Annotated in this window: 43 protein-coding genes; 18 read left to right on the top strand and 25 right to left on the bottom strand. The window is 71.2% G+C overall.

Annotation, left to right across the window (positions count from 1 at the left end; all coding sequences use genetic code 11):
• Positions 1-146 precede the first annotated feature (146 nt).
• From ACFVH5_RS27515 to ACFVH5_RS27485, 7 genes are all read right to left on the bottom strand, one after another.
• The gene (locus ACFVH5_RS27515) at positions 147-2,111 is read right to left on the bottom strand and encodes a dipeptide ABC transporter ATP-binding protein (protein ID WP_385836414.1); all 1,965 of its coding nucleotides are present in this window, start codon (positions 2,109-2,111) and stop codon (positions 147-149) included.
• Positions 2,108-3,106 (bottom strand): ABC transporter permease, encoded by a 999-nt coding sequence (locus tag ACFVH5_RS27510; protein WP_385836413.1) that lies wholly within the window; start codon positions 3,104-3,106, stop codon positions 2,108-2,110. Before ACFVH5_RS27510 ends, ACFVH5_RS27515 begins: the two co-directional genes overlap by 4 nt.
• Positions 3,103-4,293, bottom strand: coding sequence for an ABC transporter permease (locus tag ACFVH5_RS27505; RefSeq protein WP_385836412.1), 1,191 nt, complete (start codon positions 4,291-4,293; stop codon positions 3,103-3,105). The genes ACFVH5_RS27510 and ACFVH5_RS27505 overlap by 4 nt, the downstream gene beginning before the upstream one ends.
• A gap of 4 nt (positions 4,294-4,297) precedes the next feature.
• Positions 4,298-6,022: an ABC transporter substrate-binding protein gene (locus tag ACFVH5_RS27500; RefSeq protein WP_385836411.1), complete on the bottom strand. Its 1,725-nt coding sequence runs from the start codon at positions 6,020-6,022 to the stop codon at positions 4,298-4,300.
• Positions 6,023-6,212: 190 nt separating this feature from the next.
• Positions 6,213-6,305 (bottom strand): Ms4533A family Cys-rich leader peptide, encoded by a 93-nt coding sequence (locus ACFVH5_RS27495; protein ID WP_385836410.1) that lies wholly within the window; start codon positions 6,303-6,305, stop codon positions 6,213-6,215.
• Positions 6,306-6,383: 78 nt separating this feature from the next.
• On the bottom strand, positions 6,384-7,616 hold the full coding sequence (locus ACFVH5_RS27490; protein ID WP_385836409.1) for a DUF3152 domain-containing protein: 1,233 nt from the start codon (positions 7,614-7,616) through the stop codon (positions 6,384-6,386).
• Positions 7,617-8,170: 554 nt separating this feature from the next.
• On the bottom strand, positions 8,171-9,160 hold the full coding sequence (locus ACFVH5_RS27485) for an alpha/beta fold hydrolase (protein WP_385836408.1): 990 nt from the start codon (positions 9,158-9,160) through the stop codon (positions 8,171-8,173).
• A 171-nt stretch (positions 9,161-9,331) separates the two neighbouring features.
• Between ACFVH5_RS27485 and ACFVH5_RS27480 the strand changes: the two genes are divergently transcribed.
• The 4 genes from ACFVH5_RS27480 to ACFVH5_RS27465 all read left to right on the top strand — a co-directional run bounded on the left by ACFVH5_RS27480 (position 9,332) and on the right by ACFVH5_RS27465 (position 11,327).
• Positions 9,332-9,556 (top strand): hypothetical protein, encoded by a 225-nt coding sequence (locus ACFVH5_RS27480; protein WP_385836407.1) that lies wholly within the window; start codon positions 9,332-9,334, stop codon positions 9,554-9,556.
• A 240-nt stretch (positions 9,557-9,796) separates the two neighbouring features.
• The gene (locus ACFVH5_RS27475) at positions 9,797-10,438 is read left to right on the top strand and encodes a TetR/AcrR family transcriptional regulator (protein WP_384804528.1); all 642 of its coding nucleotides are present in this window, start codon (positions 9,797-9,799) and stop codon (positions 10,436-10,438) included.
• A gap of 165 nt (positions 10,439-10,603) precedes the next feature.
• Positions 10,604-10,831, top strand: a complete 228-nt coding sequence (locus ACFVH5_RS27470) for a DUF3107 domain-containing protein (protein ID WP_055610545.1) — start codon at positions 10,604-10,606, stop codon at positions 10,829-10,831.
• A 226-nt stretch (positions 10,832-11,057) separates the two neighbouring features.
• Positions 11,058-11,327 (top strand): hypothetical protein, encoded by a 270-nt coding sequence (locus ACFVH5_RS27465; protein ID WP_385836406.1) that lies wholly within the window; start codon positions 11,058-11,060, stop codon positions 11,325-11,327.
• 262 nt (positions 11,328-11,589) lie between these two features.
• On the opposite strand, the gene ACFVH5_RS27460 is transcribed toward ACFVH5_RS27465, so the two are convergent.
• Complete coding sequence (locus tag ACFVH5_RS27460) at positions 11,590-12,327, bottom strand: ferritin-like fold-containing protein (RefSeq protein WP_328494150.1); 738 nt, start codon at positions 12,325-12,327, stop codon at positions 11,590-11,592.
• A 480-nt stretch (positions 12,328-12,807) separates the two neighbouring features.
• Here ACFVH5_RS27460 and ACFVH5_RS27455 point away from each other — a divergent pair, with 480 nt between their 5' ends.
• Positions 12,808-15,342, top strand: a complete 2,535-nt coding sequence (locus ACFVH5_RS27455; RefSeq protein ID WP_385836405.1) for a DEAD/DEAH box helicase — start codon at positions 12,808-12,810, stop codon at positions 15,340-15,342.
• A gap of 195 nt (positions 15,343-15,537) precedes the next feature.
• Positions 15,538-16,512 carry an alpha/beta fold hydrolase gene (locus ACFVH5_RS27450; RefSeq protein ID WP_385836404.1) on the top strand — a complete coding sequence of 325 codons (975 nt, stop codon included), beginning with the start codon at positions 15,538-15,540 and terminating at the stop codon, positions 16,510-16,512.
• Between the two features lie 114 nt (positions 16,513-16,626).
• Here ACFVH5_RS27450 and ACFVH5_RS27445 read toward each other — a convergent pair whose 3' ends face one another.
• Positions 16,627-17,550 (bottom strand): NYN domain-containing protein, encoded by a 924-nt coding sequence (locus ACFVH5_RS27445; protein ID WP_384804536.1) that lies wholly within the window; start codon positions 17,548-17,550, stop codon positions 16,627-16,629.
• Between the two features lie 213 nt (positions 17,551-17,763).
• On the opposite strand from ACFVH5_RS27445, the gene ACFVH5_RS27440 reads away from it, so the two are divergent.
• Complete coding sequence (locus ACFVH5_RS27440) at positions 17,764-17,916, top strand: hypothetical protein (protein ID WP_007384531.1); 153 nt, start codon at positions 17,764-17,766, stop codon at positions 17,914-17,916.
• Between the two features lie 89 nt (positions 17,917-18,005).
• On the opposite strand, the gene ACFVH5_RS27435 is transcribed toward ACFVH5_RS27440, so the two are convergent.
• From ACFVH5_RS27435 to ACFVH5_RS27425, 3 genes are all read right to left on the bottom strand, one after another.
• Positions 18,006-18,611 (bottom strand): MarC family protein, encoded by a 606-nt coding sequence (locus ACFVH5_RS27435; RefSeq protein WP_384804538.1) that lies wholly within the window; start codon positions 18,609-18,611, stop codon positions 18,006-18,008.
• A 376-nt stretch (positions 18,612-18,987) separates the two neighbouring features.
• The gene (locus ACFVH5_RS27430; protein WP_385836403.1) at positions 18,988-19,854 is read right to left on the bottom strand and encodes a PHP domain-containing protein; all 867 of its coding nucleotides are present in this window, start codon (positions 19,852-19,854) and stop codon (positions 18,988-18,990) included.
• A gap of 229 nt (positions 19,855-20,083) precedes the next feature.
• Positions 20,084-20,725, bottom strand: a complete 642-nt coding sequence (locus ACFVH5_RS27425; protein ID WP_384804542.1) for a DUF6758 family protein — start codon at positions 20,723-20,725, stop codon at positions 20,084-20,086.
• Between the two features lie 196 nt (positions 20,726-20,921).
• On the opposite strand from ACFVH5_RS27425, the gene ACFVH5_RS27420 reads away from it, so the two are divergent.
• Positions 20,922-22,175, top strand: a complete 1,254-nt coding sequence (locus ACFVH5_RS27420; protein WP_385836402.1) for an MFS transporter — start codon at positions 20,922-20,924, stop codon at positions 22,173-22,175.
• Positions 22,176-22,231: 56 nt separating this feature from the next.
• Here the strand turns inward: ACFVH5_RS27420 and ACFVH5_RS27415 are convergent, their stop codons facing one another.
• Positions 22,232-22,840, bottom strand: coding sequence for a suppressor of fused domain protein (locus tag ACFVH5_RS27415; protein ID WP_384804545.1), 609 nt, complete (start codon positions 22,838-22,840; stop codon positions 22,232-22,234).
• A 524-nt stretch (positions 22,841-23,364) separates the two neighbouring features.
• On the opposite strand from ACFVH5_RS27415, the gene ACFVH5_RS27410 reads away from it, so the two are divergent.
• Both ACFVH5_RS27410 and ACFVH5_RS27405 read left to right on the top strand, forming a co-directional pair.
• Complete coding sequence (locus ACFVH5_RS27410; RefSeq protein WP_384804547.1) at positions 23,365-24,474, top strand: magnesium and cobalt transport protein CorA; 1,110 nt, start codon at positions 23,365-23,367, stop codon at positions 24,472-24,474.
• A gap of 70 nt (positions 24,475-24,544) precedes the next feature.
• On the top strand, positions 24,545-25,108 hold the full coding sequence (locus ACFVH5_RS27405; RefSeq protein ID WP_385836401.1) for a hypothetical protein: 564 nt from the start codon (positions 24,545-24,547) through the stop codon (positions 25,106-25,108).
• A 199-nt stretch (positions 25,109-25,307) separates the two neighbouring features.
• On the opposite strand, the gene ACFVH5_RS27400 is transcribed toward ACFVH5_RS27405, so the two are convergent.
• Entirely contained in the window at positions 25,308-26,069 is a 762-nt protein-coding gene (locus tag ACFVH5_RS27400; protein WP_384804551.1) for a hypothetical protein, read from the bottom strand.
• Between the two features lie 228 nt (positions 26,070-26,297).
• Here ACFVH5_RS27400 and ACFVH5_RS27395 point away from each other — a divergent pair, with 228 nt between their 5' ends.
• Genes ACFVH5_RS27395 through ACFVH5_RS27385 form a run of 3 tightly spaced genes read left to right on the top strand, consistent with a single transcriptional unit; the run spans position 26,298 to position 29,412 of the window.
• Positions 26,298-27,602 carry a magnesium transporter MgtE N-terminal domain-containing protein gene (locus tag ACFVH5_RS27395; protein ID WP_384804553.1) on the top strand — a complete coding sequence of 435 codons (1,305 nt, stop codon included), beginning with the start codon at positions 26,298-26,300 and terminating at the stop codon, positions 27,600-27,602.
• Positions 27,602-28,234, top strand: a complete 633-nt coding sequence (locus tag ACFVH5_RS27390) for a DUF1003 domain-containing protein (protein ID WP_385836400.1) — start codon at positions 27,602-27,604, stop codon at positions 28,232-28,234. The genes ACFVH5_RS27395 and ACFVH5_RS27390 overlap by 1 nt, the downstream gene beginning before the upstream one ends.
• 44 nt (positions 28,235-28,278) lie before the next feature.
• Complete coding sequence (locus ACFVH5_RS27385) at positions 28,279-29,412, top strand: Mrp/NBP35 family ATP-binding protein (RefSeq protein ID WP_385836399.1); 1,134 nt, start codon at positions 28,279-28,281, stop codon at positions 29,410-29,412.
• A 330-nt stretch (positions 29,413-29,742) separates the two neighbouring features.
• Here the strand turns inward: ACFVH5_RS27385 and ACFVH5_RS27380 are convergent, their stop codons facing one another.
• The 5 genes from ACFVH5_RS27380 to sigE all read right to left on the bottom strand — a co-directional run bounded on the left by ACFVH5_RS27380 (position 29,743) and on the right by sigE (position 35,004).
• Positions 29,743-30,399 carry a hypothetical protein gene (locus tag ACFVH5_RS27380; RefSeq protein ID WP_210880495.1) on the bottom strand — a complete coding sequence of 219 codons (657 nt, stop codon included), beginning with the start codon at positions 30,397-30,399 and terminating at the stop codon, positions 29,743-29,745.
• A 273-nt stretch (positions 30,400-30,672) separates the two neighbouring features.
• Positions 30,673-31,134, bottom strand: a complete 462-nt coding sequence (locus tag ACFVH5_RS27375; RefSeq protein WP_385836417.1) for a sec-independent translocase — start codon at positions 31,132-31,134, stop codon at positions 30,673-30,675.
• A gap of 186 nt (positions 31,135-31,320) precedes the next feature.
• On the bottom strand, positions 31,321-33,198 hold the full coding sequence (locus ACFVH5_RS27370) for a trypsin-like peptidase domain-containing protein (protein ID WP_385836398.1): 1,878 nt from the start codon (positions 33,196-33,198) through the stop codon (positions 31,321-31,323).
• A 139-nt stretch (positions 33,199-33,337) separates the two neighbouring features.
• Positions 33,338-34,306, bottom strand: a complete 969-nt coding sequence (locus ACFVH5_RS27365) for an anti-sigma factor family protein (protein ID WP_385836397.1) — start codon at positions 34,304-34,306, stop codon at positions 33,338-33,340.
• A complete protein-coding gene (gene sigE / locus ACFVH5_RS27360) occupies positions 34,303-35,004 on the bottom strand; it encodes an RNA polymerase sigma factor SigE (RefSeq protein WP_384804565.1) in 702 nt (233 codons plus the stop codon). The genes ACFVH5_RS27365 and sigE overlap by 4 nt, the downstream gene beginning before the upstream one ends.
• A gap of 227 nt (positions 35,005-35,231) precedes the next feature.
• Here sigE and ACFVH5_RS27355 point away from each other — a divergent pair, with 227 nt between their 5' ends.
• Entirely contained in the window at positions 35,232-35,930 is a 699-nt protein-coding gene (locus tag ACFVH5_RS27355; protein ID WP_281403130.1) for an O-methyltransferase, read from the top strand.
• 160 nt (positions 35,931-36,090) lie between these two features.
• Here ACFVH5_RS27355 and ACFVH5_RS27350 read toward each other — a convergent pair whose 3' ends face one another.
• On the bottom strand, positions 36,091-36,258 hold the full coding sequence (locus ACFVH5_RS27350; protein ID WP_003966491.1) for a DUF3117 domain-containing protein: 168 nt from the start codon (positions 36,256-36,258) through the stop codon (positions 36,091-36,093).
• A gap of 361 nt (positions 36,259-36,619) precedes the next feature.
• Here ACFVH5_RS27350 and ACFVH5_RS27345 point away from each other — a divergent pair, with 361 nt between their 5' ends.
• A complete protein-coding gene (locus ACFVH5_RS27345) occupies positions 36,620-37,426 on the top strand; it encodes an enoyl-CoA hydratase/isomerase family protein (protein ID WP_385836416.1) in 807 nt (268 codons plus the stop codon).
• Between the two features lie 137 nt (positions 37,427-37,563).
• Here the strand turns inward: ACFVH5_RS27345 and ACFVH5_RS27340 are convergent, their stop codons facing one another.
• Entirely contained in the window at positions 37,564-38,145 is a 582-nt protein-coding gene (locus ACFVH5_RS27340) for a DNA-3-methyladenine glycosylase I (protein WP_385836396.1), read from the bottom strand.
• Complete coding sequence (locus ACFVH5_RS27335) at positions 38,142-38,516, bottom strand: DivIVA domain-containing protein (protein WP_385836415.1); 375 nt, start codon at positions 38,514-38,516, stop codon at positions 38,142-38,144. Before ACFVH5_RS27335 ends, ACFVH5_RS27340 begins: the two co-directional genes overlap by 4 nt.
• A gap of 139 nt (positions 38,517-38,655) precedes the next feature.
• On the opposite strand from ACFVH5_RS27335, the gene folP reads away from it, so the two are divergent.
• Complete coding sequence (gene folP / locus ACFVH5_RS27330) at positions 38,656-39,516, top strand: dihydropteroate synthase (RefSeq protein ID WP_384804569.1); 861 nt, start codon at positions 38,656-38,658, stop codon at positions 39,514-39,516.
• Positions 39,517-39,683: 167 nt separating this feature from the next.
• Here the strand turns inward: folP and ACFVH5_RS27325 are convergent, their stop codons facing one another.
• Positions 39,684-40,442 (bottom strand): TIGR00730 family Rossman fold protein, encoded by a 759-nt coding sequence (locus ACFVH5_RS27325; RefSeq protein ID WP_210880501.1) that lies wholly within the window; start codon positions 40,440-40,442, stop codon positions 39,684-39,686.
• A gap of 123 nt (positions 40,443-40,565) precedes the next feature.
• Positions 40,566-41,645, bottom strand: a complete 1,080-nt coding sequence (gene dapE, locus ACFVH5_RS27320; RefSeq protein ID WP_385836395.1) for a succinyl-diaminopimelate desuccinylase — start codon at positions 41,643-41,645, stop codon at positions 40,566-40,568.
• 114 nt (positions 41,646-41,759) lie between these two features.
• Here dapE and ACFVH5_RS27315 point away from each other — a divergent pair, with 114 nt between their 5' ends.
• Positions 41,760-42,803, top strand: coding sequence for a heavy metal transporter (locus ACFVH5_RS27315; protein ID WP_385836394.1), 1,044 nt, complete (start codon positions 41,760-41,762; stop codon positions 42,801-42,803).
• 393 nt (positions 42,804-43,196) lie between these two features.
• Positions 43,197-43,634: an ATP-binding protein gene (locus tag ACFVH5_RS27310; RefSeq protein WP_385836393.1), complete on the top strand. Its 438-nt coding sequence runs from the start codon at positions 43,197-43,199 to the stop codon at positions 43,632-43,634.
• A gap of 208 nt (positions 43,635-43,842) precedes the next feature.
• On the opposite strand, the gene ACFVH5_RS27305 is transcribed toward ACFVH5_RS27310, so the two are convergent.
• Positions 43,843-44,943 (bottom strand): bifunctional succinyldiaminopimelate transaminase/glutamate-prephenate aminotransferase, encoded by a 1,101-nt coding sequence (locus ACFVH5_RS27305; protein ID WP_385836392.1) that lies wholly within the window; start codon positions 44,941-44,943, stop codon positions 43,843-43,845.
• Between the last annotated feature and the right edge of the window lie 98 nt (positions 44,944-45,041).

Raw genomic sequence — 45,041 nt, 5'->3', positions numbered from 1 at the left:
CCTCGCCCCACGGTACAACATTTACACCCACTTGGGGTGGTGGGTGTGCTCGTATCACACCCCCACCACCAAAAGGGGTGAACGGTCGTAACTTTCCCGTGCGGGTCGCGTTCCGTCGCGCTAAGAGATCATCCGAACACGTTTCGTCATACGGCGGCCAGTTGTTGGCGGGCGCTTCGACGGGTCGCGCGACGGGCCGCCGCGACCGCCGGATCGAGCGCGGGGACGGCGGCGAGGAGCTGCCGCGTGTACGGGTCCCGCGGCGACTCGTAGACCTCGTCGACGGCTCCGTACTCGACGATCCGGCCGTTGCGCATCACCGCCACCCGGTCGCTGACCTGGCGTACGACGGCGAGATCGTGTGCCACGAAGACCAGGGCGAGGCCGAGTTCCCGTCGCAGTTCGCCGAGCAGGGCGACCACCTGGGCCTGGGTGGTGACGTCGAGCGCGGAGACCGGTTCGTCGCACACGATGACCCGCGGGTCGGCCGCCAGGGCCCGCGCGATGCCGACGCGTTGGCGCTGGCCACCGCTGAACTCGTGCGGGTAGCGGTCGTAGTGCGCCCCTTCGAGCCCCACTCGCTCCAACAGCTCTCGTACGCGCCCCCGTACGCCCCCTTCGTCCCGTTCGCCCCGCGCCCGGAGAGGGTCGGCGATCGACTCGCCCACGCTGCGGCGGGGGTTGAGGGAGGAGACGGGGTCCTGGAAGACCATCTGTACGTCGGGGCGTACGCCGCCGCCGGGGCTGATGCGCCCCGCCGTCGGTTCCAGCAGGCCGACCAGCATGCGGCCCAGCGTCGTCTTGCCGCTGCCGCTCTCGCCCACGATGCCGAGCGTCTCGCCCCGGCGGACCGTGAGCGACACGTCGTCGACGGCCACGAACGCGCGCTTCCCGCGCCCGAACTCGCGCCGCAGCCCGACCGCTTCCAGCACGACCTCGCCCGCCGCGCCGGATGCCGTGCCGGCTGTCACGCGGGACGCCGCACCGCGTGGCGCGCCGGGCAGAGCGCCGGGCAGAGCGTCGAGCGGTACGTCGAGCGGTGTATCGGCCGCCGTGACCGCCGGCGTGTCCTTCACCGTGAGCGGCGACACACCGGAGCCCGTGCCGGATTCCCCGACCGACGCACTCCCGGCAGCCGCCGCGCCCGGCACGTGCACCCGCGGCACGTCCCCCTGCGGCACCTTCCCGTCCGGCACGTCCGCCTTCGGCATGTTGACCCTCGACGCATCAACTCCCGATGCATCGCCCCTCGGCGTATCCACCCTCGGGACCGCTCCCAGCAGTTCGCGCGTGTAAGGCTTCGAGGGCGCCCCGAGAACCGTGGCGACGGGGCCGTGTTCGACCACGCGCCCGTGCCACATGACCAGGATCTCGTCGACGCTCCCGGCGGCGACGCCCACATCGTGCGTGACGAGCAGGAGACCCATTCCGGTCTCCTCCCGCAGCGTGTGGAGCAGGTCGAGGATCTGGGCCTGGACGGTCACGTCGAGCGCGGTGGTCGGCTCGTCGGCGATCAGCAGGTCGGGTTCGCAGGCCAGCGCCATCGCGATGAGGGCACGCTGACGCATCCCGCCGCTGAACTCGTGCGGGCGCGCGCGGGACCGCCGGACCGTGTCCGGAATCCCGACACGGTCCAGCACCTCCACGGCACGCGCGCGTGCCGCCCGCCGTGACGCACGCGTGTGCACGCGGTACACCTCGGCGATCTGGTCGCCGATCGCGTAGTACGGGTCGAGCGACGACAGCGGGTCCTGGAAGACCATCGCGGCCCGCGCGCCGCGCAGCCGCCGCAGTTCGTCGTCCGACGCCCGCTGTACGTCGGTCCCGGCGACCTCGATCGAGCCGCCGACGTACGCGCCCGTGCCCCGGTGCAGTCCCAGCAGGGCCGAGGCCACCGTGGACTTGCCCGAGCCGGACTCGCCGACCAGCGCGAGCGCGGCGCCCCGCTCCAGCCGGAAGGAGAGCCCGTCGACGGCCCGCAGTTCACCGAACCCGACGGTGAGATCGGCTACTTCGACCAGGCCCCTCCCAGTACCACCCGTACTCACCGCACCCACCACACCCACCGCACCCACCGCACCCACGTCACTCAAGCCACCCACGTCACTCATGCCAGTACCACCCGTCGGTCGGCCACCGCGTAGAGCACGTCCGCGAGGGCGTTGGCGATGACGACGAAGAACCCGACGACCAGGACCATCCCGACGACGACGGGGAGGTCGACGACATCGACGGCGTGGACCAGTTCCCTTCCGATGCCGGGCAGTCCGAAGAGCGTCTCGGTGAGGACCGCGCCGCCGACGGCCGATCCGACGTTGTTGGCGTTCAGCGCGATGACCGGGGCGAACGCCCCGCGCAACGCGTGCCGCCAGATGATCGAGCGTTCGCCGACGCCGTACGCGCGGAAGGTCCGGATGTGGTCCTCGGCCAGTGTCTCCAGCATCGACGACCGGGTCAGCCGGGCGAACGCGGCGGCCTCGATGAGCGCGAGGGAGAGCCAGGGCAGCAGCAGGTTCCACGCCCACTGTTCGGGGTCGTCGGTGAGGTTCACGTACTGCGGGAAGGGCAGCAGTTCCAGTTCGCCGCAGACGACGATCATCAGGACCAGACCGATGACGAAGACGGGTGTGGCCACGCCCACGAGCGTGATGCCGGTCAGCACCCGCTCGGTGAGCCGTCCGCGCCGCCACGCCGAGAGCACGCCGGTGCCGACGCCGAGGATCAGCCAGATCACCATCGCCCCGAACACGAGCGACAGGCTGACCGGCAGCTTCGTGAGGATCAGCTCGGTGACCTGCTGGTCGCTCTGGTACGACAGCCCGAGGCAGGGCGCCGGGCAGTGCTGCACCGCGGTGCCGGTCGAGTAGTCCTGGCCGGCGACGAGCCCTTCCAGGAAGTGCCAGTAGCGCACGTACAGCGGGTCGTCGAGGCGCAGTTGCTCGGCGACCTGCTGGACCTGGGCGGGCGAGCAGCGCGGGCCGCAGGTGATCTGGGCGACGTTGCCGGGGGTGACGTAGAAGACGACGTAGATGATCACCGAGATGACGAGGAGGGTGATCAGGACGCCGACGATCCGGCGCAGGACGAACCCCGTGAACCCGCTCATGTGGAACCTCCCCGCTCCGACCCACCGGTCACGCCGGTCACGCCGGTCACACCGGGCCGATAAGACCCATCAGACCCACTGGACCCACTGGACCCACCGAGCCCGCCAGAGCCATCAGATCCACGACCCCCTCCAGACCCCTCAACCACCCCGGCCCCCTCAGCCCCCTCAACCCCCACAAGCGACCGCGCCGCCTTCGCCTCCCGGCGCCGCCCCGTCCCCACCCGCAGCCGCGAGGCCGCGCGCGGGTCGAGGGCCGTACGCACCCCGTCGCCGAGGACGGTCAGCGCGAGGACGGTCACGAAGAGCGCGCCCGCCGGCAGCAGCAGGTACTGCGGCGCGGCCTGGTACCAGACGTCGGCGGCGGTGAGCATCTGCCCCCACGACGGCGTCGGCGGCTTCACGCCGACGCCGAGGAAGGACAGGGCCGCCTCGACGCTGATGTTCGACGGGATGAGGATCGCGGCGTACGTGATGACGGGCGCCGCGAGCCCCGGCAGCAGCTCGCGCCAGGCGATCCGCCAGGTGCCCCAGCCGCTGAGCCGGGCGGCGGAGACGTAGTCCAGCCCCTTGAGGGTGAGCGTCTGGGCGCGGACGATCTTCGCGATGTTGCCCCAGGCGATCAGGCCGATGACGCCCGCGACCAGGACGGGCCGCGGGAAGCCCGACGGCACGATCGCGAGCAGCGCGAGGGACATGATCATCAGCGGCAGGGCGACGATGATGTCGGTGAACCGGCTGAGCAGCTGGTCGACCCAGCGGGTGCCGAGCGCTGCCGCGACACCGACCACCACCCCGATGACGATCTGCACGACGGTCGCGGCCAGCGCGACACCCAGCGAGACCCGGGCCCCGTACACGAGCCGTGCGAACAGGTCGCGGCCGGTCTGCGGCTCGACGCCGAGCCAGTGGTCACCGCTCACGCCGCCGAATGATCCGACCGGCACACCGCCGCGCGCGGAATCGATCAGATCCGGGTGGTACGTGGTCGGATCCTGACCCTCGATCGCGGTGAGCAGGGGCGCGGCGAGCGCGACCAGGACGAGCAGGGCGACGACGGCCGCCGCGGCGAGGGCGGCGCGCTGTGCGCGCAGCCGCCGCCAGAACTGACGAGCCCCCGAGGCCCCCGGCGGTACGGAAAGGTCCGTTCCGCCGGAGGCCTGGGAGGCGACAAGTACGTCGCTCACGGCGCTACTTCACCGAGACCTGCGAGATGTCCAGCACCCCGGTCCAGTCGCTGATCACGATGTTCTTGATGTCCTTGCCGTACAGCCGCTTGTAGACCGGGTGGAACAGCGGCACGGTCAGCGCCTGCTCGCCGATCTTCTTGTCGAGGGCGCCCCAGCGGGTGGCGGCCTCGTCGAGGTCGGTCAGCTTGTTGATGGCGTCGATCTCGGCGTTGACCGACTTGTCGTCGAGGAAGCCGGTGTTGAAGTTGGCGCCGTCCTTGACGATCTGGCGGCCGTCGAAGATCGGCGCCAGGAAGGGGCCGCCCGAGGGCCAGTCGGCACCCCAGTGCGCGAGGAAGAAGCCGGGCTCGGTCTTCGCGCTGTGGATCTTGTCGCTGTAGTCGTTGTCCTCCAGACCCTGGAGCTTGACGGTGATCCCGGCCTTCTTCAGGGCGTCCTGGATCGCGGTGGCTATCTCGGGGCTGGTCTCGAAGTCCTTGGCGTTGGAATGGGTGAGCGTGACGGTCAGGCCCTTCGCGTGCCCGGCCTCCTTCAGCAGTTCCTCGGCCTTGGCCGCGTCGCCGGACGTGCCGGCCGGGAAGTGGTCGTAGGCGGTGTAGCCGAAGGACTTCTGGTCGGGCAGGTACGTCGTCGCGGCCTCGGCGAGCGAGGACCCGCCCGCCGCGTTGATCACGGAGCTGCGGTCGATGGCGTACGAGATCGCCTGGCGCACCTTCGGGTCGTCGAACGGCTTCACCTTCGGGTTGAAGGCGATGTAGTTCGTGTAGCCGAAGTGCCCGGTGCCGACCCGCGCGGCCAGCTCCTTGTCACCGCTGACCTTGGCGAGTTCGGCGGGTCCGAGGTTGGTGTCGGTGGTCACGGCGGCGGCGTCAGCGCCCTGCGAGGAGGACAGCCGCTGGTTGATGACGGACGAGTCGAGCCCGGAGCGTACGTCGATCGTGTCGGGGTAGGCCTTGCGCTCGGCGTCCGTCGACGCGGACCAGTGCGGATTGCGCTCCAGGGTCAGCCGCTCGCCGTCGTTCTCGTTCTTGACGACCTTGTACGGGCCGGACGAGACCGGGTGCTCCTCGTACTTCGTGCCGGTGTCCTTGGCCTTCGGGACGGGCGCGAACTGCGTCTGCGTGGCGAGATACGGGAACTCGCCCTCGGGCTTGTTCAGACGGAACACGATGGTCTGCTCGTCGGGCGTCTCGATGGAGTCGAGGCCCTTCTTGTCCTTGTAGGGCCCCTGGTAGTCGGCCCCGCCGATCAGCCAGTCCCGCAGATAGGGCGCGCCGCCGGAGAGTTCGGCCGCGAAGGACCGCTCGATGCCGTACTTGATGTCGGCCGAGGTGATCGCGCTGCCGTCCTCGTACGTGAGGCCCTTCTTGAGCGTGTACGTCCACACGGTCGCGTTCTCGCTGGGTCTGCCGGTGTCCGTGGCGAGGTCGGGGACGACCTCGGCGCCCTCGGCCCCGTCCTCGCGGTTGCGCGTGGTGAGCGTACGGAAGACGAGCGAGGGGACGTTGCCGCCGCCGGAGGTGTAGAGCCGGGCGGGGTCGAAGTCCTGCTGCGGGTTGGAGTTCAGGACCGTGAGGGTGCCGCCCTTGGCCGGCTTCGCGTCCGCGCCGCCGGACGTGGCCTTGGCATCGTTGTCCTCCGGTCCGCAGGCGACTGCACCCGCTGCCACGGCGAGGCTGACGGATACGGCGGCCAGACGGCGCGCTGTGACGGACGATCGACGCATGGGAGGAAACCCCTCGGAGAATTCGGCGAACACCGCGCGCGAAAAGGCGTGGTGTGAGGAAGTGATCGCGGAAATCGCCCCGAGGGCAGGCCGGCACGAGAGCATGAGGGCACTCTGGAAAACACCCGGCACCGTGATTCCGGTGCCGGTGCAATAACGAGAGAACGCCGACGCGCGCCAGGGGCGAGGGTCAGCGACAGAGAATGTCGGCCACGCAGAGCGCGGTCACGCCGAACAGCGCCAGCTCAAGGGCTGCGCGTGCGGAGATGTGACGAGGCGACATGCGAGAAAATATGAACGAACTTTCCCCGCCTGTCAATGTGAGCCGTCCGTCCCCCGACCGCTCCCGCGGCCCTCCCGGTCAACTCGACGGGAAGGGCCAGGGGTTGGGCAGACACTTGATCCCGTCGTGGTTCAGGAACTTGGTCTGCTGCTGCATGACGGGGGCGAGCCCGCCGTCGACACTGCAGCTCACATGCCCGTACCCGAGCCGGTGCCCCACCTCGTGGTTGATCAGCATCTGCCGGTACGAGTACATCTTGTCGCCGTACGTCTCGGAGCCCTGGGCCCAGCGATACGCGTTGATCATCACGCGGTCGGTGGCGGCCGAGTCGCAGGAGACGTTGTCCTCGGTGGTGTCGAGACCCGACTTGGCGCACCAGAACGCGGTGGTGCCGGGACTGGCGAGCGTGATGACGAAGTCGGGCTTTCCGGAAGAAATCCGCTCGAAGGTACGGCCGCCGCCGTGCGCCCAACTCCGTTTGTCGTTGAGGGTTTTCTGCACGGCCTGCGCGAAGAGCTTTCCGTCGAGTCCGAGGGATTTCTCCACGTCGACGCGGTAAGTGAATTTCTGCCCGGTTCCCGGCGCCTTGTCGAAACCGGTGATCGCGTCGAATTTCCCACCGCCCTTGAGTTTGGCCTCCAGGGGGTATTTCGCCGCCATCTGCTCGGTGTACGACAGCGTCACCGCGCTCGGTTTCGTGGAGGGCGCGGGCCGCTTGTCGGTGCGCGACGCGGAGTCCTTGGCCTCCCGGTCGGCGCCGCCGGCCGCCTGCGAGCCCACGGAGTCGTCCTTGCCGCCGTCGGCGACCTGGCCCGCCACGACGACGGCCAGCACGGTGGTGACGGCCGCGGCCGCGATGCCGGTGAAGGCCCGGCCCTTGCCGCCCTTGGCCTTGTCCGGCCCGTTGTCCGGCACCTTCGGCCCCCGGGGCGGCGGTGTCCTGTGCTCGACCTCCTCGTCCCGGTCGGTGACCGGGGCGAAGGGGTCCGCGCGCAGCGCCGCCGCCGTGGGCGTGCCGGCACGCGGTGCGAACTGGTCGTCCTCGCCGCCGTCGCTCCCGCCGAACGCGTCGACGTAGGCCTGGCGCGGGCCACTCGCTCCCGCCGCGCCCGGCGCGTACCGCTGCCCGGGGATCGGTACTCCCGGCCGGTCGCGCGGCGCGCTCTGGCCCGGACCGCGCGGAGGCCCTTGCGGGGATGCCTGCGGCACGCCGACGCCGACTCCGTACCCGGACCCGGTGGCCGTCCTCGCCGCGCCCCAGCCGCCGCCCGCCTCACGCTGTTCGGGGTGACCGCCGCGGACGCGGGGCATGCCGTGGGCCGGGGTTCCGTCGGCGTTGAGCGGCGCGCCCTGCGCCGGACCGCCACCGGGCAACCGCGGGAAGCCATGAGCCGGGGTGCCGTCCGGCAGCCGGGGGAATCCATGGGCGGGGGTGCCGTCGGGGAGCCGCGGGAAACCGTGGGCCGGAGTGCCGTCCTGGAGGCGGGGGAACCCGTGCGCGGGGGTGCCGTCGGAAAGCCGCGGCCCTCCGCCCGGCTGCGCCCCGCCCCGGTACTGGTCCGCGTACCGGGGAGCCCCTCCGGTATTGCGGGGGCCTCCCTGCGCAGGCGGGCCCCCCTGTCCGGGCGGGTTTCCGGGTCCTTGCGGAACCCATCCTTCAGGCAGTCGGGGCACCCCCCGGGCGGGCGTTCCGTAGGCCTGCGGTGCGGGCGGTGTCGCGGACTGCGGTCCGCCCGGGGGCCGTCGGCGCCCCGCGGCCTCTCCGGTGGTCCCCGTCTGCGGCCGGGCAGCCGGAGCAGCGGGAGGGTCGGCGGTCTCGCCCTTGGGGGCGGGCCCGCGCCGGCTGTGACGTCCCACGTCCCGCTTCAGCTCCTCGCGCCGGTAGCGCCGGTGTCGGTCAACTTGCCCGTGTCCGCGAGGAGTTCGCGGAAGGCCGTGGCCATGGTCTCCGGGTACTCCATCATCGCCACATGCCCCGCGTCAGGCAATGTCAGCAACCGCGAGTCCCTGAACGCACGCGCCGCGCGCTGGGCCATACGGTACGAGACGAGCTGATCGCGGCCTCCGTAGACAAGAAGTGTAGGGGCCAGCACCCGCTCGGCCTGGCGCCACAGTCCGTGCTGGCCGCCCAGCGTGTACGCGTTCACGATGCCGCGTGCCGAGCGTGCCATGGCGTCCCAGAAGTAGGGAAGCGCGAGCCGCCGCTCCATCTCCTCGACCGCGTTGCGGAATCCTTCCGGCGTCACCATGCCGGGGTCCCCGTAGCAGAGCGCGGTGACCCCCCGCACCCGCTGCTCGGCGGTCCAGCCCTTGGTGAAACCGGTGAACAGGGCCGCCACACCCGGCAGGGCGAGCAGGGCCGTCGGCACCGCGCTGCGCTGCACCCGCAGTTCGGGGAGCGCCGGTGAGACGAGCGTGAGCGTGCGGACGAGATCGGGACGCACGGCGGCCACGCGCGTCGAGACGGCGCCGCCCAGCGAGTTCCCGAAGAGATGCACGGGCCCGCGCTCGGCCGCGTCGAGATAGCGGATGACCGCGCGGGCGTGTCCCGTCACCGAGTAGTCGCCGTCGTCCGGCGGCGGCGAGTCGCCGAAGCCCGGCAGATCGAGGGCCTCGCTGTCCACGAGGCCGTCCAGGAGCGGCATCAGCGCCGACCAGTTCTGCGAGGAACCGCCCAGCCCGTGCACGTACAGCGCGGGCGGCAGCCCCTCTGCGGCCGGGGGCCTCGAACGGACCGTCAGCGTGATCCCGGGGAGCCCGACCGTGCGCAGCCGCTCCCCCGCCGCCACCCTGACGGAACTGACCTTCGGCGCGACGGAGGTGGCCAGCACTGACGGCAGTTCGGTCGAAGACATGCGGCAATGTTACGAGACGATCACGCGCTGGATCGTGTGTTCGCCGTCACAGGGAGAAGCCGCGGCCCGGCCCGATCGCGTAGCGCCCCCCTCCCAGGTCTCTTAGGCTTCGTGAACGAGGGCACTCGTACCAGCGCAAGAGCGCACTCGCACCGCTCGGGAAGAGGACTCATGACTGTCGACCCCACCGACCCCGAGGTACTTCAGGACACGGACGACACCGGCGCGACCGAGATCGGCGTGGAGGCCCCCGAGGCCGACGCCGCCGAGCAGCGGACGGATCTCGCACCCCGGCTGGACGACCCGCTGACCGACGCGGACGCGGACAGCGCCAGCGAGGGAGACCTCGCCGAACAGGCGAGAGTCGTGGAACTCGACGAGGACGACTATCGGTGAACCGGCCCCGGGCGGCCCCGACGGCCGCCCGGACCGCCGTGCCCGGACACACGAGCATCCGTTCCCGGGCCCTGCACCGGGAACACCATGAGCCCGCCATGACCCCCTATGGCGCGATCTGCACGGTTTCACCGACGTCCGGTCCGTGAAATTCTCCGCTCGCACCGCGCACACCACGGTTACCGAAAAGTACGATGGCCGCGCGGCGCTCACCGCATGTGGACGATTTTGGGAGGCGGCGTGACAGCCATCGAGCAGACAGAGGCGGCACGCCCGCGGGGCACACGCCTGCCGCGCCGTGCCCGACGCAACCAGCTCCTCGGCGCCGCCCAGGAAGTGTTCGTTGCGCAGGGATATCACTCGGCCGCGATGGACGACATCGCCGAACGCGCGGGCGTCAGCAAGCCGGTTCTCTACCAGCACTTCCCCGGCAAGCTGGATCTCTATCTCGCACTGCTCGACCAGCACTGCGAGTCACTGCTGGTCTCCGTACGCACCGCGCTGGCGTCCACCTCGGACAACAGCCTGCGCGTACGGGCCACCATGGACGCCTACTTCGCGTACGTGGAGGACGAGGGCGGTGCCTTCCGGCTGGTCTTCGAGTCGGACCTGACGAACGAGCCCGCGGTGCGCGAACGGGTCGACAAGGTCACGTTCGAGTGCGCGGAGGCGATCTGCGAGGTGATCGCGGAGGACACCGGTCTGTCGAAGGCCGAGTCCATGCTGCTCGCCTCGGGGCTGGGCGGACTCGCCCAGGTGGTGGCCCGCTCCTGGCTGCACAGCGACCGCAGCGTGCCGCGCGAGCAGGCGGTGCAGTTGCTGACCTCGCTGGCGTGGCGGGGCATCGCGGGTTTCCCCCTGCACGGCAGCGAGCACAACTGACCGCGGCCGGCCCCGGCGCATCGACGCCGACCGCCACTTTGTTCCCACAAGCTGTTCGCTCCTGGCGTTCTCGGGCGGACCGTGTACGTCCCCTCACCGGGCTAATGTGTGCTGCGTACGGCGCGGACACACGCGCACATCAGTGACCGTCGGAGGGACATAGCCGTGGAGGTCAAGATCGGCGTGCAGCACGCGCCCCGCGAGATCGTTCTGGAGAGCGGTCAGACCCCGGAAGAGGTCGAGCGCGCGGTGTCCGAGGCGCTGGCAGGCAAGTCGCAGCTGCTCAGCCTCGTGGACGACCACGGCCGCAAGGTCCTGGTACCGGCGGACCGCCTCGCCTACGTGGAGCTCGGCGAGCCGACGACCCGCAAGGTCGGCTTCAGCGCGCTGTAGGACGCAGGACGCCGCAGAACGCGGAAGAGTGGAGGAGGGGCTCGGAGGCCGATGGCCACCGGGCCCTTTTTCCATGCCGTCCTGCCCGTCCGCCCTGTCCGCGCCTCAGGTCCGCGCTTCACAGATGGAGCACAACTCATCCACACGGGAGGGTTGCATTCCGCAGGTCACGGGTATGACGGGCTACGACCGAAGTGCACACAGCCGTGCGGAAGGGACCCCCCTCATGTTCTTGGAAGCGCTCGGCTCGGCCATCCTCGGTCTGGCACTCGCCCTGGCGGCGGCATACCGCCTGCCGCACCGCCTGCCGGTCCGCAGGATCGTCCTCCCGACGGGCGTCGCGGGCGGCCTCTTCGGAGCCTTCCTGACCCACACCGCGCTGGGATCCGTCGGCTTCCTGCCGGTAATGCTGGGCGCGGCAGCAGTGGCCGCAGCCTCCGTCTCCCTGCTCCTGCGCCCCGCGGGAAGACTCCACCACCACGGAGCAACGGTCTGAAAGACGACCACTGACCCCAAAAGGCCCCGCCAGGGGCCTTTTTTCGGGTTCGCGAGGAACGACGCACCAAGCCCCCGCCGAACCCGCAGCCGACCACCAAGGGCCCCGGGGGGCCTTAAGGGGCGCGGGGAACTGCGCAACCAGCCCCCACCGACCGACAGCCAAACACCAGGGGCCGGGCCCCTTCAGGGGCGCGGGGAACTGCGTGACAAGCCCCCACGGACCTGCAGACACCCGACAACCGGCCCGAAGTGGCGAACGCTCAGGCGGCCAGCCCCAACGCAGCCATCCTCTTCGTGTGCGCCTCGGTGATCCGCGAGAACATCCGCCCCACCTCCGCGAGATCGAACCCGTCCGCGACCCCACCGACGAGCATCGTCGACAGCGCGTCCCGGTCGGCGACCACCCGCTGGGACTGCGACAGCGCCTCCCCCATCAGCCGCCGCGCCCACAGCGCGAGCCGCCCGCCCACGCGCGGATCCGCGTCGATGGCGGCCCGCACCTTCTCGATGGCGAACGACGCGTGCCCCGTGTCGTCGAGGACGGCCAGCACGAGCTTGCGCGTATCGGCGTCGAGCCGCGCCGCGACCTCCCGGTAGAAGTCACTGGCGATCGAGTCACCGACGTACGCCTTCACCAGGCCTTCCAGCCAGTCGGACGGCGCGGTCTGCTTGTGGAACCCGTCGAGCGCGGCGACGAACGGCTCCATCGCCTGCGTCGGCTCCGCCCCGATCTCGGTCAGCCGGGCCCTCAGCTGCTCGAAGTGGTGGAACTCGGCCGAGGCCATCTTCGCCAGCTCCGCCTTGTCCCCGAGCGTCGGCGCCAGTTTGGCGTCCTCCGCGAGCCGCTCGAACGCCGCCAGCTCCCCGTACGCGAGCGCGCCGATCAGATCCACGACCGCGGCGCGGTACTGGGGGTCCACGGAGGCCGTGGCCCAGTCCTGGGCGGCGACTCCGGTGGGTTCGGCGGGTGCGTCGGAAGATTTGGCAGGTGTCGTCATGAAGCGCACAATAGCCCGCTCGCCGCACGGCGGAAGGCCCTGGTCAATCAGTGTGACGACGACTACGTGACCAAATCGGCCATCGCATATGCGCGGATCCGGGGTATGGTGGTAATGCGCTCGCTGAGTTGATCTACGTAACCCGGCGGATCCGCACGAATGAGGATGCCCGGTCGGTGGCCCGATCGGCTCCGACCCGACAGCCCTCTCAGCCCGTACGGCACAGTGCGTACGGCATCCGGAGGGACCCTCAGCGGTACGAACGCTTGAGCGTCGGCAGTGGTCCCATGCCACCCCGGCCGCTGGTCAATAGCGGCCGACGTCCCCGGCACGGTCCCCGACACGACCCCCGCGCTCGCCTCGCACCGCGTACACAGAAGAGGCAGCACCCTGACTACTTTCCGAGACCTCGGGATCCTTCCCGAGACTGCCGAGGCCCTTGAGGCCGTCGGCATCACGAGTCCCTTTCCCATCCAGGAGATGACGCTCCCCGTCGCCCTCGCGGGCAACGACGTCATCGGCCAGGCCAAGACCGGCACCGGCAAGACGCTGGGCTTCGGCCTCCCGCTCCTTGAGCGCGTGACCGTCCCCGCGGACGTCGAGGCGGGCCGGGCGCAGCCCGAGCAGCTCACCGACGCCCCGCAGGCCCTCGTCGTCGTCCCGACGCGCGAGCTGTGCACCCAGGTCACGAACGACCTGCTGACGGCCGGCAAGGTCCGTAACGTACGTGTTCTCGCCATCTACGGCGGCCGGGCGTACGAGCCGCAGGTCGAGGCCCTCAAGAAGGGCATCGACGTCGTCGTCGGCACCCCGGGCCGGCTCCTCGACCTCGCGGGCCAGAAGAAGCTCAACCTCAAGCACGTGCGCGCCCTCGTCCTCGACGAAGCCGACGAGATGCTCGACCTGGGCTTCCTGCCGGACGTCGAGAAGATCATGAACATGCTGCCGGTGCGCCGTCAGACGATGCTGTTCTCGGCGACCATGCCGGGCGCGGTCATCGGCCTCGCGCGCCGCTACATGTCGCAGCCCACGCACATCCGCGCCTCGGAGCCGGACGACGCGGGCGCGACCGTCAGGAACACCGCGCAGTTCATCTACCGCGCGCACAACATGGACAAGCCCGAGCTGGTCTCGCGGATACTGCAGGCCGACGGCCGCGGTCTCGCGATGGTCTTCTGCCGTACGAAGCGCACGGCCGCCGACCTCGCCGACCAGTTGCAGCAGCGCGGTTTCGCCTCCGGCGCGGTCCACGGCGACCTCGGCCAGGGCGCCCGCGAGCAGGCGCTGCGCGCGTTCCGCAACGGCAAGGTCGACGTGCTCGTCTGCACCGACGTGGCCGCGCGCGGCATCGACGTCGAGGGCGTCACGCACGTCATCAACTACCAGTCCCCCGAGGACGAGAAGACGTACCTGCACCGCATCGGCCGTACGGGCCGCGCGGGCGCCAAGGGCATCGCCGTCACCCTCGTCGACTGGGACGACATCCCGCGCTGGCAGCTGATCAACAAGGCGCTGGACCTCGGTTTCCCGGACCCGCCGGAGACGTACTCCACGTCCGCGCACCTCTTCGAGGAGCTGAACATCCCGGCCGGCACCAAGGGTGTCCTGCCGCGTTCCGAGCGCACCCGTGCCGGTCTGTCGGCCGAGGTCGTCGAGGACCTCGGCGAGACCGGTGGGCGTGGCGCTCGCGGTGGCCGCGCTGGCCGTCCCGCGGCAGGTCCGGCCCCGGTCGCCGAGCGCGACCGTGACCGCGGTCGTGACCGTGATCGCGACCGTTCGGAGCGGACCCCGCGCCGCCGTCGTCGTACGCGCAACGGTACGGCGCTCGACGCCGCGGAGCCGCAGAACACGTCGCAGAACACGTCGCAGACGGCAGCACAGTCCGCGCCGGAAGCCGTGGCCGACAGCATCGAGCCCGGGCAGGCGACGGAGTCGCGCAGCGCGCGCCGGCGTCGTCGTACGCGTGCCGCGGCCTCGGAGGCAGCCGCGACCGCGGTCGCCACGGCCGAGGGCACGACCGTCGAGGTCCCCGAGACGGCCGTCGTCCCGGCTCCCGTCACGCCCGCCGCCGAGCCGGTGGCGGACGCCGAGGCCAAGCCGCGCCGCCGTCGCACGCGTCGTACGGCGGAGGTCGCTCAGCCCGAGGCCGTCGTCGTCGAGGAGGCCCCCGAGGCCGAGCCGACCGTCGTGACCGAGGCCGCCGAAGCCGTGGTGACCAAGCCCCGCCGCCGCACCCGCAAGGCCGCTGTCGCCGAACCGGCCGTGGCCGCGGTGGAAGCCGTCGCCGACCCGGTCGAGGCCGTCGAGGCCAAGCCGCGCCGCGCCCGCAAGGCTGCGGCCACGGCCGCCGCCGAGACGGTCCTGGACACCGCGGAGGCCGTGGAGGCCAAGCCGCGTCGCCGGACCCGCAAGGCCGCCGCGGCCACCGAGACCGCCGAGGTCACCGCGGTCGCCGAGGCCGGCATCCCGGCGCAGGCGACCGAGGAGCCCGAGACCAAGCCGCGTCGCCGCACCCGCAAGGCCGCCGAGACGGCTCCCGCGGCTCCGGCCGCCGTGGTCGCCCCGGTGGACGAGGCGCCCGTCGAGGAGGCCAAGCCCCGTCGGCGTACGCGCAAGGCCGCTGTCGCCGCCGAGACCGCGGTGGACACCGCCGAGGGCACGACGGCCGAGGCACCCGCCGCCGCGGTGACCAAGCCGCGTCGCACCCGCAAGGCCGCCGCGCCCGTGGAGGCGGCGGAGAGCGCCGTGGACACGGCCGAGGCGACCGAGACGAAGCCCCGCCGCCGTACCCGTAAGGCCGCGGTCGCCGAGGCCGACATCCCGGCCCAGGCCACCGAGGCCGTGACGGACCCCGCCGAGGCTCCGGTCAAGCCGCGCCGCACCCGTAAGACGGCCGCCAAGGCGACCGCCACGGACGCGGTCACGGAGACGGTCACGGCCGAGGCCGCGCCCGAGGCCAAGCCGCGTCGCCGTACGCGCAAGGCCGCCGCGGCCACGGAGCCCACGGAGGGCTGAGTTCCGCACCCGAACGGCCCGGCTCCCCTCGTGGGGGCCGGGCCGTCGGCGTTCCAGGCAAAGGTCGCGAAAGGACCGCGAGAGAGCCGCGAGGAAGCCTCGGCGAGGCGCAGACAGAGCACCGACAAGGCTTCGCAAGCCCTGTGCCACCGCCCGGTATGCCGCCCGACAGGTTGCCCGGATAGCCTCCTCCTCATGAGCAGGCCCTTCACCTTCGTCCCGCCCTCCGGGGCCCGCGCGTACCGCCTCGGCACCGCGCGCGGGGAGTTCGCCGTGATCGACGCGGGCAGCCCCGCGAAGGGAACCGTGCTGCTGCTGCCGGGGTTCACCGGCAGCAAGGAGGACTTCATCTCGCTGCACGAGCCACTGGCGGCGGCCGGCTACCGGACCGTCGCGGTGGACGGCCGGGGCCAGTACGAGTCACCGGGCCCACGCGACGACGAAACGCCCTACGCGCAGGGCGAGTTGGCGCTGGACGTGCTCGCGCAACTCGACGCGCTCGCCGAAGGCCCCGGCGGCTCCGGCGGCTCCGGCGGCTCCGGCGGCTCCGGCGGCTCCGGCGGCTCCGGCGGCTCCGGCGGCTCCGGCGGCTCCGAGGAGCGTTTCCATCTCCTGGGCCATTCGTTCGGCGGACAGGTCGCGCGCGCGACCGTTCTCCTGGCACCGGCCCGCTTCCGCTCACTCACCCTGGTGTCCTCCGGGCCCGCGGAGATCTCCCCCAGCCAGCAGCAGCGGGTCAAGCTGCTGCGGGACGCGCTGACCGTGATGGACATGGCGCAGGTGTGGGAGGCGATCCGGGCGCTGGACCCGCCGGAGGACGCCGAGGGCGAGCTGGACGCCGGCCTCGACGACCAGCAGGACCTCAGGCGGCGCTGGCTCGGCAACAGCCCGGCCCAGCTCGCCGCCGCGGGACGACAGCTGTGCGAGGAGCCCGACCGCGTGGCCGAGCTGGCGGCCCTGCACCTGCCCGTGCACGTCCTGTCGGGCGAGAGCGACGACACGTGGCCGGTACCGCTGCTCGACGACATGGCCGTACGCCTGGAGGCACACCGCACGATCGTCCACGGAGCCGAGCACTCCCCGAACGCGGACCGCCCACTGGAGACGGCGAAGGCGCTGGCCGCTTTCTGGGACGGCCTGGGCCAGGAGGGCCCGCTCAGGGCCCCGTAAGGGGCGCGGGGAACTGCGCGAACGGCCGCCACCGGGCCCGCAGGTCACCACGCGAACCGCTCGCAGGTCACAACCCGCACCGGCCCGCAGGCCACCGCCACCCCGGCGAAACCCTCAGTACTGCCCCTGCAAGTGCTCCCAGAACCCGTCCCGCAGCGCCCGCCGCAGATCCGCCTGCCCGCGCAGCGAGTACTGCAACAGCCCCTCGGACTCCACGAGCAGTTCCTGATCGACGGGCCCTGGCAGATACGGATGGCCGGGCAGCAGCTCGGCCAGGGACTCCCGCCCCCGCGCGGCCAGCCACTTCGCCGCGATCTGCGCCCCCACGAACCGCACGTCCTCCCGGCTCGGCCGGGCCACCGCCGACGTCTCGTACGAGGCGGAGGTGCGCCGGGCCACGTACGGCTTGAAGAAGTCGAGGTCGAACGTGCGCTGGCTGTCGACCTCCCAGAGCAGCGGCTCCGCCTGGTTGCGGCCCTCCGGGGCCTCGATGCCCCAGAGGTGGACCCTGGCCCCGTACCCCTGCGCGGCCTCGACGGCCGAGACCAGGTCCTCGTCGCCGCCGATGAGTGCCGCGTCGCTGATGGCGCGGTGCCGGGCCAGTGACTCCAGATCGGAACGGATCAGGGAGTCGACGCCCTTCTGCTGGTTGTTGGCGTTGAGGTTGCCGAGCCGGACCTTGACGTCGGGCAGCTCGGCGATGGACTGCTGCTCGGCGGTGTGGATGCGGCGCCGCGCCCCGTCGTACCAGTAGACGCGCAGCAGCCTGCTGTCCGCGAAGATCGTGCGCGCGCGGTCGATGAGCGCGTCGATGAGCCCCTCGGCGTCCAGCTCGAAGGCCCGGCGGTCCTCCGTGCCCGCCACGAGCCGGCCCGCGGCGGCGTAGAGATATCCGGCGTCGACGAAGATCGCGTGGGTCGACGGCGTCTTCGCCACCTCGGCCAGCATGCGCTGGAGCAGCTCGTTCGAGCGGTCGATGCGCGCGACGAGGGCGGAGAAGTCGTCGGGATCGTCGGCTGCCGCGATGTCGTCATTCATATGCGCCTCATTGTCGCAGGACGTCACTGTGTGTACACAGTCGGTCCCGATACTCACAAGTAATTAGACGTTCGAAAGTTTTCTTTAGCGTAGGGAATGTTCGTAACAATCAACCCGTTGACTCCTATGGGAACGCGGGACGCACGCGGCTCGCTCACCCACCCCCACCAGTAGTTCTCCTCCAGGAGGATGACCAGACGAAGGGAGAAGCCCTTGCGCTTCGAAATCATGCGACTCGACGACGTCGACGGCACACCCGTGGACAGCACCGTCGTGGACGCCGCCTCCGTCAACCGGATCGTTCAGCAGGCCGCCGCCATCGGGCAGCGCCTCTGGATCCGCCCGGCCGACACCTCGGCCTCATAACAGCGGTCGTTCGACAGTCTTCGGAACCCCCGTCCGGCACGATGCCGGGCGGGGGTTCCGCGTTCGGTCGCGCCCCTCCCGGCCGCACGTCAGCTGTTCTGGATGACCTGGGTGACACCGTTGATGATCTGCTGCACGGCGATCGCGGAGAGCATCATGCCCGCGAGGCGCGTCACGAGCACGACTCCGCCGTCCTTGATGACCCGGATGATCAGCAGCGAGTACCGCATCACGATCCACAGCACGACATGGATGGCGAGGATCGCCGCCCACACCGAGACCTGGGTCGCCACACTGTCGGCCTTCTGCACGGCGAGGATGACGGACACGATCGCGCCGGGTCCCGCGAGCAGCGGCATGCCCAGGGGTACGAGGGCGACGTTGACGTCCTTGGTCTGCTTGGGCTCGTCGGTCTTGCCCGTGAGCAGGTCGAGCGCGATGAGCAGGAGCAGCAGGCCGCCGGCGATCATCAGGGCGGGGACCGACACGTGCAGGTAGTTCAGGATCTGGTGCCCGAGCAGGCCGAAGACGGTGATGACGCCGCCGGCGACGCAGACGGCCTGGAAGGCCATGCGCTTCTGCACCTTGGCGGGGCGGCCGGACGTCAGCGCGAGGAAGATCGGGGTGATCCCGGGGGGATCCATGATGACGAAGAGCGTGAGGAAGAGGGAGCCGAAGACGGCGAGGTCGAACATGAGCAGGTGCGCCTTGCTGAGTGGTTGGGGGGGTGAGTGGGGGTGGATGTGTGTGGGTCGCTGCGGGTGCGTTGTGGCTGGTTGCGCAGTTCCCCGCGCCCCTTAGGGGGCTGGGGGTGAGCCGGGCTCGGAGGGGGGGATGTGGATGTGTGCGGGTCGCTGCGGGTGCGTCGTTCCTCGCGCCCCTTAGGGGGCTGACAGTGAGCCGTGCGCGGAAGTGGGGGATGTGGACGTGTGCGGGTCGCTGCGGGTGCGTCGTGGCTGGGCGCGCCGTTCCCCGCGCGGAGGTGGGGTGCGTTGCCGGGTCGCTGCCGAATGCGGCGGTGCCCTGCCGATGGGTGGGCGCTCCGAGCCGGTTCGGCGGCGGTGCGAGGTACTAGACGCCCGCCGGTCCGCCCGCGCCCGGGACGGGGAACGCGCCTGTCGCGCGGCGGGTGATCTCGGCGTAGATCTCGGGGTCCGTCGTGTACTCGCCGAGTTCGCAGGCCTTGCGGTGGCCGTGGTAGTCGCTCGAACCGGTGGTCAGCAGCCCCAGCTCGGCCGCCAGGCCGCGCAGCCGGGCCCGGGTGGCCTCGTCGTGGTCCATGTGGTCGACCTCGATGCCGTCGAGACCGGCCGCGGCCAGCTCGGCGATCGCGGACTCCGGCACGGTCCGGCCCCGCTTGGCGGCGGCGGGGTGCGCGAAGACGGTGACGCCGCCCGCGGCCTTGACCAGCCGGATCATCTCGAAGGGGTCGGACTCGTGCTTCTGGACGTGCGCCCGGCCGCCGTCGGCGAGCCACTCGCTCGTGAACGCGTCCGAGACGGTCGGCACCACGCCCAGCTCGACCAGCGCGGTGGCGATGTGCGGCCGGCCCACGGACCCGCCGGACGCGATCCGCTCCACGTGCTCCCAGGTGAGGGGCACGCCCAGTTCGCGCAGGCTGCCGATCATCGCCTGGGCCCGGGGCACCCGGTCGTCGCGTACGAGCTCGCGCTCGCGCAGCAGGTCCGGCTCCTCGGGGTCGAAGAGGTACGCCAGCATGTGCAGGCCGACGCCGTCGAGGCGGCAGGACAGTTCGGCGCCGGTCACGAGCGTCAGCCCGGCGGGCACGGCCGCGATGGCCTCGGCGTAACCGCGGGTGGTGTCGTGGTCGGTCAGCGCGACGACGTCGAGACCGGCCGCGGCGGCGTTGCGTACCAGCTCGGCGGGGGTGTCCGTACCGTCGGAGGCCTTGGAGTGGCAGTGCAGATCGATGCGCACGAGCGGACTCCAGACAAGACCAGGACAAAGGGAACCGTCCAAGGATAACGGGACCGGGATCACCTCCTGTCAGGCCCGTCAGGCCTGGCAGGACGGGCTCGTCCCCACCGCCCGAGGCGCGCGGGGCTGTGCCATGTGCGGCTCCGCCGCGTGGGCGCGACCAGCCACGGCGTACCCGCACCCGACAACCCGCGCACCCCCGGAGGGACCCCGCACGGACCGGCGGTGCCTACGGCTCCAGGATCCGCGGCGACAACGCCCCGCAAGGCAACAGATCCGCCTCCGCACCGGCATCCCGCAGATCCGTCAGCACCAGCTCGTCGTACATCATCATCCCCGACTGCTCGGGCCACACGACCGCCCACAGCCACAGCCCGAGCGCCTCACCGGCGAAGACGGCCCGGTCGCCGGGCGCCCCGGGGACGTGCCAGAGCGGCGTCGGCCGCCCCGCGGCCAGCACCTTCACCTGAGGGGGCTTGTCGACGTTCATGTACGGACCGGGGTCGAGCCCCTCGATGCCCGCGTACCGCGCGCCCAGGCCCACGCCCAGTTCCTCGGCGACGAGCATCAGCTCCCCGAAGCCGCCGAGCGGCCCGGGCCCCGAGCAGGCGACGGCCGTCGCGCGACCGCCGCTGCGGTCGTCGCCGGCGAACGCCGCACCCGTGAAGAGCCAGCCGACAGGCAGCGGCCATGGCATCCACACCGGTACACGCGCACGGTGCACGACCACGCCGAGGGCTTCCACGCTGGGCGGGATCACGGGCTGCAGCGGATGCACGATGCCGTGCACATCGCACTGCCAGGAGTCGGCAAAGAGGCCGGGAGCCCTGACCCGGCCACCACACTTCGGGCAACTGGGTTCGCCCCTCATAAGGCACAACGGTCCTCCCCGTCCTTCGCCGCGTCAAGGACGATCACCCGTCCGGCGCGCGCCTGTCACCTCGTCGCCACGGCCCACCACCGGGGAAAACTAGATGTAGCTTGCATTCATTAGCCGATCTAACTTATTATGTGTATACGCCAACCATCTAAGAGCATCTCTCCGCGAGCAGCGTGAAGGAGCGAGCATGAACAGCAGCACGGGAGGCCCCACCGAAGGGGACACCTTCGACGCGGGGGCCACGAGCCTCCTGCGTCAGCCGAAGGCGGTCTGGGCGACCGCCGGGGCATCCGTCGTCGCCTTCATGGGCATCGGCCTCGTCGACCCGATCCTGCCGTCCATCGCCAAGGGCCTGGACGCCACCGCCGGCCAGGTCTCGCTGCTCTTCACCTCGTACTTCCTGATCACCGCGCTCGCGATGCTGGTCACGGGCTTCGTCTCCAGCCGTATCGGCGGCCGTCGCACCCTGCTCCTCGGCCTCGCGCTGGTCGTGGTCTTCGCCGGACTCTCCGGCACGTCCGGCTCGGTCGGCGAACTCGTCGGCTTCCGGGCCGGCTGGGGGCTCGGCAACGCCCTGTTCGTCTCCACCGCCCTCGCCGTCATCGTCGGCGCGGCGGCCGGCGGCAGCGCCGCCGCGATCCTCCTGTACGAGTCCGCCCTGGGCCTCGGCATGGCCTGCGGACCCCTGCTGGGCGCGCTGCTCGGTGACGCCAGCTGGCGCTACCCGTTCTTCGGCACCGCGTTCCTGATGGCGATCGGGTTCCTGTGCATCACGGCGTTCCTGAAGGAGCAGCCGAAGCCCGCGCGCAAGACGGGCCTGCTCGACCCGGTCAAGGCCCTCGGCCACGGCGGCCTCGCCTCGGTGGCGGGCTCGGCGTTCTTCTACAACTACACGTTCTTCACCGTGCTGGCCTTCACCCCGTTCGTACTGAACATGACCCCGTACAAGAGCGGCGCGGTCTTCTTCGCCTGGGGTGTGCTGCTCGCGGTGTTCTCGGTGCTCGTGGCGCCGCGCATGCAGGCCCGGTTCGGCTCGCTGAAGGTGCTCGGCGGCTCACTGGTGCTGCTCGCGGCCGACGTACTCGTCCTCGGTTACGGCAGTCACACCACGGCCGTCGTCTGCACGATCCTCTCCGGTGCCTTCATCGGCGTGAACAACACCGTCTACACGGAGCTGGCCCTCGGCGTGTCGGACGCGCCGCGCCCGGTGGCGAGCGCCGGCTACAACTTCGTCCGCTGGTTCGCCGCCGCCGCGGCACCCTTCTTCGCACCCCGGATCGAGGGGTGGAGCAACATCCACATCCCGTTCGTGGTCGCGGCGGTCACGGCGGCACTGGGCGCGCTCGTGGTCCTCGTACGCCGGGACGCCCTGACGCACGAGGCGGAGGAGCTGGAGGAGCGGCACGCGGTGGAGGACGGGGTCACCGTCTTCGCGAACTGAGCCCCCACCCTCGAATGTGAGATAGCCAACTGGCCGACGCGGGTCGGCTGTTGGGGTCAGTCCAGGGAAACGGACGTGCGTGCGGGGTCGCGCAGGTCCGTTCCGCTTGCCAGCCAGCGCTCCTGGAGCGCCCCCGCGCCGTGCACCCGCTTCCACGCGGCCTCGTTCGGCGTCATGGGCAGCAGCGGCAGGAAACGTACGGGATCCAGGGGTGCGTCGAGTGCGAGATCCTCGACCAGGCCGCCCGGCTCGGCGACCAGGACGGAGGTGAAGGGGGCGCCCGGCCACAGCGGATCACCCACGTCGAGCGAGGCGCCCGGAGCCACGACCAGGCCCTCGACCTGCGGGGACGCGGCCAGTACGGCGAGGGGGCGCAGCACCTTGTCGGTGTCGGCGGCACCGGCCCGTACCGACAGGACCAGCTCGGCGCGCGGGCCCGCGACCGGGTCGGCGACGGCCGCCGTGGGGTCCGCCATCGGCTGGGCCGACATGCCGAGCGTCGCGTAACGGACGATCCCGGTGGGGCCCGTACCGGAGGTGTCCAGGTCCGTGAAACGGAGCACCTCGATGCGGTCCGTGCCCAGGAACGTCACCGCGGCGCGCGCGTCCGGTTCGCCCAGGGCGGTACGCAAACGGGCTTCCACCAGAGCAAGAACATCAACCATGCACCGAGCATAGAACTCGTCAGTAGCGGGCAAAGCGACGGCTTGACACTTCAGCCGGCTGCTAGTCTTGGCCGCTGGCCGGGGCAGCACGCAGAAGCGTCGCTCTCAAGTCCCGGCCCACGTCTCGACGCATGAGACTCCCCTACGGGGGATGGACCTCCCCTACGGGGGACCGGCCGGAGGAGGTGGGGCTCCATGGATCGAAGTCGACCAGGCAGTACCACCCGCTCTTCCGGCTGCTGAGTTCCTCTCAGCTTCCCGAGCTCACGCTCTGCCGGCCGCCACCTCTCGCACACGCACTCGTTCCCGTGCTCGCGTCATGGCCGGTCCGGTACACAACGGAAGAGCACTTCGTTTTCCCTGATCTGTCTGAATTTTTCTGATCTGTATCAGTAGCGAAGCCGCCACCGTGACGGTGCGGTGCTCCCCGCTTTGTGGACGTGCCAAACATCCGCAGTCTGGACGTCCCCATTCCGGGCAGTTCCAACCGTCGTCGGCGGCCTTCGTTCGCGAAGGAGCCACCCATGTCGATGATCCACAACCTGCGTGCCGCGGTCCGCCCCTCGCTCCGCAAGGACGGCGGCGCGTACGACACCACCCGGTCGGCCGCGGAGAGTTCGGCCGTCGTGGACTGCGCGGTCTACCGCGACGGCGTCCGCCTCCCGTCCGACGACACCCTGACCCCGCGTACGGCGATCCGTCAGGTCCGGCGCGACGGCGGATTCGCGTGGATCGGCCTGCACGAGCCCACCGAGGACGAATTCGCGGGCGTGGCAGCCGAGTTCGGGCTGCACCCGCTCGCCGTCGAGGACGCCGTCCACGCCCACCAGCGGCCCAAGCTGGAGCGGTACGACGACACGCTGTTCGCCGTCTTCAAGACCATCCACTACGTCGAGCACGACGAACTCACCGCCACCAGCGAGGTCGTGGAGACCGGCGAGGTGATGTGCTTCACCGGGCGGGACTTCTTCATCACCGTGCGGCACGGCGGGCAGGGCTCGCTGCGGGCGCTGCGGCACCGGCTGCAGGACGACCCGGAGCTGCTCGCCAAAGGGCCCTCCGCCGTGCTGCACTCCATCGCCGACCATGTCGTCGACGGCTACATCGCCGTCGCGGACGCCATGCAGGACGACATCGACGACGTCGAGACCGAGGTGTTCTCCCCCGGCCGCAGGGGCGGGGTGTCGCGCGGTGTCGACTCGGCGCGGATCTACCAGCTCAAGCGTGAGGTACTGGAGTTCAAGCGTGCGGTGTCGCCGCTGCTGCGGCCCATGCAGCTGCTGAGCGAGCGGCCGATGCGGCTGGTCGACCCCGACATCCAGAAGTACTTCCGGGATGTCGCCGACCACCTGGCGCGGGTGCACGAGCAGGTCGTCGCCTTCGACGAACTGCTCAACTCGATCCTCCAGGCCAATCTCGCGCAGGCGTCCGTCGCGCAGAACGAGGACATGCGCAAGATCACGTCCTGGGCGGCGATCATCGCCGTGCCGACGATGGTGTGCGGGGTGTACGGCATGAACTTCGAGCACATGCCGGAGCTGCACTGGCGGTACGGGTACCCCTCGATCATGGGCCTCACGGTGGTGCTCTGCCTGGGGATCCACCGGACGCTCAAGCGCAACGGCTGGCTCTGAGAACGCGCTCCGAGAACGCGCTCCCAGAACCCTTCGAGGGCCTTACGGGGCCGACGCTAGGGTGGCCCTCATGACGGATCAGGCTCTTGCCGAACAGGCCCTCGTCGAGGAGGCCACGAAGAAGTCCGGGCTCATCTGGGTGCGGGGGAGCGGTGTCCCGTCGCTGGACCCCCAGGACCAGGGCCAGGACCCGGGCCGGGGCGCGCCTACGCGGGCGTTGTGGCACGTGTGGCACGACGGGGCCGTGTACCTGGTCGGGGACGGGCCCGGTGAGCAGCCGCTGCCCGGACTCGTGGACGGGCGGGAGGCGGTCGTGACCGTCCGCAGCAAGGACAAGGGCGGGCGGTTGGTGTCCTGGACCGCGTCCGTCGTGGAGCTGGCCCCGGGGTCCGAGGAGTGGGGGGTTGCCGTCGGCGAGCTGAAGGGGAAGCGGTTGAACGCGCCCGACGGTGAGGCGATGACCGAGCGGTGGGCTCGCGAGTGCCGGGTGGTTCGGCTGGCGCCGACGGGTTCTACTGCGTCTTTGCCCTCGGGGTCGTTGGCGGCGCCGCCTGTGCCTACGTCGGCGACCACGCGGTTGCCTGTCCCGGCGGGGTTGCCGCGCCTGCTCTTCCGCCGCCGGCGGCGCGCCTGAGGGCTCCGCGGGTCGACTGTCACCCGCGGCCCCGGTGGGGGTTGCCCGCGCAGTTCCCCGCGCCCCTGAAAAACGGGGCTGCGCCCCGGTCTTTCAGCCTCCAGCCGCACGGCCACCACCGCGTTCAGGGGCGCGGGGAACTGCGCGGGCGACCCCCACCGGGCCGCAGCCGGGCGTGGACGGTCGTGGGTGGGTTGCGTCAGGACGACGGGAGTTGTTGGCCGTAGTCGACCGTGTCCGCCTTTTCCGGCGCCTTCAGCGGGAAGTCGCGGCCCCAGTCCGTCAGACGGATCGTGCCCGCGTCACCGGCCCGGACGAGAAGCAGAGGGTACGGCTTGCCCTCAAGGGAGACGTCGATCCGGCCACCGGCCCCCTCGTCCCCGGCGGTGAGCCGGATCGTGCGGACGCCGTTCAGTTCATGGTGGCCGTCCGTCGCCAGCTCACCCTGCAGGGACAGCAGTCCGTCCAGCAGCACGTCCTTGTCGGTGAAGACACTGAGCTGCTGGTACGCGGGGTCCCCCTTCGGAACCTTCACGTACATGCCCTCAAGCTTCCCCGCCGCGGCCGTGTCCGACGTACTGTCGTCGCTCTTGCCGTCCTGGTGGTTCCAGAAGTCCGCGTCGGCCTTGATGAACAGGTGCTCGTCCACCCGCAGCAGGCGGAACGTCACACCGTCCGAGGTGACCGACCCCGTACCGCCGTCCTTCTTGAGCTGCATGTCCAGCTTGTAGGTGCGTTTGTCGCTGACCACGGCCCCGGACAGCCGTACCGTCCCGGCGGCCTCCGCGGCCGACTGCGTTCGGCTCTGGATCTTCGCGGGAGGAAGTTTCCCGACCCCGTTCGTCCCCGCGTCCGGGTCCTCACCGCCGCACCCCGTCACCCCTGCCCCCGCCACGAAGAGCGCGCACACGGCCCTCGCCAACGCGGCCTTACGGGTTCGTCCACGGGGAATCGCAGTCACAGGTGGCGCTGCCTCTCGTGCGGTTGTCCTCAACGGCGTACCGCAGCGTACCGGGGCCCGCTGCGCCACTCGGAGTCAGTCCGTCCGCACCGCTCACCAGGGCGTATCCGACCGGGACGGGCTAGCCTGAAGCCCACCCGAGCGGACATGACACTCCATAACGCCCGGACCGAAGCCCGTACGGCACAGTCCGTACATCGAAGCCCGTACGAAGAAGGAGGCGCCCGGATGGCGGCAGGCGCCCCCAGGATCTTCGTTTCGCATCTCTCCGGCATCGCCGTCTTCGACCCCAACGGCGACCAGGTGGGGCGCGTGCGCGACCTCGTCGCCATGCTGCGCGTGGGACGGCGGCCCCCACGACTGCTCGGCCTCGTCGTCGAACTGTCCACCCGGCGCCGTATCTTCCTGCCCATGACCCGGGTGACGGGCATCGAGTCGGGCCAGGTCATCACCACCGGCGTACTGAACGTCCGCCGGTTCGAGCAGCGCCCCACCGAGCGGCTCGTCCTCGGTGAGCTCCTCGACCGGCGCGTCACCCTCGCCGAGTCCGGCGAACCGCCCGAGACGGTCACCGTCCTGGACATCGCCATCCAGCAGCTGCCCGCGCGCCGCGACTGGGAGATCGACCGGGTCTTCGTACGGAAGGGGCGGACCGGCGGCGCGTTCCGGCGGGCCAAGGGCGAGACGCTGACCGTCGAGTGGTCGGCCGTCACCGGGTTCTCGCTGGAGGAGCACGGACAGGGCGCCGAGAACCTGCTCGCCACCTTCGAGCAGCTGCGCCCCGCCGACCTCGCGAACGTCCTGCACCATCTGTCCGCGAAGCGGCGCGCGGAGGTCGCGGCGGCCCTGGACGACGACCGGCTCGCCGACGTCCTGGAGGAGCTGCCGGAGGACGACCAGATCGAGATCCTCGGCAAGCTCAAGGAGGAGCGCGCCGCGGACGTCCTGGAGGCCATGGACCCCGACGACGCGGCCGACCTGCTCGGCGAGCTGCCGGAGGAGGACAAGGAGCGGCTGCTCGCGCTGATGCGCCCGGACGACGCGGCGGACGTACGGCGGCTGATGGCGTACGAGGAACGCACCGCGGGCGGTCTGATGACGACCGAGCCGATCGTGCTGCGGCCCGACGCGACCGTCGCGGACGCCCTCGCCCGGGTGCGCAACGCCGACCTCTCCCCCGCGCTGGCCGCCCAGGTGTACGTGTGCCGCCCGCCGGACGAGACCCCGACCGGCAAGTACCTCGGCACGGTCCACTTCCAGCGGCTGCTGCGCGATCCGCCGTACACGCTGGTGGGCTCGATCATCGACGACGACCTGCGACCGCTCGACCCGGAGGCCGTACTGCCCGTCGTGGCCGGCTTCTTCGCCACGTACGACATGGTCGCGGCGCCCGTCGTCGACGAGAGCGGTTCGCTGCTCGGCGCGGTCACCGTGGACGACGTCCTCGACCACATGCTGCCGGAGGACTGGCGGGAGAGGGAGTTCCACCTGGACGAGGAAGCGGTCGGTTCCGGCGTCGAGGAGGCCCCCTGATGGCTCCTGAGCGCGAGGGCAGGGAACGGGCCACCGGCGGGGCGAGCGCCACCACGCGGCCCCGGCTGCGGCTCGACCAGCCGCAGCCGCCGCGGCGCAGATTCCTGCCCGAGTACGACCCGGAGGCCTTCGGACGGCTCTCGGAGCGGATCGCGCGGTTCCTCGGCACGGGCCGGTTCATCGTCTGGATGACGTTCGTCATCATCCTGTGGGTGGTGTGGAACGTGTCCGCGCCGCGTGACCTGCGCTTCGACAACTACCCGTTCATCTTCCTCACCCTGATGCTCTCGCTCCAGGCCTCGTACGCCGCTCCGCTGATCCTCCTCGCACAGAACCGGCAGGACGACCGCGACAAGGTCAACCTCGAACAGGACCGCAAGCAGAACGAGCGGTCGATCGCGGACACCGAATACCTGACCCGGGAGATCGCCGCGCTGCGCGTGGGCCTCGGCGAGGTCGCCACCCGGGACTGGATCCGTTCCGAGCTGGAGGACCTGGTCAAGGAGCTGGAGGAACGGCGCCGCGAAGGCGACGGGGACGGGCCCATCGACCGGTTCGGCGACCGCCTCGGCGACCGGCGTGGGGTATTCCCGGCAGAACACCCCCGGGGACGTGACGTAGACGACCGGTGACGGGGCTTTCCGGCCCCCGGGCCGGGCGCCGTACCATCGACCCCATGGCTACGGAAGACGCGGTGCGTGAAGCACTGTCGACGGTGAACGACCCCGAGATCCAGCGACCCATCACCGAGCTGGGGATGGTCAAATCGGTGGAGATCGGCGCGGACGGTTCGGTCGCGGTCGCGGTGTACCTGACTGTCTCCGGGTGCCCGATGCGCGACACCATCACGAAGAACGTCACCGAGGCGGTCGCCCGCGTCGAGGGCGTCACACACGTCGACGTCACGCTGGACGTGATGAGCGACGAGCAGCGCAAGGACCTGGCGTCCGCGCTGCGCGGCGGCCAGGCCGAGCGCGAGGTGCCCTTCGCCAAGCCGGGCTCCCTCACGCGCGTGTACGCGGTCGCCTCCGGCAAGGGCGGCGTCGGCAAGTCGTCCGTGACGGTCAACCTCGCGGCGGCGATGGCCGCGGACGGTCTGAAGGTCGGTGTCGTCGACGCCGACATCTACGGCCACTCCGTGCCGCGCATGCTCGGCGCCGACGGCAGTCCGACCCAGGTCGAGAACATGATCATGCCGCCGTCCGCGCACGGCGTGAAGGTCATCTCGATCGGCATGTTCACCCCCGGCAACGCGCCGGTCGTGTGGCGCGGCCCGATGCTGCACCGCGCGCTGCAGCAGTTCCTCGCGGACGTGTACTGGGGTGACCTGGACGTGCTGCTCCTGGACCTGCCGCCGGGTACGGGCGACATCGCGATCTCGGTCGCGCAGCTCGTCCCGAACGCGGAGATCCTGGTCGTGACGACCCCTCAGCAGGCCGCGGCGGAGGTCGCCGAGCGCGCCGGGTCGATCGCCGTGCAGACCCACCAGAAGATCGTCGGGGTGGTCGAGAACATGGCGGGCATGCCGTGCCCCCACTGCGACGAGATGGTCGACATCTTCGGTACGGGGGGTGGGCAGTCGGTGGCCGACGGGCTGACCCGGACCACCGGGGCCACCGTGCCCGTCCTCGGCTCCATCCCCATCGACGTGCGGCTGCGCGAGGGCGGCGACGACGGCCGGCCGGTCGTCCTGACGGACCCCGACTCGCCGGCGGGGTCGGCGCTGCGCGCCATCGCGGGCAAGCTGGGTGGGCGCCAGCGGGGCTTGTCGGGCATGTCCCTGGGCATCACCCCACGCAACAAGTTCTAGGACTTCACGGGGGACGTGGCGGGGGCTGCGCCTCGGCGACTGCGGGCGCGTCGTGGCTGGCCGCGCAGTTCCCCGCGCCCCTATCGGGCGCGTGGTCCGGGCCGGTTGCCGGGTGCGGGCCGGTGGGGTCGGCCGCGCAGTTCCCACCGGCCCCGAAGACGAAAGACAGGGGCGCAGCCCCGTCTTTCAGGGGCGCGGGGAACTGCGCGAGCAACCCCCACGCACCCGCACCCGACAGTCCGGCGGAGGCCACACGCCCCGGAAGGGGCGCGGGGAACGGCGCGGCCCGCCCCCACCGGCCCCCACCCGTACAACCGCGCGGCCCGCCGCCTAGGCGTACGTGCCGATGTCCTTGATCATCGCGAAAGCCACCCCGTACGCGCTCATCCCCCGCCCGTACGCCCCCACATGAACCCCTTCCTGCGTGGACCCCGCGAGGACCCAGCCGAATTCGGATTCTCTGTAGTGGAACGGCGTCGGCACCCCGTCCACGGGGAGGGACAGCGTCGACCAGTCGGACCCGTTCAGATCGTCCGCGAGGACCCACGCCGTCTCGGTCTGCTGGTCCAGCCAGTCGTCGCGCAGGGTGTGGTCCATCTGGCCGGGCCAGGTGAAGGACAGCAGTCCCACCCCGGCGAGCCAGGCCGCGGAGGACACCGAAGTGGCCTCCAGCAGCCCCGTACCGTCGGCGCTGCGCCGCACGGGGTTGCCCGCGACGGTCACCACGACCGCGAATCGCTCCTTGTCCTCGGTGGACTCACTGCGCACCGACGGCTCGTCACCGTGTCCGATCGAGCCGTGTTCGATGGCTCCGTCGGCCGCGGCGCCGACCTGCATCAGCCAGCGCGGCCCCGTGAAGGCCTCGTCGAGGCCGTACCACGGGAAGGGCGCCAGCAGGTAGCCGTCGACCGTGCGCCGGGCGGAGGGGAGCTGTTGTCCACCCTCCGCAGCCGGCGCCTGCGCGCCTACCCGACTTGTCGTCTCCATCTGCCCGGACGCCTCCTCGCTCTCGGCGGACCGGGTGGCCCGCCCCCCTTCGGGCGTCCGTCCGGTCCGCACAACAACTAGGCAGGATAGCCACAGGTCCGCCGAAGGCCGGAAAACCGGTCGGCACATGGCTCACATACGCACCTGATCCGGCGCATCCCGAACGCATGGAAGCCCAAGCGGGGTACGGGGAGAGGGACGGCGTTCGACTGAAAGTGAAGCGGGTTCCGGACGGCGGGCGCGCCGCCCGGGGTCAGATCGCGCCGGGTCGGCTCAGGTGGCGTCCGCGTCGAACGGCGGGCGCTCTTCCGGCGCCAGCTTCTCGCGCTTCTTCGTCATGTCCACGGTGCCGCCGGTGGAGCCCGCCGACGAGGAAGAGGCGGACGAGGAGGACGAGGACGGTGTCTCGGACTCGCGGCCGTGCACGGCGTCCGTGACCTCGGCCATCTCCTTCTTCAGGTCGAAGCCGTTACGGATCTCCTTGAGCCCCAGCTCGTCGTTGTCCAGCTGCTTGCGGATGAACGTCTTGGGGTTGAGGTCCTCGAACTCGAAGTCCTTGAACTCCGGACCCAGCTCCTCGCGGATGTCCGCCTTGGCGCTCTCCGAGAACTCACGGATCTTGCGAATGGTCCGCGTGACGTCCTGGATCATCTTCGGGAGCTTCTCCGGACCGAAGACGAGCACGGCAAGGACAACGATCGTGACCAGCTCAAGCGGTCCTATGTCATTGAACACCTTGCGTCTCCTTGCGATGTCCTCGGCGCTCGGCAGTTCGTCCGTGGTCCGGGCCGTGTCCACGGTACCCGGCGATCCTGTCCGACCGGTACTGTCCCGGAGTCCCGGACCGCGTGTACACGGCGGGTTTTCCCGGTTGTTTGCCTTGTGACACAAGGGGGTGGACGGATTTCTGTGAACTTCCTGTCAGTCCCCGTCGGCCGAGCCGAGGACCAGGGCGACCTTCCGCTCCCTGCCGTCCCGCTCCAGGGTCAGTTCCAGCCGGTCGCCGGGCCGGTGGGAGCGCGTCTTGACGATGAGTTCCTCGCCGGAGTGCACCCGCTGCCCGTCGACCTCGGTGATGACGTCACCGGCCTTGATGCCGGCCCGGGCGCCGGGGCCGCCCCGGGTGACCGCCGAGCCGCCGTCGTTGTCCTTGGCACCGACGCGCGCGCCGTCACCGGAGTACTCCATGTCGAGTGTCACGCCGATCACCGGGTGGGTCGCCCTGCCCGTGTTGATCAGCTCCTCGGCGACGCGCCTGCCCTGGTTGATGGGTATGGCGAAGCCCAGGCCGATCGACCCTGACTGGCCGCCCTCCAGGTCGGAGCCGCTGTCGGCGGAGCGGATGGCGCTGTTGATGCCGATGACACGGGCCTTGGAGTCGACCAGGGGGCCGCCGGAGTTGCCGGGGTTTATCGGGGCGTCCGTCTGGAGCGCGTCCACGTACGAGATGTCGCTGCCGTCGCCCTCCTCGCCGCCCGCCGTGATGGGGCGCTCCTTGGCGCTGATGATGCCCGCGGTGACGGTGTTCTCCAGGTCGAAGGGCGCTCCGATGGCCACCACCGGGTCGCCGACCTGGACGTTGTCGGAGTTGCCGAGCGAGAGGGGCTTGAGGCCCCTGACGTGGGCGACCTTGACCACGGCGAGGTCGTAGCCGCTGTCGTGGCCCACGACCTCGGCCTTGGCGGTCTCGCCGCCGCTGAACGTCACGGTGATCTCGCCGCTGCCGTCCGCCGGTTCCACCACGTGGTTGTTGGTGAGGATGTGGCCGCGCCGGTCGAGGACGAACCCCGTGCCGGTGCCCTGCGCGTCCGAACCGCTCACGTGCAGCGTCACCACGCTGGGCAGCGCGCTGGCCGCGATACCGGCCACGCTGTCCGGCGCCCGCCCCTTGGCCTCCACTCCGGCCTGCGGCAGCTCGACGTCGTCGATCCCCCCGGTCCGCTCCAGATAGGCGCCCACGGCCCCGCCCACGCCTCCGGAGACCAGGGCGAGCAGGGCGGCGCCGAGGACCAGTGCCCGCCCGGTACGCCTGCGTCGGACTTCCTGCGCCTCGGCGGCGGCCCCGTGGTGCTGGAGGGGCGCGGCGGCCCAGGGGTCGTAGTTCTGCCAGGGGGTGTGCGGAGCGGGGGCCGGAGCGCCGTTCTCGACGGCCTCGGCGCCGTGGGGAGCCCCGGCCGTCCGATGGCCGACAGGCGGCTCCGGACCGAGCGGACCGACCGGACCGAGGAGGCCCTGCGTCTGCGGGGCGGGCGTCCCCGCGACGGGTGTCTCCGGGAAGGGGTTCTCGGCGACGGGTGGCCGCGGCGCGGGCAGGTGCGGGGCAGACGTGTACGGGGCCGGCGCGTGCGAGGCGGCGTCGCCCGGGGCGTCCTGGGGCGGCGTGTCCTGAGGCGGAGCCACCGCCTCCACCGTCGTGCCGTGCGCGGGGGTCGTCCCGGGGTGCTGCACCGGCGGCGCGGGCGCCCAGGGGCCCGGCCCGCCGTACGGCGGTGTGCTGTAGGGGTCAGGATCGTGCAGGGGCCTGGGCCGCTCACCGGGGGCGGACGCGCCTGCGCCGGCGCTCACTCCGCCCGCGGCCTGCGCGGCGCTCGGGCCCGCACCGGTGCCGGTGCCTCCGAGAGCGGTCGCACCCGTACCGGTACCCGCGGGCTTCTCCAGTTCGAAGTCGCCGTCCATGTCTCCCCCGTGCACCCCGCTCGCGCCGTCCCCCGTGGAAACCGGGTCCGCCGAAGCGGAATCCGGCCCATGGGTCCGTGGCCGGCTCCACCACTTCGGCTTCGTGGGCTTCCCCTCGTCCATGCTCTCCCCACACCTGACCCGCGGCACGGCATGTCGGCGCTCACCGCGTCGTCTCGACCTCCGCGCCCGGATCACTGCGGCGGGCGCGGCCCATCCCTGGATTCAACCAGGTTCGCGGGCCGCCGCGCAGAGGGCCGGTTCAGCCCGAGGAGGAAGGCGCGGGTGAGGCGGACGGGTCGAACGACGGCACGGCCGACAGTACGGACGCCTCGAACTCCGGTCCCGACGACCATGTGGTCAGCGTGACCCGTGGGGCCGGCGCGAACGGGCGTATCAGCGGGGACATCGCGGCGGCACCCACCGCCACGGGGGTGGTCAGCGCGTGCATCGAACCCGAGCCCGCGTTCTGCCCGCCGGTCGAGGACAGTCCGGGCGCGGGCGCCGGCACACCGGGCAGCAGCGGCGCGGACATCTCGGTCTGCGCGCCCCCTTCGTTGCCGAAGGAGCGCTGGCCCTGGGCGAGCAGCGGTGCGAGGGACCGGCGGCGCTGCGACTCGGAGCTCGTGGCACCGGTCGTGCTCGTCGTGCGCATCGGGGTCACGTTGCTTCCGTTGCCCGAACCGCCGCGCGCGTCCGCGGTGTCGGTCGGGACTCCGGTCGAGACCCCGCCGAGCGCGATCGCGGCGAGCGACACGGCACCGGCCGCGGCGGCGGCGAAGCGCAGTCCCCGGGAGGCGGAGCGCTCGGCCTCGCGCCGGCTGATGTCATGGATGCGGAATCCGCGCTGTTCCGAGGGGAGCGCGGTCGCGTGGGGGCCGGAGGGCAGGTAACCGAAGGAGTCCGGCGTCATGTCGAAGACTCCGGACGCTCCGAACGCTCCCCGGCCCAGTCGCGGGCTGTCGCCGTCCGGGTCACCTCCGCCGGGGAGTCCCTGCAGTCTGGCCAGGAAACTCTCGGACGGGGGCGGCGGGGCGACCTCCGCGAACACGTTCTTCAGTCGTCGCTGCTCGTCGGCCTCCGACTTGCACTTCGCGCAGGTGGCGAGGTGGGCCAGGACGCGCTCGCGCGCCTCATGGCCGAGCTCACCGTCCACCAGGGCGGAAAGTCGGTCGCCGAGGTGCTGCTCGGCAAGGGGTCCGTCGGCAGGATTCAGCCGTGATCCACTCACGCGCTCGTGCCCCCTCCTCCCAGAGCGGGCGCACCGGTCACCGCGAAACCGCGGCGCTCGGCACGGGCCTCGGGAGAACGGTGGGCGAGCGCCTTGCGGAGCTGGGAGCGACCGCGGTGGATCCGGCTGCGGACCGTACCGAGCTTGACGCCCAGGGTCGCGGCGATCTCCTCGTACGAGAGTCCCTCGATGTCGCACAGGACGACCGCGGCGCGGAACTCGGGCGCCAGGGTGTCGAGGGCCTGCTGGACGTCCGCGTCGAAGTGCGTGTCGTTGAAGACCTGCTGCGGGGAGGGCTCGCGGCTGGGCAGGCGCTCGGCCGCGTCGTCGCCGAGGGCGTCGAAACGGATGCGCTGCTTGCGGCGGACCATGTCCAGGAAGAGGTTGGTGGTGATGCGGTGGAGCCAGCCCTCGAAGGTGCCGGGCGTGTAGGTCGACAAGGAGCGGAAGACCCGGACGAAGACTTCCTGCGTCAGGTCCTCGGCGTCGTGCTGGTTGCCCGTCAGGCGGTAGGCGAGCCGGTACACCCGGCCGCTGTGCGTGCTGACGATCTCCTCCCACGTGGGGGGAGTCCACGCCTGCGAGTCCGCGTCGGACGTGAAGGTCGCGGTCTGAGCGGAGTCAGCGATGCGGGATCGGTCAGCAGTGTTGTTCACGGATTTCGGCTCCCCCGACGATCTGAGCAGGCGCCGGAGCACCCCTCCTCGATCCACAGGTTCAGCCGCACCTCCCCTGTCGGCTCTGGTGGTGTCCAGTGGAGCCCCTACCATAGCCACCTCGCCCGTTAGCTCCGGATAAGCGGTTTTACGAGAAATTGATACGCGCTCATATGGCTGCGTGAGCACTTGCCGGCCGTCCCGCTCCATCCGCCACCCCCGTGCAGTTTCCGACCCTTGTTCCCCACCCTCTCTAAACGCCTGGTCCCATCTGCGGGTTCCCGGCGGCAACGGATACAGTCACGCCCAGGCAACCACGGGGACAGGAGAGGGCCATTACCGGCAACCGGCTGACGAGCTGGGCGTTCGCCGACGCCTTTGTCGCCGAGGACGAGGCACTGCACTGGGCCCGGGACCGGGCTCGGGAAGCAGGCCTGCGCTCGGTGTCGCCCGGCACGGGCGCCGCGCTGCGACTGCTCGCCGCCACCGTGGACGCCAAGGCGGTCGCGGAGATCGGTACCGGAACCGGAGTATCCGGTATTCATCTGCTGCACGGGATGCGGCCGGACGGCGTACTGACGACGGTGGATCCGGAGCCGGAGCACCAGCAGTTCGCCCGTCAGGCCTTCCGCGCGTCGGGCTTCGCCAGCAACCGGGCCCGCTTCATCCCGGGCCGCGCGCTGGACGTCCTGCCCCGGCTCGCGGACGCGGGCTACGACCTCGTGTTCTGCGACGGCGACCGGCTGGAGTGCCTCGACTACCTCGCTGAATCGTTGCGCCTGCTGCGGGTGGGCGGCCTCGTCGTCTTCGAGGGCGTGTTCGCGAACGGGCGCACGGTGGAGTCGGGTCCGCAGCCCACGGAGGTGCTGCGGCTGCGCGAACTGCTGCGCGCGATCCGCGAGAGCCAGGAGCTGGTCCCCTCGCTGCTGCCGGTGGGCGACGGCCTGCTGTGCGCGGTCAAGCGCTGATCCCGGGCCCCGCCCGCTCCAGCGCCCGCACCCGCACCCGCACCCGCTGAAGCATCCGCAGCCTCCCGGAACCCCTGGAACCCCCGGAATCCCTGGAAACACCACTGCCCCGGCATCGCGTTGATGCCGGGGCAGTGGAAGGGTATGGTCGCGTTCCGCGTCAGCCGACGACCTTCTTGAGGGCGTCGCCGAGCGCGTCAGCCTCGTCGGGGGTCAGCTCCACGACGAGCCGTCCGCCGCCTTCGAGCGGAACGCGCATGACGATGCCCCGCCCCTCCTTTGTCACCTCGAGCGGGCCATCGCCCGTCCGCGGCTTCATGGCCGCCATGCTCGTTCCCCTTCCTGAAACCAGCTCATCGTCGCCGACGGCCCCATTGAAGGGCACGCGTCCTCTCGTCGGACACGCGTCACCGGCATCGAACACATTGCTTCCAAGCCATTATCCCGCATCTCAGGACCCGATGACCAACATCAGTCGGCATCGCTTGCGCAACGCGCTCGATCAAAACCACCCATTTCGGCGGTGTGACTGCGATACTGCGCCACTGCATGGACTTTCGGACACCGGAATTCTTTGACGCAGGTCACATGTACGAACCCCGCCGCCCACCATGATCTCCGCCATGCTGTCCTCGGAAGCAGTGCGTACCGACGGGTACGCCGAATCCGCGACTCCTGAGGGGACCATCATGGCCGACACCGTGCTCTACGAGGTGAGCGACGGACTCGCGACGATCACGCTGAACCGCCCCGAGGCGATGAACGCGATGAACAACGAGACCAAGGTCGCCTTCCGCGAGGCGGCGCGGGCGGCCGCGGCGGACGAGTCCGTACGGGCCGTGCTCCTCACCGCCGCCGGTGACCGGGCGTTCTGTGTGGGCCAGGACCTCAAGGAACATGTCGGCACACTGCTCGCGGGGCGCGAGTCGGGCACCGGCGAGGCCCTCATGAGCACGGTCCAGGAGCACTACAACCCGATCGTGCGGGCCCTGACGGGCGCGGCGAAGCCGGTGGTCGCGGCCGTCAACGGCGTCGCGGCCGGCGCGGGTCTCGGCTTCGCACTCGCCGCGGACTACCGCATCGTCGCCGACACGGCCGCCTTCAACACCTCGTTCGCCGGGGTCGCGCTCACCGCCGACTCCGGGATCTCCTGGACGCTGCCCCGGGTCGTCGGCCCCTCCCGCGCCGCCGACCTGCTGCTCTTCCCGCGCAGCATCACCGCGCAGGAGGCGTACGAGCTGGGGATCGCGAATCGGATCGTGCCCTCCGCGGAACTGGCCGCCGAGGCCGTGAAGGTCGCCCGCGCGCTGGCCGAGGGGCCGACCGTCGCGTACGCCGCGCTCAAGGAGTCCCTTGCGTTCGGCGTCACGCACTCGCTGGACGAGACCCTGGAGAAGGAGGACGAGCTGCAGTCGCGGGCGGGGGAATCGGAGGATCATCTGATCGCCGTGCAGGCGTTCGTCAACAAGGAGAAGCCGAAGTATCTGGGCCGGTAGCCAAAGGAGGGCGGGCTGGTTCGGTTCGGTTCGGTTCGGTTCGGTTCGGTTCGACGGTGCCGGTCCGGTGGTGGCTGGGCGCGCGGTTCCCCGCGCCCCTCACGAGCGCCCCTGCGGGGCGGCTCCATCGAGCGGCTCTACCGGGCACCTCTGGACGCGCAGTCCGCCAAGTGGTCGTTCACCAGGCCGCACGCCTGCATCAGGGCGTAGGCCGTGGTGGGGCCGACGAAGCGGATGCCTCGCTTTTTGAGGGTCTTGGAGAGGGCGGTCGACTCGTCGGTCACCGCCGGGACGTCGGACAGCGACTTCGGGGCCGGGCGCGAGGCCGGGTCGGGGGCGAAGGACCAGATCAGCTCGTCCAGTTCGCCCGGCTCCCAGTCGACCAGCACGCGCGCGTTGGCGACCGTCGCCTCGATCTTGGCGCGGTTGCGGATGATCCCCGTGTCGGCGAGGAGGCGTTCCTTGTCGGCGTCCGTGAACGTCGCCACCTCGGCGATCCTGAACGCCGCGAAGGCGGCCCGGAAGCCCTCGCGGCGACGCAGGATCGTGATCCAGGAGAGACCCGACTGGAAGGCTTCCAGGCACAGTCGCTCGTACAGCGCGTCGTCGCCGTGGACCGGGCGCCCCCACTCCTCGTCGTGGTACGCCACGTAGTCGTCGGTGGACAGCGCCCAGGGACAGCGCAGGGCCCCGTCGGCGCCCTTCAGGGCGTCACTCACCGGTGGTCCTCCTCCGCGGGCTTCTCCAGGGAGGTGACCGGGGAGGCGGTCGCGGACGGGGCGGTGGCCGAGCGGGCGCCGGACAGGGCGGCCTCCAGGTCGGCGATACGGGCGTCCCGCTCGGCCAGTTCGGCGCCGAGGCGGTTGAGGGCGTCGTCCACGTCCGCCATGCGGTAGCCGCGCAGGGTCATCGGGAAGCGCAGTGCGTCCACGTCGCCGCGGTGCACGGGGCGGTCCGGGGGAAGCGGGTCCCGCAGACGCTCCGGCAGCGCCTCGGGGAGGGCGCCGCCGTCACCGCCTCCCACGACGGAGAGGGTCACCGCGCCGACCACGACGACGAGGGCGACGACCAGGAACAGGAACATGAACATCTCTGAGGTCCCCACGCTCTGATGCCGACGCGGGGCGCGTCGGCACGGAAAGTGTCAGGCACCGATCGTGCCATGCGACTCTGACCGTTAGGGTCGCAGGCGGCCCGACGGCGACAACTACTGGGAGAGGTCACAGGGGATGCTCAGGCTGGGCAGGCGCGAGTTCGACGCGCACGAGCCGGTGATCATGGCGATCGTGAACCGGACCCCGGACTCCTTCTACGACCAGGGAGCCACCTTCCGCGACGAGCCGGCGCTCGCACGCGTGGAGCAGGCGGTGTCCGAGGGAGCCGCCATCATCGACATCGGCGGGGTCAAGGCCGGGCCGGGCGAGGAGGTGACCGCCGAGGAGGAGGCGCGGCGGACCGTCGGGTTCGTCGCCGAGGTGCGGCGCCGCTTCCCCGACGTGATCATCAGCGTCGACACCTGGCGGCACGAGGTCGGCGAGGCCGTCTGCGAGGCCGGCGCGGACCTGCTGAACGACGCCTGGGGCGGGGTCGATCCGCGGCTCGCCGAGGTCGCCGGGCGGTACGGGGTGGGGATCGTGTGCACACACGCGGGCGGTACGCAGCCTCGTACGCGGCCGCATCGCATCGCGTACGACGACGTCATGGCCGACATCCTGGACGTGACCGTGGGGCTGGCCGAGCGGGCCGTGTCCCTCGGGGTGCCCCGGGAATCCGTGCTGATCGACCCCGGGCACGACTTCGGGAAGAACACGCGGCACAGTCTGGAGGCGACGCGGCGGCTCGGGGAGATGGTGTCCACGGGGTGGCCCGTGCTGGTGTCGTTGTCCAACAAGGACTTCGTGGGCGAGACGTTGGACCGGCCGGTCAAGGAGCGGGTGGTGGGGACGCTCGCGACCACTGCCGTGTCGGCCTGGCTGGGGGCTCAGGTGTATCGGGTGCACGAGGTCGCGGAGACGCGGCAGGTGCTTGACATGGTGGCGTCGATCGCGGGCCACCGTCCGCCGGCGGTCGCCCGGCGGGGGCTGGCGTAGGGGGATTCTCGCCCCCGCCGCCCCTACCCTTTCCGTCACTGCATGGGCTGCGCCCCTCGCCCCCTTTGTCCTCAAACGCCGGACGGGCTGGAGATTCGCGGACGGTCCGCGGATCTCTCAGCCCGTCCGGCGTCTGAGGACCGGGGGTTCGGGGGCTGGCCCCCGTCCTACCTCCCCGCCTCCTTCGACACCAGCGCCACCGCCTCGTCCACGTCATCCGTGAGGTGGAACAGGAGCAGGTCCTTCTCAGAGGCCTTGCCCTGGGCGATCAGGGTGTTCTTGAGCCAGTCGACCAGCCCGCCCCAGTACTCCGTACCGAAGAGCACGATCGGGAAGCGCGTGACCTTCTGGGTCTGCACGAGGGTGAGCGCCTCGAAGAGTTCGTCGAGCGTGCCGAGCCCACCCGGCAGCACCACGAACCCCTGCGCGTACTTCACGAACATCATCTTGCGGACGAAGAAGTACCGGAAGTTGAGACCGATGTCGACGTACTCGTTGAGCCCCTGCTCGAAGGGCAGCTCGATGCCGAGGCCGACGGAGATGCCCTTCGCCTCGCAGGCACCCTTGTTGGCCGCCTCCATGGCCCCGGGACCACCGCCGGTGATCACCGCGAAGCCCGCCTCGACCAGGCCCCGGCCGAGCGCGACCCCCGCCTCGTACTCCGGCGAGCCGACCGGTGTGCGTGCCGAGCCGAACACGCTGATGGCGGCCGGGAGTTCGGCCAGCGTGCCGAAGCCCTCGATGAACTCCGACTGGATGCGCAGCACGCGCCAGGGGTCGGTGTGCACCCAGTCCGACGGCCCGCCGGCGTCCAGCAGCCGCTGGTCCGTCGTGCTCGCCTGCACCTGCCCCCGCCTGCGCAGCACGGGTCCCAGCTGCTGCTCCTCCGGTGGCTGCTTGCTGCCCTCGGGGTTGCCGGTAGCCATATCCGCTCCCTCCGCTTGCCGATCGTTCCGCCTCAGCGTAGATCTCCACGGGTTAAGGAGGGGGGACGCCGGCATGTCCGCCTCGGATCGGGCCGTGGATCGGGCGGCGGGCCCGGTAACCGGTCAGGCCGTCAGCCAGGCCCTCAGCCGCTCCTCGCCCGCCAGGATTTTGGCGGTTTCGACCCGTTCGTCACGTTTGTGCGCCAAGTGCGGGTTGCCGGGGCCGTAGTTGACCGCGGGGACGCCGAGCGCGCTGAAGCGGGAGACGTCCGTCCAGCCGTACTTGGGCTGCGGAGTGCCTCCGACGGCCTCGATGAAGGCCGCCGCGGCCGGATGCGAGAGGCCGGGCAGTGCCGCCCCGCTGTGGTCGTCGACGACGAACTCGGCCACTCCGCAGTCGGCGAAGACCTCGCGGACGTGCGCGAGGGCCTCCTCCTCGCTGCGGTCGGGCGCGTAACGGAAGTTGACGCTCACCACGCACTCGTCGGGGATCACGTTGCCCGCCACCCCGCCCGAGATCCCGACGGCGTTCAGGCCCTCCCGGTATTCGAGGCCGTCGATGACCGGGTAGCGCGGCTCGTAGGAGGCGAGGCGGGCCAGGATCGGGGAGGCCGCGTGGATGGCGTTGGAGCCCATCCAGCTGCGCGCGGAGTGCGCCCGCTCCCCCGTGGTCCTCAGGAGCACCCGCAGGGTCCCCTGGCAGCCGCCCTCGACCTGCCCGTCGGAGGGCTCCAGGAGGACCGCGAAGTCGCCCTCCAGCCACTCCGGGTGGGCCTCGGCCACGTGCTTGAGGCCGTTCAGGTCGGCGGCGACCTCTTCGTTGTCGTAGAAGATGAAGGTGAGGTCGCGGTTGGGGGCCGGCACCGTGGCCGCGATCCGCAGCTGCACCGCGACGCCCGACTTCATGTCGCAGGTGCCGCAGCCCCACAGCACGCCGTCCTCGTCCAGGCGCGAGGGCACGTTGTCCGCGATGGGGACCGTGTCGATGTGCCCGGCCAGGATCACGCGCTCGGCCCGGCCCAGGTTCGTCCGCGCGACGACGTTGTTGCCGTACCGGTCGACCGTGAGGTGCGGCAGGGCGCGCAGGGCGGTCTCGACGGCGTCCGCGAGGGGCTTCTCCGTGCCGCTCTCCGACGGGAAGTCGACGAGCCGCGCGGTGAGCCGGGCGGCGTCCAGCGTGAGGTCAAGTGGGGTGTCGGCCATGCCGTCGACCCTAACGCGCCCGGTCCTCGCGGCCTCCCCGGAGGCTTGTCCGCGCGCCTGTGGATCTCCGGAACCTCACACGGCCCCGACAGTACTCTCCAGTACCTTGTAGGCGTGCCTGAGCCGTCCCCCCCTCCCGTCGCTCCCGTACGCCGTGGCCGCTTCCTCCGTTTCGGAGCGGCCCTCGTCGTACTGCTCGGCGTCGCGGCGTATCTCACCGTGCAGTACCTGACCGGCGGGAGCGGAGTGCCCAAGTGCACGGTCGTCTCGGCCGACGGCGACGGCACGTCGTACGAGTTCACGGCGGAGCAGGCGGTGAACGCGGCGACGATCTCGGCGGTCGGCACCAACCGCGGCATGCCCGAGCGGGCCGTCACGATCGCTCTCGCGACCGCCCTCCAGGAGTCCGCCCTGCGCAACCTCGGCCATGGCGACCGGGATTCACTGGGCCTCTTCCAGCAGCGGCCCTCGCAGGGCTGGGGCACCGAGCAGGAGATCCTGGATCCGGCGTACGCGGCGGGCGAGTTCTACGAGCATCTGGACAAGGTGCCCGACTACGAGCGGCTGCCCCTCACCGTCGCCGCGCAGCGCGTCCAGCGCAGCGGCTACCCGGAGGCGTACGCGAAGCACGAGCCGGACGCGACGCTCCTCGCGGCGGCCCTCACCGGCCGCGCCGCCGCCACACTGACCTGCGAGGGCCGCCCGGACACGCGCCCCGGCGGCCCGGAGTCGGTACGCACCGCGCTGGTACGGGACTTCGGGCGCGGGGTCTTCCAGGAGGCGGGCGCCACGGTGGCCGCGAGCTCCTCGGCCGATCCGTCGGCAAATTCGTCGGCTGATCCCTCGACCGGCCCGTCGTCCGGCTCTTCGCCCACGCCGTCGGACCCGTCCGTGCCGTCCGCCTCGGTGAGCGGTTCCGGCGGGAAGCGCACGGTGACCGTGCCCGTGCCGAGGACGGCGGCCACCGGGGGCGGGCAGCGGCAGCGTGGATGGGCCCTCGCGCACTGGGCCGTCGCCAACTCGTCCGCGCTGCACGTCGAACGGGTCTCGTACGCGGGCCGGGTGTGGACGGCCGGCAGCACCCGGAGCGAGTGGCGCGACGACGGCCGGGGCGGCCGGAACGCCGCGGGCGAAGTGCGAATCGTCACCGGTCAGTAGTACGGACCCTCACCCGTTGGTGGCGCTCACGGCGTGCCATGTCGACAGATGGACGCAGTTTTCTGCGGCCCTTTCCCGCACGTGTCCCGCACCTGTCCCACGGACGTCAAAACCCTTGTCGGCAAAGGGCTGTGGGGAGTCGGCGGGCTTTCCGACCAGGCCTTCTTTGCCCGGGTTTCTCCGCAGCCGATAATGCGACGCATTACCAACTCTTTACTTCGGGCCACCGCAACCTTCGCGGGCTTCGAGCGGTAGTCACTGCGTCCGAGTCCGGAACGATCAACACCGGTCGACAGCCGGTCGACACCCAGTCGGCAGCCAGTCGGCGGCGAGTCGGTCAACTGCCGGGCGCGGCGCAGGATTTCATCGTTCTCTCCCCGTCAAAGGAGCACCATGTCCCTCCCCCTGACCCGTCGGATCGCCCGTGTCGCGCTGCTCATCGCAGCGGGAGCGGCACCCGTGGTCGGTGCGGCCGGCTCCGCGAGTGCGGCCGCGCTGCCGGCCACCCCCGACCTCGGCGGCCTCAGCGCGCTGGACAACGCGGGCACCACCGTCGACGGTGCCGCGCAGAACGCCACCGGGATGGCCGGCGAAACGGGCAGCAAGGCCGTGAAGAAGGCCGTGCCGAGCGCGGGCAAGACGGGCGGCAAGGCCGTCAAGACGGCGACGCCCGCGGCGCAGAAGACCGCCGGGGATGTCGCCGGGACCACGGGTGACGTGCTCGGTGACACCGCGGGGTCCGCGACCGGTGGTGGGCTGCCGACCGATGCGGTGTCCAAGGGTGGGCTGCCTACCGAGGGGCTGCCGCTGCAGGGGCTGCCGCTCGGCTGATCGGCTTGCTGCCGGCCTGGCTGCGGTGAAGGGGTTCAGGGGGTTTCCCCCTGAACCCCTTCGCCTTTGCGCTTGCGCGCGCATACGCCTGCGTGTCGCCTGCGGCGGGCGGGGCCGGCTGGTGGATTTTCGGGTGCGGGTGCGTCGTGGCTGGTCGCGCCGTTCCCCGCGCCCCTTAAAGGCTGCCCCTGCGGGGCGCCTTTGAGGGTCAGCCTGAGGTCAGGCGGGATGTGGCTGCCTGGACTCTTTCGTCCGTTGCTGTCAGGGCCACTCGTACGAACTCGGCGCCCGCCGGGCCGTAGAAGTCGCCCGGGGCCACCAGGATGCCGAGGGTGGCCAGGTGGGCCACCGTGTCCCAGCAGGATTCGTCCCGGGTCGCCCAGAGGTAGAGGCTTGCCTCGCTGTGTTCGATGCGGAAGCCGTGGCGGACCAGGGCGTCGCGGAGGGCCTCGCGGCGGGCCGCGTACCGCTCGCGCTGCTCCTGGACGTGCGTGTCGTCCGAGAGGGCGGCCACCGTGGCGGCCTGCGTGGGAGCGGACGTCATCATTCCGCCGTGCTTGCGGATCTGGAGCAGGTCGCCCAGGACCGCGGGGTCACCGGCGAGGAACGCCGACCGGTAGCCCGCGAGGTTCGACCGCTTCGACAGCGAGTGGACCGCGACGATCCCCTCGTACGAGCCGCCGCACACCTCGGGGTGCAGGACCGAGACCGGGTCGGCCTCCCAGCCCAGTTCGATGTAGCACTCGTCGGCGAGGACGAGGATGCCGTGCTCGCGCGCCCAGGCGACGATCCGGGTCAGTTCCTGTTGGGAGAGCACCCGGCCGGTGGGGTTGGACGGGGAGTTGAGCCACAGCAGCTTCAGGCCGGTGGGGTCCAGTTCCGTCGGGTCGTCGTACGCGATGTGGTCCGCGCGGGCGAGGCGGGCGCCGACCTCGTACGTCGGGTACGCCAGGCGCGGGTAGGCCACCCGGTCCCCCGGGCCGAGGCCCAGCTGGGTCGGCAGCCAGGCGACCAGTTCCTTGGAACCGACCACCGGCAGGACGTTGCGGTGGGTGAGGTCCCGGGCGCCCAGCCGCCGGCCGCACCAGCCGACCAGCGCGTCCCGCAGTTCCGGTGTGCCCCACACCGTCGGATAGCCGGGCGAGTCGGCGGCGGCGACCAGAGCTTTCTGGATCAGGTCGGGCACCGGGTCGACCGGGGTGCCGACGGAGAGGTCGACGATGCCGTCCGGGTGGGCGGCGGCCTGCGCCTTGAAGGGCTCCAGCTTGTCCCAGGGAAAGGCGGGAAGCCGGTCGGAGACTGCGGACACGGGTTCTGGCTCACTTTCTGGACGGCAGACACGGCAGACACGGCAGGCACGGCAAACACGGCGGCCCCGCACGGCGGCGAGCCGTACGGGACCTGGAC

Source organism: Streptomyces sp. NPDC127119 (genome assembly GCF_042677425.1).
Lineage (GTDB): Bacteria > Actinomycetota > Actinomycetes > Streptomycetales > Streptomycetaceae > Streptomyces.
The sequence above is the reverse complement of the archived record's forward strand: the minus strand, read 5'-3'. Positions and strand labels throughout refer to the sequence as shown.

Excerpts from the sequence above, each read along its gene's own strand:
- ACFVH5_RS27515 (WP_385836414.1), bottom strand. The coding sequence starts at position 2,111 with ATGAGTGACGTGGGTGGCTTGAGTGACGTGGGTGCGGTGGGTGCGGTG.
- ACFVH5_RS27480 (WP_385836407.1), top strand. The coding sequence starts at position 9,332 with ATGACTGTCGACCCCACCGACCCCGAGGTACTTCAGGACACGGACGAC.
- ACFVH5_RS27395 (WP_384804553.1), top strand. The coding sequence starts at position 26,298 with ATGGCGGCAGGCGCCCCCAGGATCTTCGTTTCGCATCTCTCCGGCATC.
- ACFVH5_RS27465 (WP_385836406.1), top strand. The coding sequence starts at position 11,058 with ATGTTCTTGGAAGCGCTCGGCTCGGCCATCCTCGGTCTGGCACTCGCC.
- ACFVH5_RS27345 (WP_385836416.1), top strand. The coding sequence starts at position 36,620 with ATGGCCGACACCGTGCTCTACGAGGTGAGCGACGGACTCGCGACGATC.
- ACFVH5_RS27380 (WP_210880495.1), bottom strand. The coding sequence starts at position 30,399 with ATGGAGACGACAAGTCGGGTAGGCGCGCAGGCGCCGGCTGCGGAGGGT.
- ACFVH5_RS27325 (WP_210880501.1), bottom strand. The coding sequence starts at position 40,442 with ATGGCTACCGGCAACCCCGAGGGCAGCAAGCAGCCACCGGAGGAGCAG.
- ACFVH5_RS27485 (WP_385836408.1), bottom strand. The coding sequence starts at position 9,160 with ATGTCTTCGACCGAACTGCCGTCAGTGCTGGCCACCTCCGTCGCGCCG.
- ACFVH5_RS27455 (WP_385836405.1), top strand. The coding sequence starts at position 12,808 with ATGACGCTCCCCGTCGCCCTCGCGGGCAACGACGTCATCGGCCAGGCC.
- dapE (WP_385836395.1), bottom strand. The coding sequence starts at position 41,645 with ATGGCCGACACCCCACTTGACCTCACGCTGGACGCCGCCCGGCTCACC.
- ACFVH5_RS27495 (WP_385836410.1), bottom strand. The coding sequence starts at position 6,305 with ATGTCGCCTCGTCACATCTCCGCACGCGCAGCCCTTGAGCTGGCGCTG.
- ACFVH5_RS27445 (WP_384804536.1), bottom strand. The coding sequence starts at position 17,550 with ATGAATGACGACATCGCGGCAGCCGACGATCCCGACGACTTCTCCGCC.
- ACFVH5_RS27385 (WP_385836399.1), top strand. The coding sequence starts at position 28,279 with ATGGCTACGGAAGACGCGGTGCGTGAAGCACTGTCGACGGTGAACGAC.
- ACFVH5_RS27335 (WP_385836415.1), bottom strand. The coding sequence starts at position 38,516 with ATGTTCATGTTCCTGTTCCTGGTCGTCGCCCTCGTCGTCGTGGTCGGC.
- ACFVH5_RS27390 (WP_385836400.1), top strand. The coding sequence starts at position 27,602 with ATGGCTCCTGAGCGCGAGGGCAGGGAACGGGCCACCGGCGGGGCGAGC.
- ACFVH5_RS27500 (WP_385836411.1), bottom strand. The coding sequence starts at position 6,022 with ATGCGTCGATCGTCCGTCACAGCGCGCCGTCTGGCCGCCGTATCCGTC.
- ACFVH5_RS27370 (WP_385836398.1), bottom strand. The coding sequence starts at position 33,198 with ATGGACGAGGGGAAGCCCACGAAGCCGAAGTGGTGGAGCCGGCCACGG.
- ACFVH5_RS27490 (WP_385836409.1), bottom strand. The coding sequence starts at position 7,616 with ATGCCCCGCGTCCGCGGCGGTCACCCCGAACAGCGTGAGGCGGGCGGC.
- ACFVH5_RS27510 (WP_385836413.1), bottom strand. The coding sequence starts at position 3,106 with ATGAGCGGGTTCACGGGGTTCGTCCTGCGCCGGATCGTCGGCGTCCTG.
- ACFVH5_RS27415 (WP_384804545.1), bottom strand. The coding sequence starts at position 22,840 with ATGGTTGATGTTCTTGCTCTGGTGGAAGCCCGTTTGCGTACCGCCCTG.
- ACFVH5_RS27405 (WP_385836401.1), top strand. The coding sequence starts at position 24,545 with ATGACGGATCAGGCTCTTGCCGAACAGGCCCTCGTCGAGGAGGCCACG.
- ACFVH5_RS27425 (WP_384804542.1), bottom strand. The coding sequence starts at position 20,725 with ATGAGGGGCGAACCCAGTTGCCCGAAGTGTGGTGGCCGGGTCAGGGCT.
- ACFVH5_RS27410 (WP_384804547.1), top strand. The coding sequence starts at position 23,365 with ATGTCGATGATCCACAACCTGCGTGCCGCGGTCCGCCCCTCGCTCCGC.
- ACFVH5_RS27310 (WP_385836393.1), top strand. The coding sequence starts at position 43,197 with ATGTCCCTCCCCCTGACCCGTCGGATCGCCCGTGTCGCGCTGCTCATC.
- ACFVH5_RS27350 (WP_003966491.1), bottom strand. The coding sequence starts at position 36,258 with ATGGCGGCCATGAAGCCGCGGACGGGCGATGGCCCGCTCGAGGTGACA.
- ACFVH5_RS27435 (WP_384804538.1), bottom strand. The coding sequence starts at position 18,611 with ATGTTCGACCTCGCCGTCTTCGGCTCCCTCTTCCTCACGCTCTTCGTC.
- ACFVH5_RS27420 (WP_385836402.1), top strand. The coding sequence starts at position 20,922 with ATGAACAGCAGCACGGGAGGCCCCACCGAAGGGGACACCTTCGACGCG.
- ACFVH5_RS27450 (WP_385836404.1), top strand. The coding sequence starts at position 15,538 with ATGAGCAGGCCCTTCACCTTCGTCCCGCCCTCCGGGGCCCGCGCGTAC.
- ACFVH5_RS27460 (WP_328494150.1), bottom strand. The coding sequence starts at position 12,327 with ATGACGACACCTGCCAAATCTTCCGACGCACCCGCCGAACCCACCGGA.
- folP (WP_384804569.1), top strand. The coding sequence starts at position 38,656 with ATGCTCAGGCTGGGCAGGCGCGAGTTCGACGCGCACGAGCCGGTGATC.